This window comes from Limnoglobus sp., assembly GCF_059499385.1.
Window position 1 is genome coordinate 1 of sequence record NZ_JCABYM010000067.1, and the last position, 57,671, is coordinate 57,671.

Genomic DNA, 57,671 nt, shown 5'->3' on the forward strand with positions numbered 1-57,671 from the left:
ACCCGACGCAACAAGCCCTGAAAGGGCGGAACACTCTTCCGCCCTTTCAGGGCTTACCTCCGTGGCTCGTTTACCCAGGGGGGCGTCGCTTCGCTCCTTGCCCTGGGCTATGTTGTGTCGCCCCTTCGGGGTGAAAACCGGAACCCGATTCGTTACACCCGCGTGCTAATGAAGCCCCGCAACAGGCCGCCGTGCTTCGCAACTTGCGACCGGAGGCTGTTGAACACCGGGCGGTCCATCTCCGCCTGCCGCGTGACGAGATAGACGCCGTCGTAGGCCGGACTCGTCGCGTCGCGGTGCGGGCGTTCGCCCCAGACGCCGCCGTCGATCAGCACCCAGTCGAACCACTGCCGCAGTTGGCCCACGAGTTTCGGGAAGTCCGTGGACATCAGCGGCAGCGTGTCGGCCGTCGGCTTGCCCGCGCCGAGGACTTGCAGCTTCGGCACGGCCGTCGGTTGCAGCACCCACGCCACCGGCATCGACTGGTTCAGCACCTCGCTCAGGCCCGGCACGTCGGACAGGCCCATCTTGCGGGCGGCGCTCGGCCGGTCGAAGTCGGCGTCGATCACCAGCACCCGCGTGTGCGGCTCCTTCGCCAACGTCACGGCCAGGTTCAAGAGCACCGTCGTCGTGCCGTTGTCGCTCGCCGCCGCGGTGAACAGCACCGCCTTCGACTGGTGTTCTTGGCCGACCTGCCGCCGCAGTTCGTCGCGGAGGCCGCGGTACTCGCCGCTGGCCGCGTGGTCCGGGTGGTGGAACGCGACGACCGACGGGTGGACCGTCACCGGCAGCGGCTCGGCCGTCGGCTTCGGCGCGATGTCGTGCAGCTTCGCCGTCACGTAGCCCTCGTCCACCGCCGCGGCGCGGGTCGGCAGTTGCGCCGGCTTCTCGGCCGTCGTGACGCGGGCCGGTTGCTTCGGCAGGCCGTGGAAGATCGGTTGCGGGCCGCCGACCTCGATGTACGGGGCCGACCCGTTGAGGAACGGTTCGCTCTCGGTCGCGGTCGCGGCGTGGCCGGGGTAGTCGAGGCTGCCTTCGGTGATGATGCGGAACATGCGGCCCATGAGCGAAATCCTTTCGAGCGGGTGCGGAGGCGACGCCGGCGGGCCGCGTCACGCGGCCCGCCGGGTGCGTGATTTCTGTTTCGGCGTCTTCGCCGCCCCAGGTTCACGCCCTTCCCCACGTTCCCGGTCTTCCCCCGCCACCGACCTTGCGGCCCCGGCCGGGTATGCCGGTCGCGCCGGTTCCTCCGCCTCGGCGATCTCCACGCCGGCCTGCGACAGCACCTCGAACGCGACTTCCACGTCCACGCCCTCCGCCTCGCCGTCCGCCGCCAGTTGAAGGGCGGACGCCGCCAGTTGGTTCAGCACCCGCGGGACGCCCCGGCCGTGTCGCGCGAACAGCCGCAGCGCTTCCTCGTTGATGATTTCGTCCGCGTTCCGGCCGCACTGTTCGAGTTGCGTCCGCAGGAACGTGAGCGAATCTTCCTGCGACAGCGGCTCCAGCCGCAGCCGGCACCGCACGCGCTGGGCGAGCGGTTCGTGCAGCCGCTCGCGAAGGTCCGCCAGCGCGACGAGCAGTGTGAACAGCACTTTCGTGCCGCGGGCCTCCCAGTTGTCGAGCAGCCGCACCTCTTCGAGCAAGTCGGCGGATAAATGTTGCGATTCGTCGAGGACGAGGACCGCCCGCTTCTTCTCCGCGAGTGCGGCGAGGAGTTGTTCCGTCACGGCGAGCCGCAGTTCCTGCTCGCCCAGGCCGCGGTACGGCTGGCCGAGGTCGAAGAGGATCGCCTGGTGCAGGTCGGCGGGCTTGGCGAACCGCGCGGACGGGACGAAGATCGGCAGCACGTCGCCGCCGAGCGATTCGAGGAAGCGGAGGGCGAGTTGCGTCTTGCCGGTGCCGGGGCCGCCGTCGAGCAGGGCGAGGCCGTCGCCGGCCGCGAACGCGGACCGCAGGGCCGCGACCGCCGCCTCGTGCGGCGGCAGCGCGACGAACAGGTCGAGCGCCGGCGTCGGGCGGAACGGGCGACGATCCAGCCCCCATCGTGCCAGGTTCATGGCCGACCTTCTCGCGAAAGCATGTGGTGTCCGGCGGTTCCCCTCAACGGTATCGACCGCACCGTCGGCACAACTTCACACGGAACCCGCGGGTCGATAATCGCGATGTCGGAATGAGTAAATTTCCGTCCGAAGAAATCCGAACGGCACGGGATTTTGACTTGCGGCAGGTGCGCCCCCTCCGGTATATCTTCCCCTCACCACTTGCCACACCTGGCTCGTGGAGGGGCTGCACGGAGGCGGCGACATGAGCAGGATGCTCTCCCTACCTTTTCACGCCTGGTCCGCGGCGCAGGACGCCCTCGCGACCGGGCGGACGGCCGACGCGGCGCGATTGCTCGCCCGCGTCGTGGCCGTCGGCGAACTGCCGGCCGGCGAGCTCGCGGAGGCCCACCGGCAGCTCGCCGGATTACAGTTGCGCAACGGCCGACACGCGAAGGCCCGCCGCCACCTGCGGGCGGCCGCGGCCCTCGACCCGAAGCACGCGGCCACGTTCTTCCACCTCGGCGTGGCGTGCGAAACCGACCCCTACGGCAGCGACCGCCTCGCGGCGAAGTGCTACCGCCGCGCGACGAAACTCGACCCGTTGAACGCGCTCTACCGGGCACACCTGGCGCGGGCGGCCGTGCGGGTGAATCGCGACGGCGTCGCGATGAAGGCCATCGACGAGGCGGTGAAGCTGGCCCTGACGGACGCGGCGGTGCTAACCGTGATCGTCGAGGCGCTCCGCGAGTGCGGCCGATTGAACACCGCGACGCGGATCGTGACGAAGGCCCGCTTCCTCGCTCCAAATGACGCGAAGGTGCTGGCGGTGTGGAACCGCGTGCGGTTCGAGGCCGTGCGGGCGGCTCAACACGCCGACCGCAAGCCGCGGATGACGACCAGCCCGCACGTGCTGCCGTTCGTGCGGGTCGTCGCCGCGGACGGGCAGAAGCACGTCGTCCGCCGCGACGCGGGGTCGGCGGCGGCCCCGCACGTCATGCGGTTCCGCAGGGATTGAGGTTGTCGCGGACCCACCCGTCGAAGCGACGGGTGGGCTTTCGGTCTCGGTTTGTTAGCCCACTTTCGTCATCACATCCGGGTTCGTGAACACCATCTTCCACGGGCGGACTTCCCACTTCACGAACACGCCGCCGTCGTGGAACGGGTCGGCGCGGATCAACTTCTCCGCGTCTTCGAGCGTCTCCGCCTCGTACACGATGAGCGCCCCGTAGCCGTCCGTGAACGGCCCGGAGCAGGCGAGCTGCCCCTTCGCGAGAAGCGCGTTCAGGTACTCGCGGTGCTTCGGGCGGATCGAGTCGATCCTCGCGGCGTCCTGGATGTACTCGATGACGGCGGCGTACTTCATGATGATTCTCAGTTCTTGGGTGGTTCGATTCCGAAATCGCGGATCGTGAAAATCGGTCGGAAGTCGTACTTCGCCAGCGTCTCGCCCGCGCCCTGAAGCCGGTCGCAGATGCACACCACGCGGAGCACCTTCGCCCCGACCGCTTCCACGGCCTCGATCGCCTGCACGACGCTCCCGCCGGTCGTGAGCACGTCGTCGATCACCACGACCGCGTCGCCGGCCCGCACTTGGCCCTCGACGCGCTCCTTGCTGCCGTGGTCCTTCGCGGCCTTGCGGACGAAGAAGCCCTCCACCGCCCGGCCGTGCCGGTGGAACGCCGTCAGCGCCGCCGCCGCCATCGGGATCGCGCCGACCTCCAGCCCGCCGATGGCTTGAAGCTCCAGGTCGGCCGTCGCCTCGTAGAGCAGCTCGCCGAGCAGCGTGATCGCCTCGGCGTGGAACAGCACCTTCTTCGAGTTCACGTAGTAACTCGATTTCTTCCCGGACGCGAGCGTGAAGTCGCCGAACTGCAAGGCGCGGTCGCGGAAGAGTTGTTGCAAGCGGTCGCGTGGGGTCATGGTAAATTCGTAGATAGAAGAATCGCCCGCCGGAGGACAGCGATGGCCGACAAGAAAACCTACACCGAAACCGAGGTCGCCGAGAAGCTGACGGAGCACGGGCTGACCGAGTGGTACCTCGAAGACGGCTGGATCCGCCGGAAGTACAACACGGACGGCTGGCCGCAGACGCTCATGGCCGTCAACGCCGTCGGCTACTTGTGCGAGGCCGCGTGGCACCACGCCGACCTGAGCGTGACGTGGGGCAAGCTCTGGGTGAAGCTCAAGACGCACGACGCCGGCGGGATCACGGACAAGGATTTCGCGTTGGCGAAGGAGATCGAGGCGGTAGTATTGTGGCGACCGGCCGCCGAAAGCCCGCTCGGGGCCGGCAACCCCAAGAAGTTCGTCTTCAGCAAGTGAGCATCATGAAACACACCCTCCCCCTCGTCGCGGTCCTGATCGCGACCGCGGCCCGTGCCGCCGAGCCGACGTTCCACTTCGTCGAGACGAAGGGCGAACACCTGGACGTGAAGTACGGCGACCGGCTCGTGCTGCGGTTCGTCAACAAGCCCCGCGACGGCACGACGGCGGACACGCACTACATGAGCTTCAAGCCGTTCCACCAGGTCTTCGACCCGAAGACCGGCACGACGAACCTGTCCAGCGGCGCGCACCCGCTGACGAAGGAGTTCCAGTTCCCGCACCACCGCGGACTATTCTTCGGGTTCAACCGGATCAGCTACGGCGACAAGCAGACGGCCGACATCTGGCACGGCACGAAGAACGTCTACAGCACGGTGGACAAGCTGCTGGAGCAGAAGGCCGATTCGACGAGCGCCACGCACACGGCCGCGATCTCCTGGCACGGCACCGACGGCAAGACGTTCGCCGAGGAAGAACGCACGGTGACGGTGTCGTGCCCGCCGGGCGGGACGCAAATCGACTGGTCCACCGTGCTGACGACGAAGCTGCCGAAGGTACGGCTCGACGGCGACCCGCAGCACGCCGGGTTCCACTTCCGGGCGAATCAGGAGGTGAGCAAGAACGGCAAGGCGAACACGTACTACCTACGGCCGGACGGCAAGGGGAAGGTCGGCGAGACGCGGAACTGGGACGCGAAGAAGCCGGACCCGAAGGCGGTGAACCTGCCGTGGAACGCGATGAGCTTCGTGGTCGGCGGGAACCGCTACACGGCGCTACGGATCAACCACCCGGACAACCCGAAGGAGACCCGCGGCAGCGAGCGGGACTACGGCCGGTTCGGCGATTACTTCGAGTACGACCTGACGCCCGAGAAGCCGCTGAAGCTGAAGTACCGCGTCTGGATTCAGGAAGGTGAGATGACCGGCGAGCAATGCGCGACGATGGCGGAAGCGTTCGCGAAGAAGTGAAGCCTTGACTTCCGAAGTCCGGCTTCAACTTCGGAAGTCGAGCGGGACCGGAACCCTGGGACAGGGAAGCAAGGCCCCTCCGCGGGATCGACTTCCGAAGTCGAAGCCGGACTTCGGAAGTCGGGTTCACGTCAATCCCGCAAGAATCTTCCCACCACGATAATCATCACCCCGCCCACCAGCGCACTCAACATCCACGCCTTCAGCGGTCCCGCGTCCGGCACGCCGAGCATCGGGCCGAGCGCCCCGACGACCACGCCGGGGATCGCCACCAGACTCGGCTTCCACCCGAAGTAGATGACGCCCGACAGCATCAGCAGGAACCCGCAGATCGGCGTCCCGTAGTGGCTGACGCCCTTCGCGACCGCCTCCGGCAGCACGGCGAGCTTCAGCGGCTTCATCACGCCCATCGTCTTCTCGGCCGACTTCGCCGCGTCCGTCGCCGCCGCCACGTTCCCCTTCTCGACGGCCTGCTCCACCGTCGCGATCACCCCCTTCAGCGCGTCGCGGTTCTGGTTCAGCCAGAGCAGCCCGACCGCGAACACCGCCGCGCCGACGGCGAACCGCAGCCGCCGGCCGGCCCAGTCGTTGAGCAGCTGCTTCGTCGCCAGGCTCCGCCGCTTTACGCCGGCGATGTTATAACCTTCCGGCGGCTTCTTCGCCTTCGCCGCCGCGACCATCGCCCGCAGGTCGGCCTTCTTCCCGGCCTTCGCCATCGTCTTCGCCTCGGCCGCCTGATCCACGAGCGCGTCGGCCATCGCCGCGGCCTGCTCCTTCGCTTCGGCCGCGGTCGCCCCCTTCGCTTGCAGCGCCTTCGCCTGCACCTTCTCCAAATGCCGCCGCTCCCGCGCCTCCTGGCGGGCGCGCAACCGCGCATCGATGCCCGCGATCAGCGGCTCCCGCCACGCGGCGAACTTCCGGGCCGTCTCCGCGATCGCCCCCTTCCGGTACTCGCGGGCCGCCAGCTTCGCCTCGTACCCGAACAGCGACTCGTAGAACTCTTCCCAGTCGTCGCCGCCGTACTTGCAGACGAACTGCCGCAGGTTCTCCTCGTCCAGCCCTTGCAACCGCATCGACTTGAACAGCACCTTCGCGTCGTTGAGCGGCTCCTCCCTCGCGGCGTCCTGGGCACGGTCGGTGAGGAACCACAGCACGAACGCGAGGCCGACGCCGAGGAGCGCGAACCCGAGGAAGTGCCAGAGGATGCCGAACACCCAGAGTGCGAGGAGCAACAGGATTCCGCCGCCCACCCACGTCAGCCAGTCTGCGACACGCGACCCGAAGACGAGCTGCCGGACCTTCGCGAAAAGGTGCGACCGCGAGTACAAGCCGCTGACAACGAAGGACACAACCGGCGTGGCGAGCAGCAGGCCGAGGAACCCGCCGGCCCACGGGTACGCCCCGGCGACGCCGCACCCGACGACGCCGAGGACGCACGCGGCCAGGAACCCGAGGGCCGCGAGTTTCTTCAGCCCCCGCTTCGACGCGGCGTTGAACTTCTGCGCCGCCTTCTCCAGTCGGTCGGCATGCTCCTCCTTCGGCGTGAACGGCCCCGCTTGGAGGATGCCGAGGTAGCCCTCGAGCGCCGCGATCACCTCGTCCATCGTCTGGTAGCGGTCCTCCGGCTTCTTCGCGAGCATCTTGACGAGGATGCCGGACAGCGCCTTCGGGACGCGCTTCACGATCACGTCCGGCGGCACGACCGGGGCCGTCTTGTGCTTGGTCATTACCTCCAGGGCCGTCTTCCCCTGGAACGGCGGCTGGCCGGTCACCATGACGTACAGCGAACAGCCGAGCGAGTAGATGTCCGCCCGGTGATCGACGGCGGCCGAGTCCATCGCCTGCTCCGGCGGCATGTACGTCGGCGTGCCCATCACCATCCCGGCCCGCGTCAGCCGGCCGTCGTCGTCTTCTTCCTCGGTTGCAGTCGTCGGCTGCGGCACGTCCGCCGTCGGCAGTTTCACGAGGCCGAGGTCCGCGACCTTCACCACGCCCTCGGTGTTCAGCATCAGGTTGTCCGGCTTGATGTCCCGGTGGACCATCCCCTGGGCGTGGCCGAACCGCAGCCCGCGGGCCGCCTGCAGGACGTACCCGACGGCGACCTCCGGGTCGAGCTTGCCCTTCTCCTTGACCACCTCCATGAGCGACTGCCCGGCGACGAACTCCATGCTGAAGAAGTGCGTCCCCTTCTCCTCGCCGATGTCGTAAATCTGGATGACGTTGTGGTGCGTGAGTTGGGCCGCGGCGTACGCCTCGCGGGTGAACCGGGCGACGAAGTTCGGGTCGTCGGCCAGTTTCTTGTGCATGACCTTGAGCGCGACCTTGCGGTCGAGCGAAAGTTGCCGGCCGAGCAGCACCGCCCCCATGCCGCCCTTGCCGAGGACCTTTACGACCTCGTACCCGCCGAGCCGGACGGGGAAGTCGTCGGCCGCGTCCTTCGCCTTCTTTGGCGGGGAAACGGCGGTCGGCTCGAACCGGTTCGTCCCGTCGTCGGCCGCGCTGGATTCGCGCTCGACATCGGTGAACGCCCCGGTCGTGTCCGGGGCGTTCACGGCCGACGGCGCGAAGGCGTTCGTCGGGTCCGGGGTGCGGTCCACGTTTGTGAACGCGCCGGTCGCGGCCGGGTCGGCGGCTTGGGCCGTCGGCTCGGCCGACAGGAGCTTGGCGAGAATGGTGCCGTCCGGGGACGCCGGGACGACGAGCAGGAACACGGTCCCGCACTTCGGGCACATCGGCTTGAACTGGCCGGGCTTGAGGTTCTTCGCGTTCAGCGCGCTCTTGCACTTCGGGCACGACACGCTCATGTGGGCACCCCTTACGGTGGGGACGTGACGGGGGATGCGGGTCGGAGTGGATTCTACCTCACGGCCGGAGCGGATGCGAACGGGTACTCAGTCGGAATCGGCCTCGTCGAACGCGGTTTTCAGATCGCGGGAGCCGTGAAGGACGCGGATGATCGACACGCCACCGGGGATCGGTGTGAAGACGATGACATAGTTCTGAAGGAGGACGGCGCTCCGCGCACCGAGCCTCAACTCGTCGCGCGCCCGGCCCAGCCCCGGTTGACCCGCGAGTAAGTTGCACACCCGGTCGTATTCGGCGGCGAACCGCTCGGCCGCCCGCGGGCTGCGCCCGTCCAGGTACTCGATGATCTCTTCGACATCTCGCTCGGCCTGGAGCGTTCGGTGAACCGTACTCATTGCGACTTGCTCCGGGCGGCCTTGCGCTCGCGGACTTCTTTGAGGATGTCCGCCGCGGTTTTCGTGGACATCCGACCGGCTTCCAGGTCCGCGAACCCCTTCTCGACTTCCCGCCGCAACTCTTCCAGCTTCGCCTCGCGCAGTTCCTTCTCCCGCAACGCCCGCAGTGCCTCGCGGACGACCTCGCTGCTCGTCTGGTACATCCCGGTCGCGACCTTGTCGGCGATGTACTGCTCCAGTTCCGGCGTCAACGACACGTTCATGGCAACTCCTCGGGGAATGCACCCAGAATACCCGCGATGTCAGGATGTGTCAAAATTTGCCCGTGGCAGACCGGGGCGGTGTTGAGGTAGAATGTCGCCAGCTAGGAGGATGACATGACGATCACACTGCCGGACGAAGTCGGACGGAAGGCGGAAGCCCACGCCAAAGCTCACGGTTTCGCCACGATCGAGGAGTACCTCGAAGATCTGATCCACGGCGACGAGGCGGCCGACGATCCGCCGATTCTCAGACCCGAAAACCGGGCCACCCTCGAGCGGTTGCTGGATGAGGGTATGGCCAGCGGGGAGCCGATCCCGGTCGATGAAGCGTTCTGGGAAGAACGCCGCCGCGTCTTGGCGGAACGAATGGCCCGCCGCCGCGCCGACCGGTCATGAGCATCGACATCTTACCCGCGGCCGCGGCCGATCTCGACGACGCGGCCGAGGACATCGGGGCGTCGATCGGCGAACGGGTCGCCCGGCTGTTCCAACGGCGGTTGGGGGACATGTTACGTCGGTTGGAACGGTTCCCACTCTCCGTCGCGCCGCACGAACCGCCGTTCCCCCGGTATCCCGGCCTTCGGGTGGTACCAATCAAACGGTTTGAAGCCCGACTTATTTGTTACGTGCCGACGGCGGACGGCATTCGCGTCGTCCGGGTCTTGCATTCTTCCCGAGACCTCGGCGCGATCTTCGGCTAGCGCGTACCCGCCGCCGGACCTGCTATAATCCCCTCCACCCGCGATTCACTCCTCTCTCGCGGCCGACCCGCACCCGCCCTCCGCACGAGAGGTATCCGTGACCCCACGCGAAGTTCTGGCCTTCCTCCGCGAACGCGACGTCAAGGCCGTCGATCTCCGGTTCATGGACTTCCCCGGCCTCTGGAAGCACTTCACCATCCCGGCCGAGCAGCTCGACGAACGCTCCTTCGAGGACGGCATCGGGTTCGACGGGGCCAGCCTCCGCGGCTGGCAGGCGATCAACGAGTCGGACATGATCGTCGTCCCGCAGCCGGAGACGCCGTTCATCGACCCGTTCCGGAACGAGACGACGCTGGTGATGATCTGCAACATCCAGGACCCGCTGACGAAGGAGGACTACAGCCGTGACCCGCGGAACGTGGCCCGGAAGGCGGTCAACTACATGAAGCAGACGGGCATCGCGGACACCGCGTACTTCGGCCCGTCGCTCGACTTCTTCGTGTTCGACGACGTGAAGTTCGACCAGACCAGCCACAGCGCGTTCTACTACGTGGACAGCGTCGAGGGGGCGTGGAACAGCGGCCGCGACGAGAAGCCGAACCTCGGCAGCAAGATTCCGTACCGGCAGGGCTACTTCCCGTGCCCGCCGGCGGACCAGACGCACGACCTGCGGTCCGAGATGATGCGGGTGATGATGGACAGCGGGCTGACGGTCGAGAGCCACCACCACGAGAAGGCCAGCGGCGGGCAGTGCGCCATCGACGTGCGGTACGGCGAACTCGTGCCGACGGCCGACAACGTGCTGAAGTACAAGTACATCGTCCGCAACGTCGCCCGCCGGCACGGGAAGACGGCGACGTTCATGCCGAAGCCGCTGTTCGACGAGTTCGGGTGCGGCATGCACGTCCACCTGTCGCTGGCGAAGGGCGGCAAGAACCTTTTCACCGGCAGCTCCTACTCCGGGCTGTCGGACACGGCCATGTTCGCCATCGGCGGCCTCTTGAAGCACGCCCCGGCGCTGGCGGCGTTCACGAACCCGACGACGAACAGCTACAAGCGGCTCGTCCCCGGCTTCGAGGCCCCGTCGGCGCTCGCGTACAGCCAGCGGAACCGGTCGGCGGCGATCCGCATCCCTGTGTACTCCTCACGGCCCGATTCCAAGCGGATCGAGTACCGGATGCCGGACGGGGCGGCGAACCCGTACCTGGCGTTCTCGGCGATCCTGATGGCGATGCTCGACGGCATCCGGAACAAGACGAACCCCGGCCAGCCGCTAGACAAGGACATTTACGACATGGCGCCGGAGCAACTCCGCGACGTGCCGAAGCCGCCGGGCGGCCTGGACGAGGCACTGGCGGCGCTCCAGAAGGACCACGAGTTCCTGATGCACTCGGACGTGTTCACCGAGGACGTGATCGACACCTGGATCGCGTTCAAGCGGAAGGAAGAGGTGGACGCCCTCCGCCTCCGGCCGCACCCCTACGAGTTCGCGCTCTACTTCGACAGTTGAAGCGTGGCGAGCCGAGCGGCGTAAGCCGCCGGGTAAATCTACTAACCCGGCGGCTTACGCCGCTCGGCTCGCCGGTGATTTTTCTCTCCCCGGACCCTCTCCCATGCCCCGTTCGCTGCTCGCTTGCGTCGTCACCCTCGTCGTGTTCGCCGTCGTCGTCGCACAGCGGCCGACGGACGGGCCGCTGCCGCCGCTGCCGGTCGCGGACGCGAGGCCGGCGTTCTGGAAGGGGAACCTCCACACGCACTCGCTCTGGAGCGACGGCGACGACTTCCCGGAAATGGTCGCCGACTGGTACAAGCGGCACGGCTACCAGTTCCTCGCGCTGACCGACCACAACGTCATCGCCGACGGCGAGAAGTGGGTGGACGCCGCGACCACGGTCGTCCGCAAGAAGGCGGTCGAGAAGTACGAGGCCCGGTTCGGCAAGGCGTGGGTCGAACGCCGCGTCGAGAAGGACAAGCCGCAGGTGCGGCTCAAGCCGCTCCGCGAGTTCCGGAGTCTTTTGGAGGAGCCGGGCAAGTTCCTGTTCGTCCCGGCCGAGGAGGTCACGACGAAGTTCGCGAAGTACCCGGTCCACATGAACGGCATCAACCTCCGCGACGCGATCAAGCCGGTCGAGGCGGCGAACGTCACCGAGACGATCCGCGTCAACCTGAAGCAGGCCGAGGAGCAGGCGGCGAAGACCGGGTGGCCGAACGTGACGTTCCTGAACCACCCGAACTTCCAGTGGGGCGTGAAGGCCGAGGAGATGATCGCGGCCGAGGAGTTGCGGTACTTCGAGGTGTTCAACGGGCACAGCGGCGTGCGGAACTACGGCGACGCGACGCACGCCAGCTGCGAGCGCATCTGGGACATCCTGCTCGCGGTCCGGCTGGCGAAGTTGAAGTTGCCGGTCGTGTACGGCGTGGCGACGGACGACTCGCACGCGTACCACGAGTTCGCCGTCGGCAAGACGAACCCCGGCCGCGGGTGGGTCATGGTCCGCGCCCCGCACCTGACGGCCGAGGCGGTCGTCCGGGCGATGAAGGCCGGCGACTTCTACTTCTCCACCGGCGTGACGCTCGACGAGATCGCGAAGGCCGACGGCAAGCTGACGCTCTCCATCCGCGCCGAGCCGGGGGTGACGTACAAGACGGAGTTCGTCGCCACGATGGCCGGCACGCCGCTGGACGCCGAGCCGATCCTGGACGAGAAGGGCCAGCCGCTCGACGTGACCCGCCGCTACCACGCGGACGTGGGGAAGGTCGTGGCGGAATCGACGAACGCGGCCCCGACGTACACGTTCACCGGCAAGGAGCTGTACGTGCGGGCGAAGGTCACGTCGTCGAAGCCGCACCCGAACCCGTACCAGAAGGGCGACACGGAGGTCGCGTGGACGCAGCCGGTCGTGCCGTGACCGGCTACTCCTTGTCCGCCGGCTTCGACGAACTCGTCCCGCCGGGGGCGGCCGGGAACACGAGCTTGCCGCCCTTCTCCGGGTGCGCCCCGGCCTTGCCGATCAAAACCGCCTTCGGGTTGTCGTCGCCGTCAACCATGACCTGGAACGTGACCGTCTCGGCCTTCGGGCCGACCTTGAAGTTCACCGCATCGACCTTCCCGTGCAGGCCGAACTGGAAGTCGAACCCCAACTTGTCCTTGTGAATGACGATCCAGTCGGCGTCCTTCGCCTTCTCGGCCTTGTCCAGCCCCTGGAAGTCGCCGCGGATCCAGTCCCCCTTCACGCGGGCGGAGCCGGAAATGACCGCCTTCTTCTTTTTCTTCGCCCCGCCGGCGGTCATCCGCATGTGCCACGCGCCGTCCTCGTAGTAGATGGCGCAAGCGGCTTTCATCCCGGCCTTAAACTTCTCCGGCCGCCCGGCCGGGTCCGGCAGGTCGTCCGCGACGAGCGGGGCCATCCCAATCATCAGGGCCGAGAAGGCCAGCATGTGTGCGAGAGGGCGGCGTAAGGCCATTGGAGTTCTCCGGGTCGTTGTTGGAGCAGTTGATTATTGCAAAGAGTCGTTACTTCGTGGGGGCCGGTTTCGGGACCACCATGACTTCGACGTTCTTGAAGACGCCTTGCCCCCTGGTGGTGTGCGCGCCGACGCCGCCGGCCTGGGTGATGGCCGCGTCGCGAATCTCCCCGACGCGCGTGCCGTTCGCGTAGACGGCGAGCGCGTCGCCGACGGCGGAGCAGGCTAGCTCGAAGAACTCGCCCTCCTTGACCCCGGTAGCGGCGGCGAACCGCTTCTTGACCCCGTACCGGAACCGCGCGTCCCGCGTGCCGATGCCGAAGCTCTCCGCGTCGTCGCACTCGTAGAAGCCGGTGTAGTAGACGCCCTTCACGTCGCGGACGGTGAGCATGACCGTTTGCCCCTTCTGCTTCTTCACTTGCGCCCGCACCACGAGGTCGGCGGCCGAGACGGCCTTGTCGTAGGCGTGGCCGTTGGCGATCTCGATGCCGGCGGCGGTGAAGGCGGCGTTCCGCAGTTCCCGCGTCGCCGGGTCCTGGAGAACCGGCCGCCAACTGCCGCCGCCAAGGCGGTCGTAGTCCCGCACCGGCGGCTCGAGTTCCCGAACCTCGACGCTGCGGACGCGGACCTCGCCGTCCTGGGCGCACGTGACGTTGATCGGGTGGCCGTCGGCCGGCATGGCGTCGTCGGTCACGTCGGCCGTCGTCACGCCGTCCACGAGCACCCGAACGCGGTTGCCCCGGACGATCACCTCCAGCGTGTACCACGCCCCCGCCGCGAGCTTCGGCGTGGCGAGGAGCGGGAGCGGGTCGCCCTTGCCGCGGGCGAGTCGGCCGACTTCCCTCCGCTCCGCGTCGTCCGGGGAGCCGAGGGACACGCGGAAGTAGCCGTTCACGCCGTCGTCCTTCGGACCGGGGAGGAGCACGACCCGGCTGGTGTACCGCCGCGTGTCCGCCGCCGGCTTCATCGCCTGAAGTTTCAGGTGGAAGTGGCGGTAATCCTTCTTGAGCGTGACGAGGTTGCTGCCGTCGTTGGCGGTATTCGCGGGGCACTTGCCGACGAGGACGCCGTCCTCGACGAGCCACGACCCCTTCGGGAAGCCGAACTTCTCCCACCCGGTCAGGTCCTTGCCGTTGAAGAGCGGGGCGAACGCCGTGGTAGGTGGCGGCGGGAGGGCCGCGACGCCTAGTTCTCGAATCGACACGTTGCGGTACGCCACGCGGCCGGTGTAGACCTTGAACCCGACCCGGCCCTTCGCCCGCATCAGCCCCGGCTTGGCGTCGAACGGCCGCGGGGCGGACGGGTCGAGCTTTAGATCGACGCACGCCTCCCCGTCGAACGTCGCGGCGCAGGCGTCGCCCCGGACGGTGACCTCGCACGTGTGCCACTGCCCGACGACGACCTTCGGCGTCTTCACCGGCGGCGCGAATACGCCGGTCGCCTTCGTCATCCACCACGCCGACCCGGTCACGTCTCCCGCCCTGGGGAACGTGAGGGTGAGGAGCGGGTGATCGGCCATGAGTTTGTTCCCGACCGGGAGGCTCTCCGCCGGAACCGCGCGAAGGGCTACGCCGCCGACCGCCCCGGCGTCCCGGATTTGGTAATCGAACCTCAACGTGAAGTCGCCGTAGTCCTTATCGGAAAGGAGGAAGCTCGCCGCCCGCGGGTTGGCGGCCGACGCGGTGACGGCCCCGTCCGCGACGGCCCACTGGTCGGCCCGGCCGCCCTCGACGGACCACCCGGCCAGGTCCTTGCCGTTGAACAGCGGGGTGAACGCCGGCGACGCGGGGGGCGGTTCGCTCGCCGCCAGGTTGGCGGGCAGCTCCGCGACCTTCTCCACGTCCGGCAGCCCGTCCCACAGCACGTCGCCGGTCGGGGCCGTCACCTTGATGTCGCGGAATAGGTAGCCGCCGGTCTTGAACAGGACCAGCCCGACCTGCCCGCGGGGGTGCGAGGTCGTGCCGCGGAAGACCGTCTCCGCCGGCGCGTCGCCCTCGGCCAGCAGACACTCGAACGTATTGCCGCGGACCTTCACCGTCGCCGTGTACCACACGTTGAGCTTCAGGGCGGCCTTCCGCGTCTGCATCTGGTTCCACTTGGCGGCCTTGTTCTCCTCCGCCTGGTAGAGCGTGTTGCCGAACGCCCCGAGGGAGAAGACGTTCTGGTTCTCGGCCCCGTTGCTGCGGAAGCAGAGGCCGAACTGGTGGGCCGTCGGGAGCACCCGCCGGGCCTGGACGGTGAAGTCGTAGTCGGTCCAGGCCGTGTCGCCGAACGCGACCTGCGGGAAGTACATGGCCGCGTCGCGGGCGAGGAACAGCCGGTCGGCGGCCTGCCGCCACTGTCCGCCGAGGACGCGGGTTTCCGTCCGCGGCGGCGGGGCGGCCGCGGCCAGGTCGGGGAAGCCCTCGAACAGCTTCGTCCCGTCCGGGGCGGTCACCACGAGGTTGCGGAACCGGGCCTCGGCCTGGAATGCGCCGAGGGCAACCCGGCCGGCCGGGTGACGCGGGTCGGTGCGCCGGACGACCTCCCGGTCGTTCCAGTAACAGAAGACGTTCGACCCACGGGCCGATACCTTCAACCGGTTCCAAGCATTCGTCTGGTTGGAAACGGACGACCCGTTTAGGAACGAGTCGCGGGTCCCGTCCGTGACGATCGAGGCCCAACAGGTGTGCGTGCCCTTGTCGTGGTTCGCCCCAAAGACCCAAAAGTTACTGCGGTCCGTTGCCCGGAAGAAGACGTGGCCGCTGCCCTTCACCTCGACCGTCACGTCATAATCGCGCCACACAACGTCCCCGAAGCCGACGGTTCCGTACCCAGGTCGGTCGCCGGGGTGGAGGACAAGTTCGTCCCCCTCACGGCTGGCCGTCCCCTTAATCATGGTTGCTTTCCGGTCCGGCGGTTGGGCGGCCGGCTTCTGCACGAGCGCCTTCACCGAGACGGTGTCGAAGTACCCGCTGTTCTCCTCGTTGCCGGGGCTGTTGCTGCGGACCGCCCGGAGGACGACCCGCACGTACCGCGTCCCGGCCATCGGCGCGCGGGTCGCGCCGTACTCCTTCCACGTCCCCGGCTCGTACCGCGGGCCGGTGTCGTAGGCCGTCGCCAGTTGTAGCTTGTCCTTGTCCAAAAACGTCACCCGGAACTGGGCCTTGTCTTTCTGCCCCTTGCCGCCGTAGCTGCCGAGCAGGGCCGACATTTTGAACTCGACCCGCCCGGCGTCGATGTCCGCCGCGTACTTCGACACGTCGATGTCCTGTTGAAGGATGCCCTCGGCGCATTTCCCGGCGTAGAAGAACGGGTCGGCCTTCGCGACCTTCCGCTGCCACTTGCCCTTCACGTTCGTCCACCCCTGGAGGCCGGACGAGTCGCACTGGCCGTTGACCACCAACTCCTCGGACGGTTCGACCGCGGCCGCCGCCGGCCCCGCGGCCTTCGGCGGCGCGGGGGCGTCCTTTTCCTCCTCGAACAGCCGGGCGACGAACTCCGTCCGCTCGTGGTCGAGTACCGTCACCTCCTCGCCGACCGTGACGAACCCCTTCTTCCGCACCTCGACCTTCCGCGTCCCGGCCGGGATGGTGATCTCCGCCTTCTCCGTCCCCGCGTCCCAGGAGACCGTGACGACGTTGCCGTCCACCAGCACCTCGGCGTCCGGGTCGAGGTCGGTCAGCTCGATGGTCCCGTTCGGCGTCTTCACCTTCACGAACAACCCCGCCGCGCTGGCGATCAGCAGGCCGATGGCGAGCACGCCGAGGCCGACGGCGGGGAGCAGCCACGCCGGCCGCCGCTTCCGGGGAACCTCTTTCGTCGTCGCGGTGAGCGGGGCCGTCGGCTGGTCGCCGAACGGGATCGAGCGCTGTTCGGCCACCGACCCGGTGTCGCCGATCGACACGTAAGGGGCCGACGCGACGACCTCCGTGGACGCCGGCAGCTTCTCCGTCTTCAGGCTCTCCTTCAGGATCGCCATGACCTCGTCGGCCGACGCCGGGCGGTTCGCCGGGTCCTTCGCCAAGAGGCGGTCGATGAGCGACGCCAGGATCGGCGGCAGGTTCGTCGCCAGGTTCGTGACGCTCGGCAGCGGGTCCGGCGTGGCCAACTCCGTGAGGATGGCGAAGACGCCCTCGCTGGCGTTCAGGTACGGGAGCTTCCCGGTCGCGAGCTGGTGCAGGATGACGCCGAGGGAGTACAGGTCGGTGCGGTGATCGACCTTCTTGCCGCGGGCCTGCTCCGGGGACATGTACGCCGGCGTGCCGAGGAGTTCGCCGGACTTCGTCACCTCGATCTCGCGGTTGACCGGGCGGGCGAGGCCGAAGTCGATGATCTTGACCGTCGGCTTGCCGGTCCGGGCGTCCGTCCCGAGGTGAATGTTCGACGGCTTCAGGTCGCGGTGGACGAGGCCGACGCGGTGGGCGTCCGACAGGCCCTTCGCGATCCCGTACGCGATCCGCCGCCAGATATCCGTCGGCATCGGCCGCGGCCGCTTGTCGAGCGTCTGGCCGGTCAGCAGTTCCATCGTCTGGTAGGACACGTCCCGCCAGACGCCGCAGTCGTACACCTCCGCGACGTGGGCCGACCGGACGCGGGCGGTCGCCTGCGCCTCCTCGATGAACCGCTCGCGGAGCCGGACGTTGTCCGCGTACTTCGGCAGGATGATCTTGAGCGCGACCGTCCGCCGGAGCGTCGGGTCGATGGCCCGGAATACCATCCCCATGCCGCCCTGGCCGAGTAGCTCGACGACGCGGTAGCGGTCCAACGTGCCGAGGTCGCCGGGCCGCTCCGGCGGGGCGAGGAACGCGAGGTCGGCGTTCGGCGCGGGCTTCCGGCCGAGATTCTTCACCCGGCGGAGAAGTTCCTCGACGAACGTGCCGTCGGTGCCGAGTTCGCTGGTGTCGTTGGCCGCGCGGAGGTCGGCGAGGAGCGGGTCGCTGGCCACGAGCTTCTCGGCCTTCGCGCCGCACGCCGGGCAGCCGAGGACGTGGTCGCCGACGGCGTCCGCGTCCGGGCCGGCGTGCGAGCCGAGGAGGACGCTTCGCAGGGTGTCGTCGGTCGGGCAGAGTTGCAGGTCGGGCACGGCGGCTCTCCGCGGGGGCTGACGTGAAAGGTACGCCACCGGGGGAGGAAACCTGTCAAAAAAAATGTGGAACAGGCACGGCGATCTTGTAGGGCGGGTCAAGGCTTTGCGCCGACCCGCCGGGACCGCAACCACACGGGAGAGCCGCGGAACCGGCCGGGACCGCGACGGCGGGTCGGCGCAAAGCCTTGACCCGCCCTACAAATCAGTCCCGGATGTTCTCCAGCAGCCCCCGCAGGCGGGCGAGCAGCCGGCTGCGGACGAGGTAGACGTAGTTCACCTCCACGCCGCACGCCTGGGCGACCGCCGCGGCCGGCTCCTCGTCCAAGACGTACCGCCGGAAGATGTCCCACACGTCGGCCCGGACCTGCGTTCGCAGGAGCTTCAACGCCGAGCGGGTGAGCAGTCGGATTTCGTGCTGCTCGACCAGGTCCGGGGCCTGGTCCGCCAGCACCTGCGAGAGTTCGTACTCGGCGTCCGGGCGGCCGCGCTTGCGGAAGAAATCGACGCACTTCGTCCGCGCCACCGTCCGCAGCCACGCCCGGAAACTGCGGGAGGCGTCGTACTCCCACGCCGGCAGCCGCTTCGAGAGTTCGAGGAACACGTCCTGGGCGATGTCCGCCCGGTCGTTCGCGTCCGGCACGGTCCGGCGGACCCAGAAGTCGATGAGCGGGGCGAGCAGCCGGACGAGGTCGTCCCAGGCGGTCGCGTCGCGGGCCTCCCGGATCCGCTGGAGGAGCGTCACCGGCGTGCCGGGCAGCAGCCGCGTACGGGCGGCGCGGTCCATCGCCGAGAGCGGCGGGTTCGAGGCGGCCGGCGGGTCGTGCATGGGGGAAACATAGGACGTTCGGCGGTCAGATTGAACCGCTCAAACCGATTCCCCGAATGGTCGGATTGTCGCGACGCGGGCGGAACCGCCGGTCGTGCCCGACGCGCCGGCCCCGGACTCTGCGAAGGGTGGCGAAGCGGCCGCGACCTTGCCGCTTCCGTGGCCGTGGCGAACTACACGACCTGTACTGGTTGCCCCCCCCCGCTCAGGTAATGTCCCAATGACGGCCCGACCCGCCCGGCGCGGAACCATCGTCCCGTTGCTCGCGGTCTGCTGCGTCGCCCTGTTCGGGTTCGTCGCGCTGGCCATCGACCTCGGCATGTTGATGGTCGCCCGGAGCGAGTGTCAGAACGCGGCGGACGCCGCCGCCCTCGCCGCCGCGCGGGTGCTCGACAACCGGTTCCCGACCGGCTCCGACCCGGAAGCCTACGACAACCGCCGCCCGCTCGCGGAGGCCACGGCCCGCACCGTCGTGACCGACAACTGGTTCCTGAACACGAAGTTCGCCCTCGGCCGCGTCCGCACGGCCCGCGCCGGGCTGTACGACTACGACCCGGCGACGGAGCGGTTCGGCCCGTACTTCCCGAGCGGGAAGCCGACCGGGAAGTCGTGGACGGCGGTGGAAGTCGTCGTGGACGGCGAGCAGCCGGCGTACTTCGCCCACGTGTTGGGCATCGCGACGCTGCCGACCGCCGCCCGCGCCGTCGCCGCCCACCGGCCGCGGGACGTGGCCCTCGTGCTGGACATGTCCGGGTCGATGCAGTTCTCCAGCACGACGCACTGGGAGCCGGGCACGGCCGGGTCGAACGACGTGGTGTACGGGCTGCTCAACCCGGACCCGCACTACCCGCGGTTCGGGCACTACGCCCGGTTCGCGCAGTACCAGGCCACGACCCCGGCGAAGGGGCAGGTCTTCAATTCCACGGCGGGCGGCCGGCCGAACCCGCTGCGGATGACCGGGGCGTTCGTCGGCGCGACCGGCGAGGTGTTCGCGCCGAACAACCACACGATCGAGACGCCGAGCGGCCCGCCGTTGGTCCGCGACTTCTACTTCGACCCGAGCAACCTCGCGGACCCGCGGGCCGCGGCCGTGACGGTCGCGTCCGGCGACAACCTGCGGAACGCCTTCCATCGCTGGGACCCGCCGATGGTCGGCGCGGGGAACCCGAACGCGCTCATCCCGCCGACCTACGACTGGGGCCAGTACAGCGCGTTCGACACCACGAACACGCGCGGCCCGGTCCCGGCCCCGCCGACGTTCGCGGAGCAGTCGAACGAGACGGTTACGTATGTCGGCGACCGGTTCCCGCGGAAGGGCGGCGTCATCCTCACCACGAACGCGACGTGGGACCCGGCGGCCAGCACCGGGGCGGCGCGAACCCTCCTCGACGTGCTGTTCGCGACCGGCACGACGCCGGCCGCGACGACACGAACGATCCCGGCCTCGCGGCCGGCCGTCGCCAACGGGAACCGCACCGAGGGGGGCACGGACTGGGGCAACTTCTACGACGACGGGTGGGAGCGGAACGGCTACGACCTCGACGTGCCGACGTACATTTCGAGCAACCGGGCGACGGCGAACGTGCGGGTGAACAACCCCTTCCAGGGCCGGTCGATGGGGCCGGGGTACTGGGGGAAGACGTTCTTCATGTGGCCGCCCGACCCCCGCTGGGGCGGGGGCAGCGGCGCGGCGCGGCCCGACCTGCCGGCCGCGGGGAACTCGGCGAAGGACGCCGGCGGCAACTGGATCGCCGACTGGCGGCGGCGGTTCTTCCTCCGCGGCAACAGTCCCGACACCGGCAGCCCGACGACGTTCCTGTACTTCGACCCGCAGCTCGACAACGACCCGCTGACGACCGGCACGCAGAACGTGAACCAGGCCCTGCTCCGCGGGGGCATCGGCCACGTCCTCCGCGACGGCGCGGCCGGGCCGCAGCGGAACTACCGGGTGAACTACCGGGCCGTCCTCGCGTGGCTGCGGTCGCCGCCGAACGTGCTGCCGCCGAACCTCCGGGCCGGGCGGGTCCTTTACTACACGTCGATCCCGGAGCACGTCGATAACTTCGCCACGGACGCGGACCAGCGGTTCTGGCGGGACTACATCGACTTCGTGCTGGGGTACAACGGGAACGTGTCCGGGTACGACCCGCGGTACACGCTGGCCGGCGTCGAGAACATGCCGTGGCCGGACGGCCACAGCATCGCGATCAACGGCACGTCGAGCTACGACCCGGACGGGCCGCCGCCGCCGAATCCGCTGCCGTACATGAATCTGGCGGACAACCCGAACCGGCCGCGGATGCACTTCTGGTTCGGCCCGGCCACGATGCTCGCGTTCCTCACGACCCGCGCGCCGGCCAAGAACTGGCTGCCCGGCAACGCGCACGAGGCCCAGGGCTGGCAGCTCAAGGTCGGCGTGCAGTCGGCGGTCGAGGACATCAAGAACAACCACCCGAACGACCACGTCGGCCTCGCGTTCTTCGGCTACCCGCACTACACCGCCCCGCGGGTGGCCGTCGGGCAGGACTGGGTGAGCCTGCGGAACGCGCTCTACTTCCCGCGGACGCTACTGCCGCAGTTGCAGGTCGGGAACCAGTCCGCGGAGGTGCGGGCGTTCAACGCCGGGTTCGGGTCCGCGCTGCTGGGCAACCTGCCAAACGCGAACGGGCAGACCGACCCGAACACCGGCCTCGCGCTGGCGTTCAACATGCTCCGCGGCCCGACGGCCGGCGGCAACGGGCGGAAGGGGGCGGCGAAGATCGTCCTGTTCGAGACGGACGGCGTGCCGAACGCCTTCCAGGGGTTCACCCTCGGCGGCAGCGGCGAGAACGCAACCTACAGCTACGACGGGACCGGCGGCGTGCGGTCGAACGGCGACCCCGGCGTCGTGCAGCGGGCCTACGACGTGGCGGCGCAGCTGGCGCTGCCCGTGACCGAGGGCGGGCACTCGCTGCCGAGTTCGCCGGCGCGGATTTACCCGATCGCGTTTGGGGATTTGTTCAGCTCGAACAGTTCGTTCCGGCCGACGGCGCTGTCGTTCCTCGGCACGGTCGCGTACCTGGGGAAGACGGCCGAGCGGCCGACCGACCCGCTGCCGGCGGCACAGGTGATTACCGGCCCGTCGCAGACGCGGATCGACAACCTGCGGTATGCGTTCGAGCGCATCCTGCAGAGCGGCGTGCAGGTGACGCTGATCGAGTGAGATAGTAGTAGGCACACTCCGTGTGCCGTCTGCTGTCGGTCGCAGCGACCCGGACGAACGCCCCTGCGACCCGAAGGAGACGGCACACGGAGTGTGCCTACTACTTTGTGTCACACCGTCTTGAACCACCGCCGCGCCATCTCCAGCTCGTCGCCCTTGTCGATCAGCCCGTCGGCGTTGAAGTCGAACCGGGCGTCGTACCGCGGGTCGGCCGTCGTCGCCCCGACCTTCTCGGCGGCCATCCACCGGGCTTCCTTGTTGTAAAGCCGGTCGCCGTCCAGGTCGCCGAACAGCCGGAAGAAGTCGAGCGTCGCGTCCTCGGCCATCGGGACGCCGGCGGCCGTCACCCGCGAGGCATGAACCCTCAGCGTGTACGCCCCGTCGGCGATGGAGCCGCCGACGGCGAACGGGCCGGCGAACGTGACCGTCGCCACCGTCTTCCCGTTCACCACCGCCGTCTGGACGTTGACCTGCACGGAGAAGCCGTCCGTCCGCCGCACCGTGATCGCGTCCGTCCCGAGCGCCACCGCCTGATCGAAGTTGACCGTGATCTTCGTCACCATCGACCGCTGGGCGGCCCCGTCGTTGACGACGACGCCCGTGACCTTCGGCTCCGCCACCGGCGTGGTGCTGACCGTCGGCGCGAGGTCCCACTTCCACAGTTCCGGCCGCTGCACGTCGGTCCGGCCGGGGAAGTAGACGGCCCCCTTGAAGTACGCCCCCGGCGCGGTCGCGCCGGCGAGGACCAGGCCCGAGCCGGCCGACCAGTACTCGACGGGGTAGCGGTAGTTCGACGCGGTCCGGGCCGGCAGGCCGGTCGTATCGACCGCCACCCAGCCGCCGGGCGTGCCGTCGGTCCGGTAGAGGTTGCCCGAGATGCTGTCCTGGAACAGGAAGAACGCCTTCGGGTTCTGCTCGCCGGCCGGGGCGTGCCCGACGAAGGTCCAGGACGTGTCGGCCGAGCCGGGCGGTACGAGTTTCGTCGTCCCGGCCGTCGTCCCGTCGCTGACGTACCACGCCAGCTTCGAAGTGCCGGGCCGGGTCGGGTGCGGGTCCAGGACGTGAATCATCAACTTGTCGCCGTAGGCGTAGAAGTCCATCACCCGCCCGGCCCCGGCCGGCAGGACGAACTTCTTCGTCCCGGCGGCCGTGCCGTCCGTCTCCCACAGCCCGGCGTCCGCCGGCTGCGGGTTCACCCCGGTGGCGGTCGAGAAGAACGCCTTGCCGTTGATCGCCTGGACGTAGTTCGCGTACACGCCGTCGAACACCTTCAGCAGCTGCCGGGACGCGGACGACTGCCCGTCGCCGACCCACACGGACGACTTCTGCCCCGGCTGCGCGTCGGACGCGAACACGAACTGGCCCGGCGCGACCTGTGCCCCGACCTGGAGGGCGACGTGGCCGGTCGTCGGGCTGTTGGCCGTAAGGTTCTGCTGCTGAACCTTCGTCCCGGCGGCCGTGCCGTCGGTTTCCCACACGACCGTCAGGCCGGTGACCGTCTGCCACGTCATTTCGAGCTTGTCGCCGACCCGCTTGACGGCCGGCGACCGGCCGGCGTAGTCGGCCAGCTCGTTGCCGAAGTCTTTCAGCAGCGCGTTGGTCACGCCGTCCGTCTTCCACCACGCGACCCGGTTCGGCGTGTTGACGGTACGGGTGACGAAGACCAGCTCCCCGTTCAGCCCGGCGACCTCGCCGCCGCTCGCGTGGTCCGTGCCCGGCGGCAGGCCGACGGCCTTGAACGTGCCGGCCGCCGTCCCGTCGGACCGCCACAGGATTTCGCCGGTCCCGTCGTTGGCCGTGAAGAACACGACCCCGTTCCCGGCCGCGCGGAACGACGTGGGGTTCGACCCGCCGAGGCCGGGCTTGATGTCCTTGACCAGCTTCGTCCCGGCGGTCGTGCCGTCGGACGAATACAGTTCGTACCCGTGGCCGTTGTCCGCGGAGAAGAACAGCGTCTGACCGGACGGGGTGATGTTGAGCGGGTACGACCCCCAAATGCCGGGCATGATGTCGGTGAGCTGCGTGGCGGCGGGCGTGTCGCGGGCTTCCAACTGGGTGACCGCGAGGCGATTCGGCGCAGGCAGGCGCATGAACGAGCGTCCTTACTCAAAGACCGGTCGGATCAATTGGCGAAACCGGCGGCGGAAGATAGCGAGAAATGATAATGAGGGCAATCCCACCCGCGAGGCGCCCGCCGCGGAAAAATGATTCCTCGGAACTCCCCCCCACCCCACGCCGGAATCATTGCAAAACATCGGAATCATTTTTGTGAATGACGCAACCGAATTGCCTGTAGTATCTTGTGCCGACGCGCGCCGTCCGGAATCATTTTGCCGGGGTCCGGAATCATTCCGATGTTGGTCAACCGCCGCAGCCACCCAACGGGCCGGCTCAGCAGTTCACCATGTTCAAGGCCAGCCCGCCCTTCGACGTTTCCTTGTACTTGTCCTGCATGTCCAGACCGGTCTGCCGCATCGTCTCGATGACGCGGTCGAGCGGGACGCGGTGCGTGCCGTCGCCGTGCAGCACGGCCAGGCGGGCGGCGTTGATCGCCTTCGCCGCCCCCATCGTGTTCCGCTCGATGCACGGGACCTGCACCAGCCCGCCGATCGGGTCGCACGTCAGCCCGAGGTTGTGCTCCATGCCGATCTCGGCCGCGTTCTCGACCTGTGCGTTCGTCCCGCCCATCACGGCCGCCAGCCCCGCCGCGGCCATGCTGCACGCGACGCCGACCTCGCCCTGGCAGCCCATCTCGGCCGCGGAGAGCGAGGCGTTCCGCTTGTAGAGCGCGCCGACGGCCGCGGCGGTGAGAAGGAAGTCACGGGTCCCGTCCGGCGTGCCGTTGAGGAACCGCCGGTAGTACGCGAGGACCGCCGGGATGACGCCGGCCGCGCCGTTCGTCGGGGCCGTCACGACCCGCCCGCCGGCCGCGTTCTCCTCGTTGACGGCGAGCGCGAACAGGCTCACCCAGTCGAGCGCCGCCAGCGGGTCGGAGGTCGCGGGCCGGCCGTTCAGGTTGCGGAACAGTTGCCCCGCCCGGCGGCGGACGTTCAACCCGCCGGGCAGGATGCCGTCCGTTCGGCAGCCGCGGTCGATGCACCGCTCCATCACAGCCCAGATGCGGTCCAGCCCGGCGTCCGTCTCGACCGGCGACCGCCAGGCCGTCTCGTTCTTCCGCACGATGTCGGCGATCGACAGCCCCGTCCTCTTGCCGATGTCCAGCAACTCCGCGGCGGAAGCGAACTCGAACGGCACGGGGTTGGGCGGGGCGTTCCCACCGGCCTGCCCCGCGCTCGCTTCCGCCTCGTTCACGACGAACCCGCCGCCGACGGAGTAGAACGTGTCGGCCGCCAGCTCGTTCCCGTCCGCGTCGAACGCCGTCAGCCGCATCCCGTTCGGGTGCCGCGGCAGCGACTCGTCCATGTGGAACACCAGGTCGTCCGCCTCGTGGAACGGGATGTCGCGCGTCCCGGCCAACCGGAGCGTGTGCTTGGTCCGTGCGGCTTCGACGAGCGGCCCGACGGCTTCGGGGTCAACCGTGTCCGGCTGCTCGCCGGAGAGGCCGAGGAGGACGGCCGTGTCGGTGGCGTGGCCGCGGCCGGTGAGGGCGAGCGACCCGTACAGGTCGGCCCGCACCCGCCGCACGCGGTCGAGAAGGTCGCGGAGCGACCGGGCGAACCGGACGGCGGCCCACATCGGCCCGACGGTGTGCGAGCTGGACGGCCCGACGCCGATCTTGAACAGGTCGAACACGCTCAGGGCCATGCGACCGCGCCTCGCGAGATGTAGACTGGGAGGGGACGTTGGAATTGTACAGTGAAGCGGCTTACACACGAATCGCCGCGGGGTTTTCAGCCCGGTTCACCGGGCTTCCCGCGGAGCGGTAATCGGCCCGCCCTTTCAGGGCAGGGTTTGTTGGCTCCGATTCCTCTGGCGTCGCGGCCGAAAAATGTTACCCTAGAACTGCCCACCCCGCCGATGATCGTCTCCGACGCTTCCCACCCCACTTGGAGCCAGCCGATGCGGTTGCTCCGTCCCGCCTGGTCCGCCGCCGTCGTCCTCGTTCTCGCCGCCGTCGGCCGCGCCGACCCGCCGATCGAATCGGTCATCGACCGCCACATCGACGCGAAGCTCGCCGCCGAGAAACTGACCCCCGCGGCCCAGGCCGACGACGCCACGCTGATCCGCCGGCTGACGCTCGACCTCGTCGGCCGCATCCCGACCGTCGGCGAGACGGACGCCTACCTGAAAGCGACCGCCGCCGACAAGCGGGCGAAACTCGTGGACCGGCTCATGGCGTCCCCGGCGTTCGACCGCTACCAGGCGGTCCTCTTCGACGCGATGCTCAACGCCGACCCCGGCCGCGGCCGGTCCGGGTCCGTCCGCGACTACCTGACGCAGGCGATGAAGGACAAGAAGCCGTGGGACCAAATCTTCCGCGAGCTGATGCTGCCGGGCGACAACGAGAAGACGAAGGCCGCCGGCGAGTTCCTCCGCGCCCGCGTCCAGGACGCGGACAAGATGACGAACGACGTGAGCGTCGCGTTCTTCGGCGTGAACGTCAGCTGCGCCCAGTGCCACGACCACCCGCTCGTGAAGGACTGGAAGCAGGACCACTTCTACGGCATGAAGTCGTTCCTAGCCCGCACCTACGACGCCGGCGGCAACCTCGCCGAACGCGAGGCGGGCCTCGTGAAGTTCAAGCCGACGAAGGGGCCGGAGCGGGCCGCGAAGCTCATGTTCCTCACCGGCGCGGTCGTCGAGACGGACACGCTCCGCGAGCTGTCGAAGGAAGAACAGAAGAAGGACGGCGGCGGGAAGAACAAGGGCGAGGCGAAGGCCCCGCCGCCGCGGCCGAAGTTCAGCGCGCGGGAGAAGCTGGTCGAGGTCGCGCTCCGGCCGAAGGAGGCGGAGTTCTTCGCCCGGTCGCTGGTCAACCGGCTGTGGCACCGGTTCCTCGGCACGGGCCTCGTCAACCCGCTCGACCAGATGCACAGCGAGAACCCGCCGTCGCACCCGGAGTTGCTGACGTGGCTGGCCCGCGACACGGCCGCGAGCAAGTACGACATCCGCCGCCTCGTCCGCGGCATCGTGATGAGCGACACGTACTCCCGCGACGGCCGGTACGCGAGCGAGTCGCGGCCGGAGGACAAATTCTTCGCCGTCGCGAAGCTCCGGCCGCTCACGCCGCAGCAACTCGCGACCTCCCTCAAGATCGCGACGACCGACCCGAAGGGCTACGACAACCTCAAGCCGGACGAGTTCGAGAAGCGGATCGAGCAGGCGGAACAAGCGGGCCGGAGTCTCGCGTCGCTCATCGCGCAGCCGACGGACAACTTTCAGATCGGCGTCGGCGAGGCGCTTCTGTTCAGCAACGGCGACCGGGTGATGAAGGAGTTCCTGACCGACGGCGGCGGCAGCCTCCTCGCCGCGGCGAAGGCGGCGAAGACGCCGGCCGACGCCGTGACGCAACTGGTGCGAACGACGATGGCCCGCCCGGCGACCGACGCCGAGGTTCAGGCGCTGACCGCCTACGTGGACGATCGGAAGGACCGGCTCGCCGACGCCCATCGGCAAGTGTTGTGGGCGCTGGTGACGTGCCCGGAGTTCCGGTTCAACCACTGAGAAACGCCAACCCGTCACGCACGACGGGTTTTCGGCCTGGAAGGCCGCAACATGTCAGCCCAGGGCAACGCCCTGGGTTGGCCGCGTGCAGGATCAAGCCCTGAAAGGGCGAAACATTCTGCCGCCCTTTCAGGGCTTCATGCTTGGGGGTGGCGGTCTTACCCAGGGCGTTGCCCTGGGCTGACATGTTTCACCCCTTCGGGGCAAAGAAACCGCGGTCGATAGACGATAGGTCCGGCGTCGAACATTCGGAGGTTTGTGATGTCTCGTCAGCGCTGCAATCCGTCGGAACACTCCGTCGGCCGCCGGGCCTTCCTCGGGGCGACCGCCGCGTTCACCGCGACTGCGTTCGCCGACATGACCGGCCTCGACGTACTCGGCACGCCGGCCCTCGCCGCCGACCTCAAGAAGTCCCAGAAGCGGGTCATCATGCTCTGGCTCGCCGGCGGCGCGAGCCAGCTCGAAACGTGGGACCCGAAGCCCGGCGCGGCCACCGGCGGGCCGTTCCGCGCGATCCCGACCGACGTGCCCGGCGTCCACGTCTCGGAGCTGATGCCGCAGATGGCGAAGCGGATGAAGCACGTCTGCGTCCTCCGCGGCCTCGACACGAAGAACGGCGACCACGGCAGCGCCGCCGTCACGATGATGCGCGGCCGCCGCAACGAGGCCGGGCTGCGGTACCCCGACCTCGGCGCGGTCGTCGCCCGCGAGATGGGCCGGGCGGACAGCAAGGTCCCCGACTACGTCACCTTCTACACGCAGACCGAGGGCCGCAACATGGCCCCCGGCGACGCCGGGTTCCTGGGCGCGCGGTTCGCGCCGATGGAGCTGACGACGAACAACACGCCGGACTTCATCCGCAAGCTCGACGGCATCTCGGACCTCGACCACAAGACCCGCGGCGACCTCCGCGACCTGCTCGGCAAGCAGTTCGCCAAGGGCCGGCAGTCCGAGGTGATGGGCAGCCACAACGAGGCCTACGAGCGGGTCCGCGGCATCATGGCGAGCGAGACGCTGTTCGACATCTCGAAGGAGCCGCAGAAGGTCCGCGACCGCTACGGCCCGACGCAGTTCGGCCAGCAGACGCTGATCGCCCGCCGGCTGGTGGAGGCCGGCGTCCCGTTCGTGCGGGTCGGCCGGGCGTGGTGGGACAGCCACGGCCAGAACTTCGAGACGCACCAGGAGATGGTCCCGGAGCTGGACCACGTCATGGCGACGCTGATCGACGACCTGAAGGACCGCGGGTTGCTCGACGACGTGATGATCGTGACGCTCTCGGAGTTTGGCCGGACGCCGCAGATCAACAGCAGCCTGGGCCGCGACCACTTCGCGAGCGCCTGGAGTACGACGATCACCGGCTGCGGGATCAAGGGCGGGTCGGTGTACGGCAAGACGGACGACAAGGGGAACAAGGTGGTGGCGGAGGAGGCGACGGCGGCGACGCTGTTCGCGACGATCTACCGCGCCCTGGGGATCAACCCGGAGAAGAACTACTACGTCGGCGCGCGGCCGGTCCCGCTGGTGGACCCCGGCACGGAGGCGATCGAGGCGGTGCTGGCGTAGGGCCGCGAAAACCGCTAGGACGGGTCGAGACCGCCACCGCCGCCACCGCCACGGGTGGCCCCCCGTGGCGGAAACGCCACCTGGAGTTGACGCGACGGGTAGAATGCAAGATTTGTCCACTTTTATGACCGCGGGCTTGCCCGCCGTTACGAATCCTCGTCCAGTGTGCCGACCGGCGACTTGGCCGCGGCCTTCTCGAACGCTTCTTCAACGAACTCCTGATCCTCCAGGTTGATCGTCAGGCTCTCGCGGTATTGCAACGCGGCGGCGTCCGCTTGATACGTCACCTCGCCGTGGTGCTGCTTCACGACGCGGACGATCTCGTCCAGCGAGACGCGGAAGAACTCCTTCCGCGGGTTCACCTTGTTGACCTGCCGCCGGAAGAACGCCTTGTGCAGGGCCTTTTCCAGTTCCGGGGCGTTGTCCGTGGCGATCATCAGGTGAACGTCGAACGGGAACGGCACGGACGCATCGCCCAACTCGTGGACTCGTTCCATCGGCTCCAGCCGGCGGGTCATGCCGATCTTGAAGACGCCCTCGCCGAACGACCCGATGTTCGAGATGACGTAGACGTTCCCGGCCTTCGTGAGCTGCGCCTGCGAGATCGTCCGCTGCGACTTCGCCTCGGCCTCCGCCAGCTGCTCCTGCAACCGGGAGATTTCCTCGGAGTGCTTGCCCGCCGCGTCCCGGAGCGCCCGGTCCAGGGCCGCCTCGATCAGCTTCTTCTCCCGGTCGGCCTGTTCGAGCGCCCGCTGAATCTCCCGCTCCCGCTGCTGCTCCTCGCGAATCTGAGCCTTGATGCGGGCCTGCTCCTCCCGCTCGAGCGCGGCCCGCACGGCCAACTCGTACTCCCGCTGGAGTTGGTCGAGGTACTCCTTCTCCTGCTGCTTGGTGACCGTCACGCCGACGGCCCGGCACCGGTTGATCGCGTCCTGCAGCCGCGTCTTGTTGCTGGAATAGTTGCTCTGCGTGAGCGACCGGCTAACCCAGTTCAGCGTTTCCTTCAGGTAGCGCTGCCCGATGTCGTTCGCCATCCGGTCGATCTTGTCTTGCCGCTGGACGAGCAGCTGGTGCTCGTAGTCCTGCTTCGACGTGATGGTGGCCGCGTTCCGCAGGTCGGTCTTGAGGATCGCGTTCTCTTGAAGCAACTCGTTGTACGTGATGACCCGCTGGCTGAACTCGGCCCGTTGGGCTAGGAATTGAACCCGATCCTCCTCGTGCGCCGCCCGTTCCCGCCGGAGGCGGCCGGACCGGTCTTCCAAGTCCTCCTGCTCTTGCCGCAAGTCGCGGTCGAGCCGCTTCAGCCGCCGGTCGAGGGCTTCGAGCCGCACGCGGCGGGGTTCGAGCAGGAAGTAAAAGAGCGTGGCCCCGCACCCGAAGCCGAGGATCGCGAGGAGGATGGGGCCGGTCACGGGGTCACCTTCGAAGCCGGGCCGAGGATCACGAACGCCGCCATGCCGCCGCACTTCGGGCAGCGGCTTTCTTCGAGGAACGCCACCTTCGGCGCGGTCCGTGGGTGGCCGCACCGGTTGCACTTCGCCCGCACGGGCGCGTTGAACTGCGTCCGGAACGCCCACTTCTTCGGCGAGCCGGGCGGGATCCGTTCGATCAGCCCGGACCGCTCCCAGACCTGCTCGATGGCGTACACCCGGTCCGATTTCAACGGCTCGCGGCTTTCGAGGATCGGCGTCCCGCCGCGGACCTGTTGCCAGAGCCGGTAGGCGGTGTCCAGGAGCTGCCGGGCCTCCGCGAGCTGGGCCTTCAGGTCCTGCCCGGACCGCTTCTCGACGCCGCGGCGTTCCGCGAGGAACACGTCCACGCGGTCGAGGGCGTCCTGCCGGAACAGCGGCGGGGCGTACCGGAAGACGATCCCTAGCGTCGGCAGCGGCGGGTTCTCCATCTTCATGAACTTCCGCTCGAACTGCGTCGCCCCGTCGATGTGCGGCAGGCTCCGCAGCGCGACGTCGATGGCCTGGTGGTACGCGCCCTCCCGCTCGGCCGCGAGTGCTTCGAGGGCCATGGCGTGGCACTGCCTCCGTTCCCATTCGAGTTCGCCTTTGGTCGCCATCGTCATGGTCGGTCGCCCGGCCGGGTGAAGGGACTTGATCGCGAGTCGCCGGGGTGTGACAGAATCGCGATCGGAGGCTTCAACCGGTCTCGTCTGACCGATGCTCCGAAGAGTTTCAGGCTGTGGATGGCCCCGATGGTACTCGACACGAGTTGCGGGGCCAAGCGTCATTTAGCGGTGTGGCTCTGCCCACCGTGCGGGGCGAGTCTTCGAGGCCGCCCCACGGAGCCTCCCGCGGGGAACTGTCCGCGGTGGGAGGGCCGTTCCCCGCGGGAGGAAGGCGAACACGCTCGCGGGAAGATGGTTGTGGTGGGAGGAGGGTCCCCGGCGCGGGCAGGTGGTGCGGGTTCTCGCGGACTCGAACCCGCACGGTGGGCAAGCCCACCGCTAAATGACGCTGGCCCACGCAACCCTCTTGGGTCCACGAGATGTTCGCGACGATATTGAGGTCGGGTTCAACGGAAACGGCAAAGCGGCGGAAGACGAACCCTAGATCATTAAGTTTCCGGCAGCGTAAATCACATGCGGCTGAGGCTCGGAGTTACTGGCAACCGGACTTCTTCAGAAGGTCGGCCGGGGTCAGGCCATTCGCGTCAACCACATCTTTACTCGCGCCGAGCGCAATGAGTTCCTTTATTAAGTTCTTGTGACAAATCGAACTGGCGAAGTGCAACGCCGTGTAGCCGTCCAACTTATCGCCGGGACGAACGGCCCGTAAGTTCAGGTCGACGGGATGCGCCTTGGCGATTGCCACGATCTTGTACGCGGCTTGGAAGTCTTTGCGGTCGAGCGAAAAGTGCAGCGGGCTTAGCCCGTTGCGATTCAGTCGGTTCAGGCAGTCGGGGTCCGACCGAACGGCATCTTCTATCAAATCGTAGTCTCTGTTGATTATCAGCCGGTGTACGGTCTCGTTGCGATGCCTTTGGGCAAACTCGCCCGTCATCGGGAAGGGCAGCACGCCGGTTGCGAAGAGGACGAACAAGCAGAACACGATCAAGCAGTGGACGATTTTGAGTCGGGACTTCATCGGAACAACCCCGATTCCAAATTGCCTTCTCTCCTATTTGAACGCCTTCCTGCTTCCCAAACAAGGCTGGTCCCAAACTCCCCAACTGCTCCATAACCCGGCCGTGTACAAACGTAGCGCTGTGCCGTCGCTACCTGTCTAGAAATGTCTACTTATCCCCTCGTCAGCCCTTTTCGAGACCAAAAATCGGGTCAAAAATCGCATTTTCTGCCCTTTCCTCGTTGCAGTGAATACTGAACACAGGTATAGTTACATCAGACGACACCAATGAGGAGTTCTCAGCCGACGCGAGGCCGAACACGGCGACGAACCCGCCGCCGGGCCGACCGCGGGAGCTGCCAACGATAACAGGAGGCGATCATGGAAAGCTGGCGAAAAGTGTGGCGCGAAGGCTTCACGCCCGTCCTCCCGACCACCGGCCTCACGGCCCTCCGCGACGCCCTCCGCGGCGACGACGCCCGACTCACACAAGGGTCCACCACCACGCCGCCGCCGCTCATGTGCGTCCAGGACTGGCCGTGCGAAGGGGCCTGCGCCCTCGGCTTCTGCGGGTGGTTCGGCGAACACCTCGCCACCGTCGGCGAGGTCGAGGAGTTCTTCGCCAAGTGCTGCTACGAGGCCGACAACCGCCTCGGCGAGCCGGCCGCCTGCCGGTGGTTCCTCAACTGGTTCGACGACACCCCCCGCGACGAGATGCGGCGGGAACTGCTCGCGGAAGTCGAACTCGCCCTCGCCGACCGCGTCCCGGTGGACCTGCCGGCCGCCCAGCCGAACGCGGCCGCGGCCAGCGGCAAGCACGCGGCGGCGTGAAGTAGTTGGTAGTTGTCGGTTGTTAGTTGGCAGTAAAAACCAAGCCCGACCAGACCCCAGACCCTATACCCCAGACCCCTTCTTCCCGGTGATCCCATGAACTGCACGAAACTGGTTGCGACGGACAAGGCGTGTCGGAACTGCGGCCGCGCGAAGGTCAACCGGCCGCGCGGGCTGTGCTGGAGCTGCTACTACACGCCGGGGGTGAAGGACCAGTTCCCCAGCACCAGCAAGTACGCCCGCCGGGGGGAAGGGAACTTCAGCGGGAACGCCCCGCTGCCGCCGATCCCGACGACGGCCGCGCCGGGCACGGTCGAGAAGCTCGAGGTACTGGCGATGCGGGCGAAGCTGAAGCAGGCGCTGTGGCACCCGCTCGACGCGACCTACGAGGGCGACCCGAAGCCGCTGCAATGGCTGGCGCGGCACGCGAAGGCCGCGTCCGCGACGGCGGCGTGAGAAGACGTTGAGTCGAGCCGGTGGGCAGGACAGTCCCCCCGGTGCGAACCCGCGGCGGGGCAGGAAGCGAACCCGCCGCGGGCGTTTTCGTTTGTGAGTCAACGGTTCATGGCGGGTGACAGAGGACGTTGATCTCACCGTCTTGGACGGTCGCCTCCCCCGTCAGAGACCGAGAACCCTTCCCCAGGGTGACCGTCACGCCTACCACGGTTTCGGGTTCTTCGGCAGCCGCACGGGACAGCGCGGATTGGAAGTCGTTCAACGCTTCGCCCTCGGCCGCCACCCACTGTCCATACAAGTGGAAGTTGTCCACCGACGGATGAACCATGAACCCGACCAACTCGTTTTGCCAGTAGATTTCGAGTCGAGTTGCTTTCATCATCCGTTCCCAAACGGCTTTCAATCCGCTCGCCGTGCTGCGACCGACGATTGTAGCCACCTTCTCTTTCATACCGGCGTGCCGAGGTGGTCGGCGTTGAGGTGGAAGTGGCAGGCTTCCCATCGGCAGGTGACGGTGAAGTTCCGCAGCACGTCGCTCGCCCCGAGGAGGGGGACGCCGAGCGATTCCACGACCAACACCGTGAAGTCGAACGCCAGACTCGCCGGCTTGGAAGACCCGAACCGCAAAAACCGTCGTGTCGCGGTCAGCAACGGAAATTGAACACGCATGGTGGTCAGCCACGCCTCTTGTTGCCCTCCCAAGCCCTCCATGCCCCCGTCAACGCGGTCGAGAGTCGGGTCGATACGGATGTGAAAGTCGTCCGCCGTCCGACGGTCGATCATGCAGAAGCTCGCTCCGGTGTCCCAGAGGAACCGGACTGGTTGGGGGTCGAACGCCCGTTGATCGCGGTCGTAAATCAGGACCGGCACGCGGAAGACCGGGAACACCGTCGGCCCGGCATTCGGGGTGTGGCAGTCGGGGTATCGGCCCGGAATGCTAAACGAATGCTTCATGCGGGCGACCTGCCCGCGAAGTGAACCGGGATGAGGAGGCTCGGGCCGAGGAATTCGAGGACAACGCCCGCCGTCTGCTCCGACGGGAGTTGTCGGAGCAGCGTTCTGATCTCGCCGATGGTCGGGGCCGCCGCCACGACGAGCGGCTCCGTCAGCCGGTCGCCGTCCCACACCTCGCGGCACGCGGCCCACATGTTCGGGTGGTCCTTCCGCGCCTGCTCGAAAGCCGCCGAGCGGACTTTTGCCCGTTCCGGCGTCTCGCCCGTCGCGCGGAGCTGCTCTCGCATCTCCTTCACCACCTCCTCGACGTGATCCACCTCAGGCGCTTCGGTCGGGTTCATGATCGGTCCTCCGCCGGGATTATACCATCCCCCACAACCTTCGCAGGCCCCACTCGACGGCGAGCACGGCGGCGAACGTCACCAGCCAGCCGGGGAGGAACCCGTGCGAGTGGTTCCGCCGCCAGTCCGGGAGGAACCGCGGCTTCGGCTTCACCGTCTCCACCGGCTGCCCCTTCAGCTCCTTCAGGAAGCCCGGCAGGTCGTCGAGGCGGTACGCCTTGCCGCCGCCGGCCGCGGCGAGCTTCTCCAGGTAGTCGTGGTCGGCCGCCGCGCGCAGCATCTCGTCGGACGTGTCCGGGTACGCAATGAACCGGGCCGTCGCCTCGCCCTTCAGCTCCTTGCCGGCCGCGTCCTTGCCCTCGGCCTTCAGCACCACCGTGTACTCGCCGGGCAGCTTCGGCTCGAACACGACCTTGTGGCCGTCCTTCGGGTCGGGGACCGCCAGCGCCGGCTGGCCCTCCTCCGGCTTCTGGCCGGGGGCGACGACCCGCACGTCGAACTTCGCGTCGGCCGCGTCCGCCCCGGTCGCCGTGCGGAGGCCGACCTTCACCGATTGCTTGCCGTTCACGGGAAGGCGGCGGAACTCCGGCCGGGCGAACGCCGCGCCCTCGTCTTCCTCCTGGTGCGCGAGGTACAGCACGAGCCGCCGCCAGAACTGGGCGTGAATCTCGAACCCCTCGCGGGTCGGCGGCGTAGCCCGGCGGCCGAACGACCGCCAGAGGCGCGTGTTCATGCCGCCCCAGGCCAGCACGCGGCCGCGGTTCCCGTCGCCGACCTGCCACCCGACGAGCAACAGCGGCGGCTTCGCCTCCGCCGGCGTGATCCCGGCCGGGACCAGGTCGCGGCTGTCGGACGCCACCGCGTACACGACCGCGCCGGGCCGCAGCTCGCCGAACCGGGCGATCCCGTTGAGCCGGCTCGTCGGCACGCCCGGCACGAGTTGGTTCAACTTGTTCCACGCCTCGGCGCTCTGCTCGCCGCCGACCTTCATGAGGAACTTCAGTCCCTCCGTCGTCGGCACGGCCTGGAACCGCTTGTCGGTGTCCCTATACAGCGCGTTCGGCAGCGGCGGGAAGTTCGTGAGGCTCACGGGGATCAGGCCCTCGAGCGCCGACCCGCGCCACCCGTTGTCGAGCGGCCGGTTCGGGTCGCCGGCGAAGCTCGCGTCGCCCGCGCCGAACAACAGGCCGACGCCCTTCCGCCGCACCTGCTCCGCGATCTTCTCCGGCAGCTTCGGGTCGATGGCTTCGAGCTGCCGCCGCGAGATGTTGCCGATGATAATCACGTCGTAGGCCCGGTTCTCGAAGTCGAGGAGTTCCCGCTCGCCGGGCGTCGCGGGGTCGTCCCCCTCGCGGAGGATGCGGACGAAGTCGAACCGCTTCTCGGCCCGCAGCACGTCGCTCGTCATCGTCATCTCGTGGCTGTGCCGGTCGATCAGCAGGACGCGCAACCCCTCCTTCGTGACGGTCAGGTACGTCTCGACCGAGTTGTTCGCCGGGTTCGCGTCGCCGGGCACGCTGTCGATGGGGATTTCGACCTTCACCCGAATCTCGCCCGGCGTGTCCGGGGCCTTCACCTTCACCTCGATCTCGTTGTTCGCGTCCTTCGTCAGTTGGTGGCGCTCGAGCGCCACCTCCTTGTCGTTGAACTTCACGACGACGGGCACGGTCGCCCCGGCGAACCCGAAGGCGTTGGCGACGACCTTGATGACGAGGTCGTTCTTGATGGGCACCGGCGACGGGTCGGCGGCGACGGCGACGACGGCCACGTCCTTCGCCGTCGGCGGCGTCGTCTTCGACCCGACGGCGAACGTGTGGACCGGGGCCAGCGCCCGCCACCGGGCCGCCTCCGTCTGCGCCGCGAACGTCGTCCCGTTGTCCGCCCCGTCGCCGACGAGCAGGTGGGCGCGGATGAACCGCTCCGTCTGCCACTTCTCGAACGTCCGACTGAGGTACGCGCCGTAGTCGGAGCGTTTGGAATCGGCGGGCAGGTTCGCGTCGTACTTCCCGGTCGCCTCGCTGAAGTCGGTCTTGCCGAGGGCGTACATCACGACGTTGACGTTCTGCTCCGTCCGCAGCTCCTCCAGCGTCGGCTCGCACTTCTCCAGAATCTTCCGCACCGCCGCGATGCGGCTCTGGCTGTTGAACTCGTCCTTGATGGTCATGCTTTCCGACAGGTCGATGCCGACGACGAGGACGGACGGGACCTTCGGATCTTCCTGCACGCCGACGCTCGGCCGCACGGCCGTGAGCAGCGCGATGGCGAGGGCCGTCAGCCGCAGCGCGAGGATGATGAAGACGCGCTTCCGGGTGGCGGCCGGGTGCTTGAAGTACGTCCAGAGGGTGACGCCGACGAGGGCCGCGGCGACGGCGGCGAGGGCCGGCAGGCCGAGCGGGTACTCGGACCACGGGTACGCCGGCCGCGTCGAGAGGAAGTAGTCGGTGGTGGAGGGCATGGGTCAGCCGGCCTGGGTGGGTTCGGGCACGGGCTGAAACGGCGTGGTCGCAACGGCTCGCGGCGTGATGCCGAGGTAGGCGTCGATGTCGGCGCGAAGGTCGAGGATGAGGTCGATGTACGATTCGGCCATGGCGTGGTAGAGCCGCTCGTTCTTCGGCTTCACGTCCTCCCGGAGGTCGTCGAGGGCCGCCTCCACCCGCCGCAGTTGCGCCCGCGTCAGGGCGAGTTCGTTCGCGTTTTGAATCATGACACGATCCTCACTAACCCTTTCGTGGTCCCTTCCGGCCAGCCGAACTCCTGGCACCACTCCCGCCGGACCTGCGCGAAGAAGTCCAGGAACTGCCGGTGCCGGGCCGACCCTTCCGCCACGGGAAAAACTTCGACCTTGAACGTCCGCTTCGTGTAGTTGTTCGTTACCAAATTGTACTCGAACGGCCGGAGGTCGCGGGTCATGTCCCAGTCCGCGGGGAGGACCAGGATCATGTCGATGTCGTTCGGCTCGTCCACCGCTGGCATGATGAAGCTGCCGTCGATGACGACCTGGCACGCCCAGCCGGTCTTCGCCAACTCCGCGAGGTAGCCCCTCAGCTTGTCGAACAGCGTCACCCGGCGGTCGCTCCGCTGGAACCGGGCGAAGTGGTCGCGGACTTCGTCGAGCGTCGCGTCGTGGACGCCGGGCGGGAGCAGGCCGCGGGCGTCGAAGTTCAAGGGCATGGTCGGTTCCTTCCGGTTCCGCTGTCCCTAATCTACCATCGGGCACGAACCGCCGGACAGGGAATTCGCCATGATCCACGTCATCGCCACGATCGAGCTGAACCCCGGCACGCGGGACGCCTTCCTCGGCGTGTTCCGCCGGCTCGTGCCGCTCGTCCACGCGGAGGCCGGGTGCATCGAGTACGGCCCGGCCGTGGACGTGGCGAGCGGGTCGCCCGCCCAGCCGCCGGTGCGGGCGGACGTGGTCACGGTCGTCGAGAAGTGGGCGGACGTGGCGGCCCTGCAGGCGCACTCGAAGGCCCCGCACATGGCCCAGTACCGGATCGACGTGAAGGACTACGTGAAGGGCGTGACGTTACAGGTGTTGGAGCCGGTGTGACGACCGTGGTTTCAATCCCTGGGACCGCGGGCGTCCCGCCCGCCACGGCCCCAGCCACCGAAGGCGGATCCCCGCGGCCGTGACGGCGGGCGGGCGGGACGCCCGCGGTCCCAGGACCGCCTGCGGGTTTACAGGAACGCCATGCGAACCTTCTTCACCATTCTCCTGTTCCCTTCGCTGGCGGCGGCGGCCCCGGACTTCGCCCGCGACGTGCGGCCGATCCTCGCGAACCACTGCTTCAAGTGCCACGGCCCGGACGCGAAGGCCCGCAAGGCGAAGCTGCGGCTCGACACCCGCGACGGCGCGGCCGCGGCCCTCGGCAAGCCCGGCGACAGCGAGGTGCTGACCCGCGTGCTGTCGAAGGACGACGACGCGGTCATGCCGCCGCCGCACGCCAAGAAGCCGCTGACGGAGAAGCAAATCCAGACGCTCAAGGACTGGATCGCCGCCGGCGCGGAGTACCAGCAGCACTGGGCGTTCGTCCCGCCGCGGAAGCCAGAGGTCAGAGGTCAGAAGTCAGAGGTCAGAAATCCCATCGACCACTTCGTCCGCGAACGGCTCGCAAAGGAGGGGCTGACGCCCTCGCCGGCCGCGGACAAGTACACGCTCATCCGTCGCGTGTCGCTCGACCTCGTCGGCCTGCCGCCGACGCCGGCGGAAGTGGATGCCTTCATCAAGGACGATTCGCCGCAGGCTTACGAGAAGCTCGTGGACCGACTGCTCACGTCGCCGCACTACGGCGAGCGCTGGGCGCGGAAGTGGCTCGACCTGGCCCGGTACGCCGACACCAACGGGTACGAGAAGGACCGGCCGCGGACCGTCTGGCCGTACCGCGACTGGGTCATCCGCGCGCTCAACGACGACAAGCCGTTCGACCAATTCTCCGTCGATCAGATCGCGGGCGACCTGCTGCCGAACGCGACGCCGGACCAGGTCGTCGCGACCGGGTTCCACCGGAACACGATGCTCAACGAGGAAGGCGGCATCGACCCGCTGGAGTTCCGGTACTACGCCGTCGTGGACCGGGTGAGCACGACCGCGACGACGTGGCTCGGCCTGACGCTAGGCTGCGCCCAGTGCCACACGCACAAGTTCGACCCGATCCCGCACGCCGACTACTTCAAGGTGTTCGCGTTCCTCAACAACGCCGAGGAGCCGGACTACGAGGTGCTGACGCCGGAGTTGCGGGCGAAACAGACGGCGACTCTGAAGGAAGTTCGCGACCGCGAGCGGCAGTTGATGGCGAAGCTGGCCGACGACGCGAAGTACGCCGCGTGGCGGAAGGCCGAGCGCGAACAACTCATCGACTGGAAAGTGATCGAGCCGACAAAGACGGAGGCCGGGCCGACGAAGCTCAAGCCGCTCGGCGACGGGTCGCTGCTGGCCCTCGGCGACCCGACGAAGGCGGACGTGTACGACCTCACGTTCGCCGACTGGCCCGCGAACGTCACCGCGGTCCGCCTCGAAGCGCTGCCGCACGCGTCGCTGCCGGCCGGCGGGCCGGGGCGGGCGTACTACGAGGGGCCGAAGGGCGACTTCCTCCTCAGTGACATCCGGCTGTCAGTGGACGGGAAGCCGGCCGCGTTCGCCGACGCTAGCGAGAGCTACGCGAAGCTCGGCCTCATCAACAAGGCGTCGTCGGCGAAGATGGCGTTCGACGACAACCTCCAGACCGGGTGGGGGGCGAGCGGCCGGGAGGGACAGCCGAGCCACGCCGTCTTCAACCTCGCGACGCCGCCGGCCGCCGCGAAGGTCGCACACCTCAGCCTGCGGTTCGAGCGGCACTACGCCGCCAGTCTCGGCCGGTTCCGCGTCAGCGTGACGACGGTGGCCGGGAAGGTCGTCGCCCGCGACCTGTCCGCGGAAGCCGAGGACGCGCTGCGGAAGAACGAGCAATCCGGGGCGCTGTTCCGCGAGTACCTCCGCACGTCGCCGGACCTGAAGGCCGAGCGGGAGGCGATCGAGAAGCTGCGGGCGTCGATCCCGCACGGCCCGCGGACGCTGGTGATGGCCCCCCGGCCGGCGGACCACCCGCGGAAGACGTTCCTGCACAACCGCGGCGAGTTCCTGCAACCGACGGACGAAGTGCAACCCGGCGGGCTGAGCGTCCTCCATCCCGTGCCGCCGAACGCGACGCCGGACCGATTGACGTTCGCGAAGTGGCTCGTTTCCAGGGAGAACCCGTTGGTCGCGCGGGTGACGGTCAACCGGGCGTGGGCCGCGTTCTTCGGCAAGGGGTTGGTCCGCACGGTCGATGACTTCGGCTACCAGGGCGACCTGCCCACGCACCCGGAGTTGCTGGACTGGCTCGCCGTCGAGTTCATGGACGGCGGCTGGTCGATGAAGAAACTGCACCGGCTGATCGTGACGAGCGACACGTACCGACAGGCGTCGAAGGTGCTGCCGGAGCACATGGCGAAGGACGCGGACAACAAGCTGCTCGCCCGGTTCCCGCGGGTGCGGCTGGAGGCGGAGCTGATCCGCGACGCGGCGCTGCGGGCGAGCGGGCTGCTCGTGCCGGCGGTCGGCGGGCCGAGCGTGTTCCCGCCGCAGCCGGCCGGGGTGCAGGACACGGCCTACGGCGGCGCGAAGTGGACGCCGAGCGGCGGCCCGGACCGCTACCGCCGCAGCCTGTACACGTACACGAAGCGGACGGCCCCGTTCGCGATGGCGGCGACGTTCGACGGCCCCAGCGGCGAGGCGTGCGTGGCGAAGCGCGAGGTGTCGAACACGTCGCTTCAGGCGCTGACCCTGCTCAACGACCCGGCGCTCGTCGAGGTGATGGAGGCGATGGGGAAGACGCTCGCGAAGGCGGAGGGCACGCCGCGGGAGAAGATCGACCGCGTGGTGCGGAGCTGCCTGTCGCGGCCGGCGAACGAGACGGAGTTGCTGGCGCTGACGAAGTTCCACGACAAGGTGGCGGGCGACGCCGCGGCGAAGTGGACGGCCGTGGCGCGGGCGGTAATGAACCTCGACGAGTTCGTGACGAAGGAGTGACGCCATGAATCACACCGACGTTTCCCGCCGGTACTTCCTCCGCGACTGTGGCGTCGGCCTCGGCAAGGCGGCGCTCGCGTCGCTGCTCGTCGGCGATACCGCGCGGGCGGGGACGCTGCCGCCGAAGAAGCCGCACTTCCCCGGCAAGGCGAAGGCCGTCATCCACCTGTTCATGGCCGGCGCGCCCAGCCAACTCGACTTGTTCGACCACAAGCCGCAGCTCGCCAAGCTCGAAGGCAAGCCGATCCCGCCGGAGGTCATCAAGGGGCAGCGGTATGCGTTCATCCGGTCCGACGCCGCGGTCCTCGGCCCGCGGTTCAAGTTCGCGAAACACGGGCAGGCGGGCACGGAGATCAGCGAAGTCCTTCCCCATCTCGCGAAGGTCGTCGATGACGTGTGCCTGGTGCGGTCGGTGACGACGGACCAGTTCAACCACGCGCCGGCGCAGCTGTTCTTCAACACCGGCTTTAGCCAACCGGGCCGGCCGAGCTTCGGGTCCTGGGTGCTGTACGGCCTCGGCAGCGAGGCGAAGAACCTGCCGGCGTTCGTCGTCATGAGCACCGGCAGCGGCATCAGCGGCGGGTCCGCGAACTGGTCCAGCGGGTTCCTGCCGACCACGTACACCGGCACGCGGTTCCGCAACCAGGGCGACCCGATCCTGAACTTGACCAACCCGCCCGGCGTGGACGCGAAGCTGCAGCGGGACACGCTCGACGTGGTCGGCGAGCTGAACAAGAAGCACCTCGGCGACGTGGGCGACCCGGAGATCGCGACGCGGATCGCACAGTACGAGCTGGCGTTCCAACTGCAAACGTCCGCCCCGGAGCTGATGGACCTGAAGAAGGAGACGAAGGAAACGCTCGCCCTGTACGGGTGCGAGCCGGACAAGCCGTCGTTCGCGCGGGCGTGCCTGCTGGCCCGGCGGCTGGTCGAGCGGGGCGTGCGGTACGTGAACGTCTACCACGAGGGGTGGGACGCGCACTCGGACGTGACGGGGAACTCGAAGAACAACTGCAAGCTCACGGACCAGGCGTCGGCGGCGCTCGTGGCGGACCTGAAGCGGTTGGGGATGCTCGACAGCACGCTCGTGGTGTGGGGCGGCGAGTTCGGCCGCACGCCGATGGTGGAGACGAACCCGGCCCTGGGGCGAAGTTTGGGGCGGGACCACCACCCGCAGTCGTACACGATGTGGCTCGCCGGCGGCGGCGTCAAGCCGGGGATGAGTCACGGGAAGACGGACGAGTTGGGGTTCCACGTCGTCGAGAACAAGGTCCACGTCCACGACCTGCAGGCGACGATCCTGCACTGCCTGGGCCTCGACCACGAGAAGCTGACGTACCGACACGCCGGGCGGGATTTTCGATTGACGGACGTGCATGGAGAAGTGGTGAAGGCGCTGCTGACATAGTAGTAGGCACACTCCGTGTGCCGTCTTCTCGGCGTGTCGGCGAGTTCGTGGAAGCCGCTGCGGCCGACAGCAGACGGCACACGGAGTGTGCCTACTACTATTTAGACCTTCACCCGTTTCCACTTCCCGCTCGCGAACCGGCCCAGGAACAGCAGCCCGCGGACCCACAGGTCGGCGAACATCGCCAGCCACGCCCCGAACAGGCCCATGTCCAGCCCGGCCACCGTCCCCAGCGGGCCGAGGTGCAGCTGCTTCTGCGTGAAGTAGTACGCCAGCGGGATGCGGACGATCAGGAACCCGCTCCACGAGAACAGCACCGGCACGCGGGTGTCGCCCGCCCCCCGCAGCGCCTGCGTGAACACGATCGCGGCCGCCAGCGCCGGCATCGCGAACGCCACCGTGCGGAGCGCCTGCACGCCGAGGGCCGCGACCGCGTCGTCGTTCGGGCTGTAGAACCGGCACATCGGCCACGCGAACAGCACGAACATCAGCCCCATGAACGACATCACCCCGCACGCGGCGGCGAACATCATCCACCCGCCGCGGGCCGCCGCGTGCGGCCGGCCGGCCCCCAGGTTCTGGCTGATGATCGCCATCGAAGCCGTGCCGAACGCGCCGCCGGCCTGGTAGCCGAACGCCTCCCACCGCAGCGCGATCCCGTGGGCCGACGCCGCGTCGTTCCCCAGGTCGTTGACGATCCGCAGGAACCAGAGCTGGCACAGCGCGATCGACATGCTGTCGATGGCGGCGGGCACGCTCACCCGCAACAGGCGGCCGAGCAGCGGGAAGTCCGGCCGCAGGTTCGCCGCCGTCAGCTTCAGCCCGGACCGGCCGCGGACCAAGAGCGCCAGCACGACGAGGCCGCCGACGGTGTGGCTGATGGCCGTCCCCCACGCGATGCCGACGAACCCGAGGTGCGTGCCGAGCAGGTCGCGGGACAAGGCGAACGCCACCGGCACGTTCACGAGGACCACGCCGGCGAGGACGTACAGCCCGGTCCGCGTGTCCCCGGCCCCGATCAGGCACGCGATGCCGCCGGTTTCCACGAGCTGCATGACGAGCAACAGCACGAGCGGCGCGAGATATTCCGCGGCGATTTGCGGGGCGTCGTCCTTTAACTTCAACAGCGAGAGCAGTTCCGGGAGGAACGGCAGCGCGACGACGGTGGCGGCGAGGCCCATCACGACGGCGAGGAAGATCGCTTGTCCGGTGGCGTGGTCGGCCATCTTCCGGTCGCCGGCCCCGAAGAACCGGCCGACGAGGGCCGTGGCCCCGGCGCTGACGACGACGGCGTAGCAGGTGGTCAGCCAGTAGATGTAGTTCGCCGTGTTCAGCGCCGCCTTGTGCGCCTCGGAGAACGGCCCGGCGAGGTACTGGTCGTAGTGCTGGATGAACAGCAGCAGGTACTGTTGGGCGAGGGCCGGCAGGGCGAGGAGGATCACCCGCCGCCAATCGACGACCGGGACCTCGGGGGGAGAGTGCATCGGGTCATGATAACGTCGCTGTCGCGGTTTAGAAGCGGCGGCCGCCGGGCATCCAATCGTGGAACCCGGAGCGGAAGCGATGGGGTGTGGGTCACTCACCCCATCGCTTCCGCTCCGGGTTCCACGGGACACGGACTCCTGTTCACCCGCGGCGGTTCCTGGTATCATTGCCGCCGACCGCCATCCCCAGGGAGAGCTCGCATGGCCACGACGTTCACCGTTACCGCGAACGTGAAGTGTTGGAAGGTCCACAAGTGCGTCGATTGCGGGTGCGAGTACCGCTACCGGTTCGAGCGGAAGGTCCAAGGCCAGGGCGGCACCGAGCGGGCCGCCTACGAGACGGCCAACCGGAACGTCGAGAAGGCCGTCGAGAACGAGGTGGACGTCCGCCCGTGCCCGACGTGCGGCCGCGTCCAGCCGGACATGGTCGGGCAGGTGAAGGCCAAGCAACACGGGTGGATCGGCGGCGGCACGATCGTCCCCGTCGCGGCCGTCGTCGTCCTCGGCGCGACCTACGTGCTGGCCGGCAACCTCCCGGCGATCATCGTCGCCGCGGTCCTGGCCGGGGCGGCCCTGCTCAACTTCTTCATCGCCGTCGGCAACCCGAACAGCGACCTGGCGAAGAACGTCGCCGTCTCCGAGGGCTGGATCGACGCCGGCACGATGGAGGTGACGAAGGAGGGGGACCGGTCGCAGCTCGAGCCGCCGCCCGGCCCGATGGGGTTCCCGCACTGGCTCGGCCTCGGCCTCGGGGCGCTCGCCGCCGTCGTCGCGCTCGCGCCGATGATCTACCAGACGATGAACAACCTGCCGCTGAACGCCGACACGAAGCCGGACGTGGTGTCGCCGGGCGACGAGGTGAAGGTCTACTTCCCGGACCGGATCGACTGCGTGAAGAGCTACTGGCGGTCGGTGTCGATGGCGGACGCGTTCAAAAACATGAACTTCAAGAAGGACGCGGCCGGGAAGGTCATCATCGACCAGAACGAGATGCGGCGGATGGAGATGGTCATTCAGAACCTGCCGTACTCGCCGCCGAAGGTCACGATCGCGAACGCGGCCGACCTCGGCGTGCCGGACCTGAAGGTCGCGGCGGCCGCGGCCGACGCGACGTGGGGCCAGTCGATGAGCGTGAAGTCCCGCGAGAAGCACACACACCCGTGGATCTGGGCGAAGCTGACCGTCCCCGCGGACGACCGGCTGCAGGACAAGACGATCGAGGCGGAGGTCGCGATGGACGTGCTGTTCCCGAAGGCCGAGGGCAACCAGTTCTTCACCGAGGTGCAGCAGGTGAGGAAGGTCGTGCCGCTGTCGCTCGCCAAGAAGGGGGCCGGGAAGACGTACGCCACCATCTGGTGGGCCGGCCTCGTCCTCGGCGGGCTGATGTCCGTGACGGCGAGTTTCTACCTGCGGTCGCTGAACAAGCAGCTGCAACGGCACGCGATCAAGCCGCAGGTCGAGCACGACCGGGATGAGGACGAGGCCGCCGCCCCGCCGCGGGCCGAGGACGACCCGCCGCCGCAACCGGCGGAGTAACCCCATACCACCCCCGGAGGGCCGGCCGTGGCGTTCGACCGACTCCTACTGGACCCGACGCCGGCCGACCTCGCGGCCGTCCTCCGCGACGGCGTGAAGGCCGCGGCCGCAGGAAGTAAGAAGCCCGTCCTCGGCCCGACCGACACGGACCTGTCGGAACTCGTCGAACAGGTAGAGTCCGCGGACGGGGAGTTCCACCACCGCGAGAAGAAGGGCGTGCGACTCGACGGGGCGTGGTGGACCGACCCGGCCGGGCGGAAGCACGTCCGCGTCCTCGCCGACCTCGTCCGGCACGACGACGCGGACTACGACGGCGACGAAGACGAGGACGACGACGCGGAGGAGCCGCCGGCGGTGTGCCGCGTCTACCCCGGCTCCGTCGTCCGCGTGTCGAAGGACGACGGCGAGCCGGTCACGCTCGCCGTGTGCGGGTGCGGCGCGGTCGGCACGCCGGAGGCCATCGCGTGGACGGGCGAGACGTGCGGCCCGTGTGCCGACGCGAAGCAGGACGGCAAGCCGGTGCCGGTCCCGCTCGTGCAACGGGGCGTCGGCGGTTCCACCATGAAGCCGACGGCGGACGGCCGCGGGCTGGTCGGCACGAACGACGCGAACCGGCTCGTCTACCTCGATCTCGCGACCGGTGAGCGGGTCGTGTCGGACCACGTCCTCGGCAACACGCTCAACGGCATCGCCCTCGGGCCGGACGGCGGGAGCTGCTTCGCCGGGTACTGGTCGAACCACCTCGTCCACTGGAACTGGCGGACGAACACGCTCACCCGGCACGGCGACCCGCTCGTGTTCTCGCAGTTCCACGTCAGCCCGGACGGGAAGCACGCCGTCACCGGCGAGAGTTCCACGCTGCTGCGGATCGACTGGGACGCGAAGAAGGACCCGCTGAAGACGGTGACGACGGGGACGAACGTGCGGCACGGCGGGTTCTCCCGCGACGGGTCGAAGTGGGTCTGCCTGACGGAAGACCAAGAGTTCATCGAGTTCGACTTGACCCGGCAGCGGCGGCGGGTGCTTCGCGAGGAGGTCTTCGAGGGCGTCGAGTCGGACGTCGATCCCGAAGACTTCTACGAGATGATGAACGTCGAGGTGCTCGACCCCGACAGCGGGTGGGTCATCGTCGCCCTGCACGACGTGGAGCACGGCACGTTCGGTCCGGCCCGGCTGGGGCACGTCTCGCTGCCGTCCGAGTGGCGGGAGCTGCCCTACGACGACGGCGGCATGAGCGAGAACAACATGCCCCGCGTCTACGGGTTCACGCCGAACGGCTGGTACGCCCTGTACCGGGATGAAGTCGGGCGGGTCGTGTTCTTCCCGACGGAAGAGGAAGGGGCGGCGACGTATCGCGTCGAGTTCCCCGGCTCCGGCCGGCCGTTCGAGCGGGGGCCGAGCGGCCTCACGTTCTCGGCGGACGGCAAGACGCTCTTCGCCGGCCTCCCGGCCGGGCGGGTGACGGTCCTGGCGGCCGTGCCGTGGGAACAGGTGTTGGCGGCTGCCGAGACTGTAGAGTAAAGTGAGATCATCCCACCTCACCCGAAGAAACGGCGACCATGCCCGCACACTTACTGTCCCTCACCGACGGCCCGAGCATCCTCCTGGACAAGCCGATCATGCTGTTCGGCCGGCACGCCGAGTGCGACGTGCAGCTCAACTCCAAGAAGGTGTCCCGCCGGCACTGCGTGTTGGCCCAGGTGAACGACTACCTGGTGATCCGCGACCTCGGCAGCACGAACGGCATCCGCATCAACGGGAAGAAGCTGGCGGAGGGGAAGTTGCACCCCGGCGACGAGGTGTCGATCGGGAACTTCCGCTACCAGGTGTGCGGCGACGTGCTCGGCCGGGTGGAGCCGCAACTGCCGAAGGAACTGCGGGACATGAAGGAAGAGGCCGCCGACCGGCTGGCGGAGTGACGTTGGAAGGGGGCCGCCGGGGATAAACCGCGGCCTCCGACATTTTCCCACTTCGGTGCTTGCGTCCACTTCTGAACGCCGGTATAACCGCTCCCACTCGACGCGCCGGTGATCGCTTAAGCTCGCCGCCCTGCGGCGGGGTGATGTTGCGTCACCCGAGCACATGGCTTGCCATGCGACACAAGGACGGCTGTTCCAGGACCGCTATCGGCATACTGCTCATGCGCAGGCCGGTGGCCTGGGACAACCCCGCGGATCGTGGTTCCACCGGCCTGCGCATGAGCAGTATGCCGGCGGTCCCGTGAGCCGTCCATGTTCCAGGTCAGGTAGTTAACGCGCCGTCGCGTCGAGCCGCCCGGAGGGAGGCGACCCCTCCCTCCGGGTTCACTTTCCCCTCCCCGAGCCTCCCGTGAGTGCGACCCTCACCCTCGCCGAACTCCGCAAGGCGTGGGACGCCCGCGACCCGGCGTTCGTCCCGCTCCTCGGCCGGCTCGCCATGCAGGACGACCCGCAGCCGGAAACGCCGGTCCGCGACGGCGCGCCGACGTTCGAGCGGTGGCTGGCGTACCTCAAGTCGTGGGACTTCAAGCGGCTGCCGAAGGACCAGCAAGGGCACGCCCGCGTCGAGCGGTTGAAGGCCATCGAAGCCGCCGACGCCGAGGTGAAGCTGCCGGACCGGCTCAAGGCGCACGAAATCATCCTGGAGTTGTGGAACGCGAACGACCCGTTCGCCCGCGAGATGCTGCTGGACGTGATCGCCCACGTCCCGCTCGTGTACGGCCCGTGGCGGGCGCTGAAGCGCATCTTCAAGGAAGCGGAAGCGAAGCACGACACGGAGGTCTACGGCGCGCTCGCCGCCCGGTTCGACGCCGCGTTCTCCGGCCACGAGCGGGGCGTGGTCAGCGGGGCGACGCTGGCGTACCTCGTCCGTCGGGCGTGGCGGTACCTTCGCCGCGTGGCCGTGCAACTGCCCGTCTCGTTCGCGGACGTGGCGACGGACTTCCTCGCCGCGTACCCGGAGGAGGCGAACCTCAAGACGACGTGGATCGCGAACCACCTGTTCTTCCACGGGAAAAAGAACTACGGCCGGTCGAGCTTCTCGTGGGGCTACCGCGACAACCCGTCGCCGGGCGAGCTGAAACACCGGGCGTTCGCCGACCTGTGGAAGCGGTCGCCGCGGCCGCTGTTCGCGCTGCTGGAGCGTGCGAAGGCGGACTTCGTCCGCGAGTTCGCGACGGCCGCACTGAAGGCCGACTTTAAGCCGGTCCTCCGCGAGGTCGAGCCGGCGTGGGTGGCGCGGCTGGCGACCATCTCGAGCGCGGCCGTCCACGACTTCATCGTCTGGATTCTGCAGAACGTGCCGAAGTTCGAGCAGGGGGCGTTCCGCAAGTTGGGGCTGCACGACGCGGTGCTGGCGCTGTTCGACTCGCCGAGCGACGCGGCCCGGAAGTACGCCGCCGAGTACGCCCGCACCCACGCCCGCGACCTGTCGGTCGAAACGCTGGTGCGGCTGGCGAACAACGACTCTGACGCCGTGCGGAAGCTGGCCCGGGACCTGCTCGGCGAGCGGGACCCGCGGAAGGACGTGGGCCTCGCCGCGTGGGGCCAACTGCTGGAGACGGACCACGGCCATGCGTTCGCCGCGGACGTGCTGGTGAAGGCGTTCGGCCCGAAGGACCTGACGCCCGACTGGTTCCGCGACCGGCTGCTGACGCAACACGCCGAGGCGTTCGAGTTCGTCAAGAAGCTGCTGCCGAAGGTCCACCCGCTGCCGTCGTTGGGGGTCGGGTACTTCGTCGATCTGATCCGCCGGGCGGCAATGCGAGAGGACGAACTCGACGACCTGCTCGCGTTCGGCGAAGAGTCGCTGGCGAAGTTCGACCTCGCCACGATCCCCCGCGACGACCTGCGGTTCCTGGCCCTGCTCCCGGTCCTCCCGCACGTCACGATCAACGTCGTCGATTCCTGGGTCGTTCACGGCAAGCTGAAGCCGCAGGCGCTCGGCGTCGAGTTTTGGAAGGCGCTCGCGTTCCACCCGGAGTACGACGCCGACCCGTGGCTGGCCGACTTTAAGGCGAGGAACGGCGCGTGGGCCGACGCGCTGGCGTTCGACGAGGGCCGCGCAGCGCGCATCCTCGCCTGGATGAGCGACGTGCGGGTGTTCTCGACGGCCGACCTCGGGTTCGACTGGCTGATGAAGCTCGTGGCCCGCGGCGAGCCGACGTACCACACGTTCGCGACGGACCGGATGATCCGCTCGTTCACCCCGGCGGACTTCGCCCCCCCCGACCAAAGCCCCGGCACGACCGTGCCGGGGGCCACGGCGGCCCCCGCGGACCTGAAGAAAGCCAGCTTCCTCTTCACCGGCAAGCTCGCGACCATGACCCGCGACGCCGCCGAGGGGAAGGTCAAAGACGCGAACGGCACGGTCGCCGGGTCGGTGACGAAGACGCTCGCGTACCTCGTCATCGGCGACGACGGGTCGCCGCTGTACGGGAAGGGCAAGAAGGGCAGCAAGCAGGTCAAGGCCGAGGAACTGAACGCGGCCGGGGCGAACATCCAGATCATTTCCGAGACGCGGTTCCTCGAAATGCTCAGCGGCCAGTCGGCGGCCCCGGCGTCCGCCGACCGGACGCTCGCCGGGTGCGAGCGGCTGTGGGCGATGGTGTCCGCCCCCGGCCCGGCCGACGCCCCGCTCGGCGAGTTCGCCCGCAAGTACGTCAAGCGGCACCACCCGGCCATCTGCCAGCACGAGACGGACCGCCCCGTCGATCCCGGCGCGGAGATTCCGGCGAGCTTCCTGACGTGGCCGCGCGTCGAGCCGCTGCTCCGCGAGAGCCGCAAGCCGATCCGCGACTTCGCGCTGGAGCTGTGCAAGTGGGAGTTCGCCCGGTGGAACCCGCCGGCCGACGACCTCGTGCAGATGAGCGAGAACCCGTTCGCCGACGTTCGCCGCTTCGTGGCGAAGGCTCTCCTTGCGGACGCCACGCCCGAAACGAAGCCGTTCCGCATCGACCCGGCATCCCTCGCACCCGCGGCGGCGTACCGGTTCTGCGAGTCGCCGGACGACGAGACCCGCGGCCTCGGCATGGAGCTGATCCGCCGGCTGCCCAACCTCCGCGTCCCGGAGGAGCTGTTCCGCCTGACCGAGAGCACCGACCGCCGGGTGCGGGCGTTCGTGATCCGCGCCCTCTGGGCGGCGTACCGCGACCGCTACCTGACGCCCGGCTGGAAGCCGCCGGCCCCGCCGAAGCCGCAGGTCGGCGCGAGGGCGAAGAAGGCCGCGGAGAAGTTCGAGGCCGCGCAGGGCGACGGCGTGCCGGTCCGCCCGGAGAAGTGGCCGGCCCCCGCGCCGACGCTGGCCGCGTTCCTCCGCCGCGTGCTGTTCGAGCTACCGCCGGGGCCGCCGGAGAAGTCGCGGACGACGGAGCCGGAACCCGAGGAGAAGGACAAGACGGTCGTGTCGGCGAAGCCGATCCCGGCCCGCCGGGCGAAGCTGGACGCGGTCGAGACGATGCGCGACCTGGCGCTCGACGACCCGGCGTTCGCGGCCGGCGTGCTGCCGCTCTTGGAGGAGTTCATGACCAGCCGCGGCCTGAGCGAACGCGCCGCGTGCCTGGTGGCGGTCACGCGGATCAAGAGAAGGATGCTTACCGCAGCGGGCACATGAGGAATGCCTCGTCCCGAACCTCCGGTTCGGGACGCGACGCCGCAAACGTCTCGTTTGCGGCGGAGGACGGCGGCCTTCCCGCCGATGGCGGCAGAACGGCGAGCGTCGCGGCGTAGCGTGACGTGTCTCCGAATCACGGCGACGGGATGCCAACGCCGGTAGAACCCTGAGCGGTAGCGACGGGGTGAGGGCCTTTCACCCCGTCGCTACCGCTCAGGGTTCTAGAAGAGACAGCGGCCGACCGCCACCCAGTCTGAAATATGTCACGCTTACGCCGTGACGCTCGCCGTCGATTCGATGGACAGCGCCCCTTGTTCGCGAACCAGAGGTTCGCGAACGCGGCGTCCCGAACGAGACGTTCGGGACGAGGAATATGTGTGCCCTCCGCGGTAAAAAAGGTTTTCTCCCATGCCCCTCGAACGCCACTTCCCGTATCGCGGCGACATCACGGCGGCCGTCGGCGGCGGCGGCGCGGTCGCGTTCGTCACCCGCCACCCGGAGGGGCAGCCGACCGCCGTCTACCGGCTCGACGCGGACCGGATGCTCCTCGCCGAGACGCCGCTGCCGTGCGGCGGCGTGGCACTCGCCGCCGACCCGACCGCCCTGTACGTCGGCGGCACCGACCGTCGCGTCTACAAGGTCGAGAAAGCCCCGAAGTCGCTCGGCGAGCCGTTCGCGGACGCCATCGCCGCCGTGCTACCCGTCAGCGGCGACCGGCTGGCGGTCGTCGCCGGCAAGCAGCTCGCGTTCCTTTCCCGCAACGACGGCAGCTTGTTGCAATCGCTGGAACTGCCGGAAGTCGGGACGTGCCTCGCCGCCGACAAGACCGGCCAGTGGCTCGCCGTCGGCACGGCGAAGGGCACGGTCGCCGTGTTCGACGGGCAGGACAAGCCGGAGTTCGAGCCGGCCGAGAGCGAGAAGCTGCACGACGGCGCGGTCACGGCGCTCCTGTTCGAGCCGGAGGAGCTGCGGTTCTTCTCCGCCGGGGCGGACCACAAACTGCTCAGCACGTTCGCCCGCGGCCGGCTCGAGCCGGAGGACAAGGGCCGCGGCAACAACCACGACGACCTCGTCACGGCGATGCTGTGCCACGACCCGGAGCGGTTCCTGACCGGCGGCCGCGACGCGGCGGTCAAGAACTGGCCCCGCGTCGGCGGCATCAAGCCCGCGACGCTGAAGGACAACGTCGCGAAGGTCGTGGCGCTCGTGAAGGTCGCCGCTAGCCTGCCGACGCTGGTGGTCGCGTGCGAGGACAACTCGCTGCGGCTCTTCCGCTTCGCCGAGGACGGGCGGATCGACGACGACTGCAAGATCAAGGCGTTCGGCGCGCTCGACTGGGCCGCGTATGAACTCGGCCTCCAGTTCGAGGCGAAGCGGCGCGAGGCGGCGTTGAAGAAGCTGTGGGACTGGAACGACACGGCGTCGCTGGAGCTGATCGCGAAGCAGGTCGAGAAGGACCCGGACCCCGCGCTGAAGGTGCAGGCGGCGAAAATCCTCGGCTGGGTGAAGAACCCGCGGGCCGTGGCGCTGCTCGAACCGTACATCGGCCACGCCGACGGCAAGGTCCGCGTGCAGGTCTTCCAGGGCCTCGCGAACCAACTCGGCGCGGCCGACTTCAAGCCGATCGACCTCGCCCTGAAGACCGGCCACGCGGACATCGGCGTGCTGGCCGTGAAGGCCCTCGAACCGTTGGCGAAGGCCGACGACCAGGCGCTCGCTCGGCTGACGGCTACCCTCGACGCCGCCACGTGGGACGTGCGGAAGGCCGCGCTCGCGGCGCTGGAAACGGTCTTCGAGCCGGCCTCGCCGCAGGCCGGCCTCGTCGCGCTGACTTCAACTCACGGCGACCTCCGCGCGCTCGCGCTGACCCGCGCCTTCGAGCGCGGCCAGCTCGCCGACGCCCGCGTGCAGTCGGCCGTGCGGCGGCGGCTCGAGGACGACGACCCCGGCGTGCGGAAGGTCGCGTTCCTCCTCTCGCTGCTGTCGCGGCCGGCCCTCGCGGAGTTCCTCCGTGCGACGGACGCGGAAATTCATCGGCAGCTGAACGAGATCGAAAAGAGCGAGAAGGCCCCGCCGAAGGTCAGCGCGCGGGCGAAGGGTGAGTTAGTTGCGGCCGACTTCGACACGCTGTTGCAAGCGACGGCGAGCCGGGCGCTCGACACCTGCCTCCGCGGGGCGAAGGGGCTGGCCCTGCTCGGCGACCCGCGGGCGTTCGCGCTGCTCCTCCAACTCAGCCGCGAGGAGAGCACCGAGGCCCGCGTGGACGTGTGCCGGGCGCTCGCCGCGCTCGGCGACCCGCGGGCGGTCAACCGGCTGAACTCGCTGCTGAACGACCCGCAGCCGTCGGTCCGCGACGCGGCGTACACGGCCGTGGCGAAGCTGAACGAGCGGACGCCGCTGGCCGCCGCAGAAGCGGGGCTGGCCGCGGCCGAGCCGGACGTGCGGCGGCGGGCGCTGCAAACGCTGTTGGACGCGACGAAGGCCGGGGCCGACGGGCAGGAGTTGCTCCTCCGCGCGCTCAACGACGCGGCCGCGGCGGTGCGGTCCGAGGCGTTCAAGGCGGTGCTGAACCAGCAGGCCGGCGGCGGCGGGGAGGCGACGCTGCGGTTCGCCCGCCGGTCGATCCACGCGGACGTTCGCAAGGAGGTGCTGACGGAAGTGGTCGCCCGCGCCAACGACCCGTGGGCCACGCCGTTCCTGTACGAGTTCTTCGACGACCCGGACCCAGGCCAACGAAGCGAGGCGTTCGCCGCCGCGACCCGCAAGTCGAAGGAGTTGGCCCCGCTGGAGGCGGCGCTGAAGTCGAAGTACCCGGACGCTCGGAAGCTGGCGCTCGACGGCCTCATCAAGAAGCACACGGCCGCGGCGCAAACTTTGATCGTCGGCGCGTTGGCCGACGCCGACCACGACGTGCGAATGCTCGCCCTGCGGTCGCTGGTGGACGACCAGGCCACGGACGCGCTGCGGCAGGCGCTCGCCGCGGACCGGGCCGACGTGCGGCTCGGGGCCGCCGCGGCCCTGGCGAAGCTCGGCGACCCGGCCGCGCTGCCGGTCCTGCGGGCGTTCGCGTTCGCCCCGGAGCCGGCCGCCGAGTGGGAAGTCTCCGCGTGGAAGCGGCACGCCGACGCCGCGCTCGTCGCCCTCACCGACCTCGGCGACGAATCCGTCTTCCGCGACCTGCTCGCCTTGCTCGATAGCAAGCACGAGAGCCTCCGTCACGCGGCCGCGATCGCCCTGAGCGAATGCACCCCGGCCGACGGCGCGGCGGGGCTGCGGCGGGCGATGTCCCACGCCGACCCGGTGGTCCGGATTTATGCCGCCCACGCCCTCGCGCTGAAGGGGGACGTGACGGTTCACCCGCTGCTGCTCACGCCGGACGCCGAGAAGTGGGTCGCGGTCGCCGGGCAGGTGAACATGGTCGCCGCCCTCGGCCGGGCCGGGGCCGGGCGGCTCGCGCCGTTCCTCGACGCGCCGGCGGACGACCTCCGCCGCCAGGCGCTGCTCCTTCACCTGCTGCTCGAACTCGCGGACGCCGACGGGCAGCCGGACCTGTTGTTGCAAGCCCTCTCGGCCCGCGCCCCGCGGGTGCGGTTGACCGCGGCCGAGGGGCTGGAGGCGTTCCACGACCCGGCCGCGTTCCGCGCGTTCGTCGTGCAGGCCGTCAACGACCGCGGCGATCAGACCGCGTGGACCGTCGCCGCCGACGTGGTCGAGCGGCTGGCCGCGGTACTCGCGTTCGGCCCGCCGCTGCTGCGGGCGCGGGCGTGCAACCTGACGCGGTTCCTTCAACTGAAGGAGCAGGCGAAGTGGGACCAGTCGTGGGCCGTGTTCGCCCGCCGGTACGCGGCGGAGGTGGAGGCGGCGCGGGCGAAGTTGAAGGCGGTGAAGGCGAAGCTCACGGCCGCGGAGTTGCGCGAACTCGCGTTCGGGGCGTACGTCGGCCTCGTCCGCGAGCAAGGCTCGGCGGCCGCGACGCCGGCGACGGCCCGCGTCCGACAGACGGCGCTGTCGCGCATCTTCGCCATCGCGTCGGCCGACACGGACGCGGCCCGCGCCGCCCGGCCGGTGCTGACGCAGGCCCTCGGCGACCCGAACCAGCCGGTGCGAACGCAGGCGTTCGAGCACCTGCTGGCGCTGAACCTCGACAAGACCGCCCTCGCCGCCGACGCGCTCGAGGCCGGGCACACCGACCTCGGCGTGAAGGGGCTGGAACTGCTGACCGACGGCACGACCGGGACGGACGGCGACGCCGTGCTGGAGCGGGTGCTGCTGTCCCGGACCGACGCGCTGGCCGTCGAGGCGGCGAAGCTGCTCGCGAAGGCGAAGGGGCAGGCCGCGGTGGCGGCCGTGGCGCTCGACGCCGTGAACGAGAAGCTCCGCGAGCAGGCCGTCGCGTGGCTCGCCGCCGAGTACGACCGCTCGGCCGACGCGCAGAAGCACCTGCGGCGGGCCGTCGAATCGCGCTACCGCCACGTCCGGCAGGCGGCGGCGGTCGAGCTTGCCACGAAGAAGGACCCGGCCGCGTTCGACGTGCTGGCCGCGCTCTTGAAGGAGGCGACCGACGCCGGCGTGCAGCGACGGATCGTTTCTGCGCTCGTCGCGCTCGGCGACAAGCGGGCGGCGAACGTGTTGCTCGACCGCGTCGAGACCGACCCGACCGGCACGGCCGTCAGCGGCGAGTTGTTCGCCGCGGCCGGCGGGTTCCGCAACCCGGACATCGCCGACCGGCTGTTGAAGATGTCCGACCGCAAGGAGTGGCAGTCGGCGGCGCTCACCGCGCTGGAGGCGGTCAGCGGGTTCGACCAGGCCATCATTCACCCGGACGAGGAGGCCGCGTTCGCGAAGGCCGAGAAGGAGCAGCACCCGCGGCGGCCGGACCTGCTGGCGAAGCTCCTCGACCGTTTGCTCGCCGCCGGGCTGACCTCCCGCGTCGTCGAGCTGCTGCCCGCCGCCGAGGGGTCGCGCGGCACCGCCGTCGATCCCGTCCTCGCGACGCTCGCGACGAACCCGGACGCGACCGTGCGGACACGGGCGCTCGGCGTCAGCGGCTGGCGTCTGCGGAAGCGGAACGGCCCGGCCGACGCCTTGTTGAAGGCACTCCGCCACAAGGACCCGGCGACGCAGTTCACGGCGGCGGAGAGCCTCGCCCGCGGCGGGCGGGCCGAGGGCTTGCAGGTGCTGCTGTCGAGCCTCGAGTACCTGGACGACGTGGCGATGCGGCAGAACGCCGTCCTCGCGCTCGGCGAGTTGGCCGACCCGCGGGCCGTGGACGTGCTGCTGCGGTTCGCCGGCGAGAACGGGCACGCCCTGCAGGAAGCCGCGGCGGAAGCCCTCGGCCACATGCGGAAGTCGCCGCGGGCCGAGGAGATCGGCAAGCTGCTCGATCGGCTCGCGAAGTCGCCGATGGACGGCGTCGCCCGGCGGGCCTTGATCGGCCTGCGGTGGTTCGACTCGCCCGCCGGGTGGACGCTAATCCGCACCGCGACGCGAAGCCCGAACTGGCGGACGCGGATGGCGGCGGTCGAACAACTGGGCCACGATTCCAACCCGGCGAGCCGCGACGCGATTCTCGACCGGCTGCGGAAGGACTCCGATTCCGACGTGGCGAACGCGGCGTTCGACGCGGCCGTGAAGGCGTTCGGCCACGGCTCGCTGGAGCCGTACTACGCGGCCCTCGAAACGACCGAGGACCGGGCGTGGGATTCCTTCGGCAAGGCCGACGTGGACGTGTTCAAAGTTCTGCGCGAGCGGGGCGACACGCTGCGGCTGTTGCAAACGCTCCCGAAGACGGCCGCGGACGCGCAGGCCGGCATCGAGGGCATTCTGTCGGCCCGGCCGACCCCGCCGGACGACGTGATGGCGAAGGCGCTCGCCGCCGAGAACCCGCAGACGGTGAAGGCCGTCGCCCGGATGCTCGGGCGCTCGGATTCGATTTCTTCCAAAGTAAGGTCGGCGGTCGAGGCGGCCGTCGACAAGTGGTGGCAGCAGTGGCAGGCCAACCGCGACCGCCTCGCCCGCGCCAGCGGGCCGGACCAGTCCGAAGCGGCGGAGGCGGCCGTCCGCGATACCGAGGTCGCGCTCGAAGATCTCCTCTGGCCCGCGTCGCGGTTCGGCGTCGCGGAGAAGCTGCTCGTCGAGATCGTGACCGCCCGGCCGCTGGACTCGTGGATGTATTCCGTCCGCCGTCGGGTGTTGCAGTGCGT

The 57,671-nt window shown here is 69.0% G+C and carries 42 protein-coding genes (1 of these 42 running past the window's edge); 20 read left to right on the forward strand and 22 right to left on the reverse strand.

Going from position 1 to position 57,671, the window contains the following annotated elements; genetic code table 11:
- Nucleotides 1-152: 152 nt before the first annotated feature.
- A complete protein-coding gene (locus AC5JJ2_RS12385) occupies nt 153-1,064 on the reverse strand; it encodes a CpsD/CapB family tyrosine-protein kinase (RefSeq protein ID WP_495858299.1) in 912 nt (303 codons plus the stop codon).
- A 48-nt stretch (nt 1,065-1,112) separates the two neighbouring features.
- Nucleotides 1,113-2,057: an ExeA family protein gene (locus AC5JJ2_RS12390; RefSeq protein WP_495858300.1), complete on the reverse strand. Its 945-nt coding sequence runs from the start codon at nt 2,055-2,057 to the stop codon at nt 1,113-1,115.
- A 247-nt stretch (nt 2,058-2,304) separates the two neighbouring features.
- On the opposite strand from AC5JJ2_RS12390, the gene AC5JJ2_RS12395 reads away from it, so the two are divergent.
- Complete coding sequence (locus AC5JJ2_RS12395) at nt 2,305-3,057, forward strand: tetratricopeptide repeat protein (protein WP_495858301.1); 753 nt, start codon at nt 2,305-2,307, stop codon at nt 3,055-3,057.
- 54 nt (nt 3,058-3,111) lie between these two features.
- Here the strand turns inward: AC5JJ2_RS12395 and AC5JJ2_RS12400 are convergent, their stop codons facing one another.
- Nucleotides 3,112-3,405 (reverse strand): YciI family protein, encoded by a 294-nt coding sequence (locus AC5JJ2_RS12400; RefSeq protein ID WP_495858302.1) that lies wholly within the window; start codon nt 3,403-3,405, stop codon nt 3,112-3,114.
- Between the two features lie 8 nt (nt 3,406-3,413).
- Nucleotides 3,414-3,962 (reverse strand): orotate phosphoribosyltransferase, encoded by a 549-nt coding sequence (gene pyrE / locus AC5JJ2_RS12405; protein WP_495858303.1) that lies wholly within the window; start codon nt 3,960-3,962, stop codon nt 3,414-3,416.
- 42 nt (nt 3,963-4,004) lie between these two features.
- Here pyrE and AC5JJ2_RS12410 point away from each other — a divergent pair, with 42 nt between their 5' ends.
- A complete protein-coding gene (locus AC5JJ2_RS12410; RefSeq protein WP_495858304.1) occupies nt 4,005-4,364 on the forward strand; it encodes a 4a-hydroxytetrahydrobiopterin dehydratase in 360 nt (119 codons plus the stop codon).
- Nucleotides 4,365-4,369: 5 nt separating this feature from the next.
- Nucleotides 4,370-5,335: a DUF6807 family protein gene (locus tag AC5JJ2_RS12415; RefSeq protein ID WP_495858305.1), complete on the forward strand. Its 966-nt coding sequence runs from the start codon at nt 4,370-4,372 to the stop codon at nt 5,333-5,335.
- A gap of 131 nt (nt 5,336-5,466) precedes the next feature.
- On the opposite strand, the gene AC5JJ2_RS12420 is transcribed toward AC5JJ2_RS12415, so the two are convergent.
- The 3 genes from AC5JJ2_RS12420 to AC5JJ2_RS12430 all read right to left on the reverse strand — a co-directional run bounded on the left by AC5JJ2_RS12420 (nt 5,467) and on the right by AC5JJ2_RS12430 (nt 8,798).
- A complete protein-coding gene (locus tag AC5JJ2_RS12420) occupies nt 5,467-8,139 on the reverse strand; it encodes a protein kinase domain-containing protein (RefSeq protein ID WP_495858306.1) in 2,673 nt (890 codons plus the stop codon).
- Between the two features lie 87 nt (nt 8,140-8,226).
- Nucleotides 8,227-8,535 carry a type II toxin-antitoxin system RelE/ParE family toxin gene (locus AC5JJ2_RS12425; protein ID WP_495858307.1) on the reverse strand — a complete coding sequence of 103 codons (309 nt, stop codon included), beginning with the start codon at nt 8,533-8,535 and terminating at the stop codon, nt 8,227-8,229.
- The gene (locus tag AC5JJ2_RS12430; RefSeq protein ID WP_495858308.1) at nt 8,532-8,798 is read right to left on the reverse strand and encodes a type II toxin-antitoxin system ParD family antitoxin; all 267 of its coding nucleotides are present in this window, start codon (nt 8,796-8,798) and stop codon (nt 8,532-8,534) included. Before AC5JJ2_RS12430 ends, AC5JJ2_RS12425 begins: the two co-directional genes overlap by 4 nt.
- Before the next feature lie 114 nt (nt 8,799-8,912).
- Between AC5JJ2_RS12430 and AC5JJ2_RS12435 the strand changes: the two genes are divergently transcribed.
- From AC5JJ2_RS12435 to AC5JJ2_RS12450, 4 genes are all read left to right on the forward strand, one after another.
- Nucleotides 8,913-9,194, forward strand: a complete 282-nt coding sequence (locus AC5JJ2_RS12435) for a ribbon-helix-helix domain-containing protein (protein ID WP_495858309.1) — start codon at nt 8,913-8,915, stop codon at nt 9,192-9,194.
- The gene (locus AC5JJ2_RS12440) at nt 9,191-9,499 is read left to right on the forward strand and encodes a type II toxin-antitoxin system RelE/ParE family toxin (RefSeq protein WP_495858310.1); all 309 of its coding nucleotides are present in this window, start codon (nt 9,191-9,193) and stop codon (nt 9,497-9,499) included. The genes AC5JJ2_RS12435 and AC5JJ2_RS12440 overlap by 4 nt, the downstream gene beginning before the upstream one ends.
- A 97-nt stretch (nt 9,500-9,596) precedes the next feature.
- Entirely contained in the window at nt 9,597-11,009 is a 1,413-nt protein-coding gene (glnA, locus tag AC5JJ2_RS12445; protein WP_495858311.1) for a type I glutamate--ammonia ligase, read from the forward strand.
- A 103-nt stretch (nt 11,010-11,112) separates the two neighbouring features.
- Entirely contained in the window at nt 11,113-12,408 is a 1,296-nt protein-coding gene (locus tag AC5JJ2_RS12450; RefSeq protein ID WP_495858312.1) for a CehA/McbA family metallohydrolase domain-containing protein, read from the forward strand.
- Between the two features lie 4 nt (nt 12,409-12,412).
- Here the strand turns inward: AC5JJ2_RS12450 and AC5JJ2_RS12455 are convergent, their stop codons facing one another.
- The 3 genes from AC5JJ2_RS12455 to AC5JJ2_RS12465 all read right to left on the reverse strand — a co-directional run bounded on the left by AC5JJ2_RS12455 (nt 12,413) and on the right by AC5JJ2_RS12465 (nt 18,858).
- On the reverse strand, nt 12,413-12,964 hold the full coding sequence (locus AC5JJ2_RS12455; RefSeq protein WP_495858313.1) for a hypothetical protein: 552 nt from the start codon (nt 12,962-12,964) through the stop codon (nt 12,413-12,415).
- A 49-nt stretch (nt 12,965-13,013) separates the two neighbouring features.
- A complete protein-coding gene (locus AC5JJ2_RS12460) occupies nt 13,014-18,029 on the reverse strand; it encodes a 3-keto-alpha-glucoside-1,2-lyase-like domain-containing protein (RefSeq protein ID WP_495858314.1) in 5,016 nt (1,671 codons plus the stop codon).
- Between the two features lie 205 nt (nt 18,030-18,234).
- Entirely contained in the window at nt 18,235-18,858 is a 624-nt protein-coding gene (locus AC5JJ2_RS12465; RefSeq protein WP_495858315.1) for an RNA polymerase sigma factor, read from the reverse strand.
- A gap of 220 nt (nt 18,859-19,078) precedes the next feature.
- Here AC5JJ2_RS12465 and AC5JJ2_RS12470 point away from each other — a divergent pair, with 220 nt between their 5' ends.
- Nucleotides 19,079-22,060, forward strand: coding sequence for a pilus assembly protein TadG-related protein (locus tag AC5JJ2_RS12470; RefSeq protein WP_495858316.1), 2,982 nt, complete (start codon nt 19,079-19,081; stop codon nt 22,058-22,060).
- Between the two features lie 110 nt (nt 22,061-22,170).
- Here AC5JJ2_RS12470 and AC5JJ2_RS12475 read toward each other — a convergent pair whose 3' ends face one another.
- Nucleotides 22,171-24,150 (reverse strand): ELWxxDGT repeat protein, encoded by a 1,980-nt coding sequence (locus AC5JJ2_RS12475; protein WP_495858317.1) that lies wholly within the window; start codon nt 24,148-24,150, stop codon nt 22,171-22,173.
- Between the two features lie 301 nt (nt 24,151-24,451).
- Nucleotides 24,452-25,825: an L-serine ammonia-lyase gene (locus AC5JJ2_RS12480; protein ID WP_495858318.1), complete on the reverse strand. Its 1,374-nt coding sequence runs from the start codon at nt 25,823-25,825 to the stop codon at nt 24,452-24,454.
- A 255-nt stretch (nt 25,826-26,080) separates the two neighbouring features.
- Here AC5JJ2_RS12480 and AC5JJ2_RS12485 point away from each other — a divergent pair, with 255 nt between their 5' ends.
- Nucleotides 26,081-27,685: a DUF1549 domain-containing protein gene (locus AC5JJ2_RS12485; protein ID WP_495858319.1), complete on the forward strand. Its 1,605-nt coding sequence runs from the start codon at nt 26,081-26,083 to the stop codon at nt 27,683-27,685.
- A gap of 261 nt (nt 27,686-27,946) precedes the next feature.
- Complete coding sequence (locus AC5JJ2_RS12490) at nt 27,947-29,248, forward strand: DUF1501 domain-containing protein (RefSeq protein ID WP_495858320.1); 1,302 nt, start codon at nt 27,947-27,949, stop codon at nt 29,246-29,248.
- 146 nt (nt 29,249-29,394) lie between these two features.
- Here AC5JJ2_RS12490 and AC5JJ2_RS12495 read toward each other — a convergent pair whose 3' ends face one another.
- The 3 genes from AC5JJ2_RS12495 to AC5JJ2_RS12505 all read right to left on the reverse strand — a co-directional run bounded on the left by AC5JJ2_RS12495 (nt 29,395) and on the right by AC5JJ2_RS12505 (nt 32,343).
- On the reverse strand, nt 29,395-30,660 hold the full coding sequence (locus tag AC5JJ2_RS12495) for a GIY-YIG nuclease family protein (protein ID WP_495858321.1): 1,266 nt from the start codon (nt 30,658-30,660) through the stop codon (nt 29,395-29,397).
- Nucleotides 30,657-31,268, reverse strand: a complete 612-nt coding sequence (locus AC5JJ2_RS12500) for a hypothetical protein (protein ID WP_495858322.1) — start codon at nt 31,266-31,268, stop codon at nt 30,657-30,659. Before AC5JJ2_RS12500 ends, AC5JJ2_RS12495 begins: the two co-directional genes overlap by 4 nt.
- Before the next feature lie 589 nt (nt 31,269-31,857).
- A complete protein-coding gene (locus AC5JJ2_RS12505) occupies nt 31,858-32,343 on the reverse strand; it encodes an ankyrin repeat domain-containing protein (RefSeq protein ID WP_495858323.1) in 486 nt (161 codons plus the stop codon).
- A gap of 360 nt (nt 32,344-32,703) precedes the next feature.
- On the opposite strand from AC5JJ2_RS12505, the gene AC5JJ2_RS12510 reads away from it, so the two are divergent.
- Both AC5JJ2_RS12510 and AC5JJ2_RS12515 read left to right on the forward strand, forming a co-directional pair.
- Entirely contained in the window at nt 32,704-33,153 is a 450-nt protein-coding gene (locus AC5JJ2_RS12510; protein ID WP_495858324.1) for a hypothetical protein, read from the forward strand.
- 96 nt (nt 33,154-33,249) lie between these two features.
- Entirely contained in the window at nt 33,250-33,609 is a 360-nt protein-coding gene (locus AC5JJ2_RS12515; protein ID WP_495858325.1) for a hypothetical protein, read from the forward strand.
- Nucleotides 33,610-33,715: 106 nt separating this feature from the next.
- Here AC5JJ2_RS12515 and AC5JJ2_RS12520 read toward each other — a convergent pair whose 3' ends face one another.
- From AC5JJ2_RS12520 to AC5JJ2_RS12545, 6 genes are read right to left on the reverse strand one after another with little or no spacing between them, the layout of a single operon-like run.
- Nucleotides 33,716-34,060: a hypothetical protein gene (locus AC5JJ2_RS12520; protein ID WP_495858326.1), complete on the reverse strand. Its 345-nt coding sequence runs from the start codon at nt 34,058-34,060 to the stop codon at nt 33,716-33,718.
- Nucleotides 34,057-34,563: an aspartyl protease family protein gene (locus tag AC5JJ2_RS12525; RefSeq protein ID WP_495858327.1), complete on the reverse strand. Its 507-nt coding sequence runs from the start codon at nt 34,561-34,563 to the stop codon at nt 34,057-34,059. The genes AC5JJ2_RS12520 and AC5JJ2_RS12525 overlap by 4 nt, the downstream gene beginning before the upstream one ends.
- Nucleotides 34,560-34,904 (reverse strand): hypothetical protein, encoded by a 345-nt coding sequence (locus tag AC5JJ2_RS12530; protein ID WP_495858328.1) that lies wholly within the window; start codon nt 34,902-34,904, stop codon nt 34,560-34,562. The genes AC5JJ2_RS12525 and AC5JJ2_RS12530 overlap by 4 nt, the downstream gene beginning before the upstream one ends.
- Nucleotides 34,905-34,923: 19 nt before the next feature.
- Nucleotides 34,924-37,359 (reverse strand): hypothetical protein, encoded by a 2,436-nt coding sequence (locus tag AC5JJ2_RS12535; RefSeq protein ID WP_495858329.1) that lies wholly within the window; start codon nt 37,357-37,359, stop codon nt 34,924-34,926.
- A 3-nt stretch (nt 37,360-37,362) separates the two neighbouring features.
- Nucleotides 37,363-37,608: a hypothetical protein gene (locus AC5JJ2_RS12540; protein WP_495858330.1), complete on the reverse strand. Its 246-nt coding sequence runs from the start codon at nt 37,606-37,608 to the stop codon at nt 37,363-37,365.
- Complete coding sequence (locus tag AC5JJ2_RS12545; RefSeq protein WP_495858331.1) at nt 37,605-38,075, reverse strand: DUF6932 family protein; 471 nt, start codon at nt 38,073-38,075, stop codon at nt 37,605-37,607. The genes AC5JJ2_RS12540 and AC5JJ2_RS12545 overlap by 4 nt, the downstream gene beginning before the upstream one ends.
- A gap of 70 nt (nt 38,076-38,145) precedes the next feature.
- On the opposite strand from AC5JJ2_RS12545, the gene AC5JJ2_RS12550 reads away from it, so the two are divergent.
- From AC5JJ2_RS12550 to AC5JJ2_RS12560, 3 genes are all read left to right on the forward strand, one after another.
- Nucleotides 38,146-38,454 (forward strand): putative quinol monooxygenase, encoded by a 309-nt coding sequence (locus AC5JJ2_RS12550; RefSeq protein WP_495858332.1) that lies wholly within the window; start codon nt 38,146-38,148, stop codon nt 38,452-38,454.
- 141 nt (nt 38,455-38,595) lie between these two features.
- Nucleotides 38,596-41,451 carry a PSD1 and planctomycete cytochrome C domain-containing protein gene (locus AC5JJ2_RS12555; RefSeq protein WP_495858333.1) on the forward strand — a complete coding sequence of 952 codons (2,856 nt, stop codon included), beginning with the start codon at nt 38,596-38,598 and terminating at the stop codon, nt 41,449-41,451.
- A gap of 4 nt (nt 41,452-41,455) precedes the next feature.
- Nucleotides 41,456-42,859 carry a DUF1501 domain-containing protein gene (locus tag AC5JJ2_RS12560; protein ID WP_495858334.1) on the forward strand — a complete coding sequence of 468 codons (1,404 nt, stop codon included), beginning with the start codon at nt 41,456-41,458 and terminating at the stop codon, nt 42,857-42,859.
- Between the two features lie 101 nt (nt 42,860-42,960).
- On the opposite strand, the gene AC5JJ2_RS12565 is transcribed toward AC5JJ2_RS12560, so the two are convergent.
- Nucleotides 42,961-44,343 carry an MATE family efflux transporter gene (locus AC5JJ2_RS12565; protein ID WP_495858335.1) on the reverse strand — a complete coding sequence of 461 codons (1,383 nt, stop codon included), beginning with the start codon at nt 44,341-44,343 and terminating at the stop codon, nt 42,961-42,963.
- Nucleotides 44,344-44,544: 201 nt separating this feature from the next.
- Here AC5JJ2_RS12565 and AC5JJ2_RS12570 point away from each other — a divergent pair, with 201 nt between their 5' ends.
- The 5 genes from AC5JJ2_RS12570 to AC5JJ2_RS12590 form a co-directional block, all read left to right on the forward strand.
- On the forward strand, nt 44,545-45,879 hold the full coding sequence (locus AC5JJ2_RS12570; protein WP_495858336.1) for a hypothetical protein: 1,335 nt from the start codon (nt 44,545-44,547) through the stop codon (nt 45,877-45,879).
- A 27-nt stretch (nt 45,880-45,906) separates the two neighbouring features.
- Complete coding sequence (locus AC5JJ2_RS12575) at nt 45,907-47,400, forward strand: WD40 repeat domain-containing protein (RefSeq protein ID WP_495858337.1); 1,494 nt, start codon at nt 45,907-45,909, stop codon at nt 47,398-47,400.
- A 38-nt stretch (nt 47,401-47,438) separates the two neighbouring features.
- On the forward strand, nt 47,439-47,798 hold the full coding sequence (locus tag AC5JJ2_RS12580; protein ID WP_495858338.1) for an FHA domain-containing protein: 360 nt from the start codon (nt 47,439-47,441) through the stop codon (nt 47,796-47,798).
- Between the two features lie 409 nt (nt 47,799-48,207).
- On the forward strand, nt 48,208-51,468 hold the full coding sequence (locus AC5JJ2_RS12585; protein ID WP_495858339.1) for a BRCT domain-containing protein: 3,261 nt from the start codon (nt 48,208-48,210) through the stop codon (nt 51,466-51,468).
- Between the two features lie 408 nt (nt 51,469-51,876).
- Nucleotides 51,877-57,671 carry the 5' portion of a HEAT repeat domain-containing protein gene (locus AC5JJ2_RS12590; RefSeq protein ID WP_495858340.1) on the forward strand. Its footprint extends 508 nt past the window's final position, so 5,795 of the gene's 6,303 nt are visible here — the first part of the coding sequence; it begins with the start codon at nt 51,877-51,879; its stop codon lies beyond the right edge, outside the window.

Bases quoted from the DNA above. Each gene is read 5' to 3' on its own strand.
- AC5JJ2_RS12510 (WP_495858324.1), top strand. From the start codon at position 32,704: ATGGAAAGCTGGCGAAAAGTGTGGCGCGAAGGCTTCACGCCCGTCCTC.
- AC5JJ2_RS12580 (WP_495858338.1), top strand. From the start codon at position 47,439: ATGCCCGCACACTTACTGTCCCTCACCGACGGCCCGAGCATCCTCCTG.
- AC5JJ2_RS12440 (WP_495858310.1), top strand. From the start codon at position 9,191: ATGAGCATCGACATCTTACCCGCGGCCGCGGCCGATCTCGACGACGCG.
- AC5JJ2_RS12480 (WP_495858318.1), bottom strand. From the start codon at position 25,825: ATGGCCCTGAGCGTGTTCGACCTGTTCAAGATCGGCGTCGGGCCGTCC.
- AC5JJ2_RS12545 (WP_495858331.1), bottom strand. From the start codon at position 38,075: ATGCCCTTGAACTTCGACGCCCGCGGCCTGCTCCCGCCCGGCGTCCAC.
- AC5JJ2_RS12475 (WP_495858317.1), bottom strand. From the start codon at position 24,150: ATGCGCCTGCCTGCGCCGAATCGCCTCGCGGTCACCCAGTTGGAAGCC.
- AC5JJ2_RS12500 (WP_495858322.1), bottom strand. From the start codon at position 31,268: ATGGCCCTCGAAGCACTCGCGGCCGAGCGGGAGGGCGCGTACCACCAG.
- AC5JJ2_RS12450 (WP_495858312.1), top strand. From the start codon at position 11,113: ATGCCCCGTTCGCTGCTCGCTTGCGTCGTCACCCTCGTCGTGTTCGCC.
- AC5JJ2_RS12385 (WP_495858299.1), bottom strand. From the start codon at position 1,064: ATGGGCCGCATGTTCCGCATCATCACCGAAGGCAGCCTCGACTACCCC.
- AC5JJ2_RS12390 (WP_495858300.1), bottom strand. From the start codon at position 2,057: ATGAACCTGGCACGATGGGGGCTGGATCGTCGCCCGTTCCGCCCGACG.
- AC5JJ2_RS12455 (WP_495858313.1), bottom strand. From the start codon at position 12,964: ATGGCCTTACGCCGCCCTCTCGCACACATGCTGGCCTTCTCGGCCCTG.
- AC5JJ2_RS12555 (WP_495858333.1), top strand. From the start codon at position 38,596: ATGCGAACCTTCTTCACCATTCTCCTGTTCCCTTCGCTGGCGGCGGCG.
- AC5JJ2_RS12485 (WP_495858319.1), top strand. From the start codon at position 26,081: ATGCGGTTGCTCCGTCCCGCCTGGTCCGCCGCCGTCGTCCTCGTTCTC.
- AC5JJ2_RS12465 (WP_495858315.1), bottom strand. From the start codon at position 18,858: ATGCACGACCCGCCGGCCGCCTCGAACCCGCCGCTCTCGGCGATGGAC.
- AC5JJ2_RS12570 (WP_495858336.1), top strand. From the start codon at position 44,545: ATGGCCACGACGTTCACCGTTACCGCGAACGTGAAGTGTTGGAAGGTC.
- AC5JJ2_RS12505 (WP_495858323.1), bottom strand. From the start codon at position 32,343: ATGAAGTCCCGACTCAAAATCGTCCACTGCTTGATCGTGTTCTGCTTG.
- AC5JJ2_RS12435 (WP_495858309.1), top strand. From the start codon at position 8,913: ATGACGATCACACTGCCGGACGAAGTCGGACGGAAGGCGGAAGCCCAC.
- AC5JJ2_RS12420 (WP_495858306.1), bottom strand. From the start codon at position 8,139: ATGAGCGTGTCGTGCCCGAAGTGCAAGAGCGCGCTGAACGCGAAGAAC.
- AC5JJ2_RS12530 (WP_495858328.1), bottom strand. From the start codon at position 34,904: ATGAACCCGACCGAAGCGCCTGAGGTGGATCACGTCGAGGAGGTGGTG.
- pyrE (WP_495858303.1), bottom strand. From the start codon at position 3,962: ATGACCCCACGCGACCGCTTGCAACAACTCTTCCGCGACCGCGCCTTG.
- AC5JJ2_RS12550 (WP_495858332.1), top strand. From the start codon at position 38,146: ATGATCCACGTCATCGCCACGATCGAGCTGAACCCCGGCACGCGGGAC.
- AC5JJ2_RS12525 (WP_495858327.1), bottom strand. From the start codon at position 34,563: ATGAAGCATTCGTTTAGCATTCCGGGCCGATACCCCGACTGCCACACC.
- AC5JJ2_RS12470 (WP_495858316.1), top strand. From the start codon at position 19,079: ATGACGGCCCGACCCGCCCGGCGCGGAACCATCGTCCCGTTGCTCGCG.
- AC5JJ2_RS12430 (WP_495858308.1), bottom strand. From the start codon at position 8,798: ATGAACGTGTCGTTGACGCCGGAACTGGAGCAGTACATCGCCGACAAG.
- AC5JJ2_RS12490 (WP_495858320.1), top strand. From the start codon at position 27,947: ATGTCTCGTCAGCGCTGCAATCCGTCGGAACACTCCGTCGGCCGCCGG.
- AC5JJ2_RS12520 (WP_495858326.1), bottom strand. From the start codon at position 34,060: ATGAAAGAGAAGGTGGCTACAATCGTCGGTCGCAGCACGGCGAGCGGA.
- AC5JJ2_RS12535 (WP_495858329.1), bottom strand. From the start codon at position 37,359: ATGCCCTCCACCACCGACTACTTCCTCTCGACGCGGCCGGCGTACCCG.
- AC5JJ2_RS12540 (WP_495858330.1), bottom strand. From the start codon at position 37,608: ATGATTCAAAACGCGAACGAACTCGCCCTGACGCGGGCGCAACTGCGG.
- AC5JJ2_RS12565 (WP_495858335.1), bottom strand. From the start codon at position 44,343: ATGCACTCTCCCCCCGAGGTCCCGGTCGTCGATTGGCGGCGGGTGATC.
- AC5JJ2_RS12515 (WP_495858325.1), top strand. From the start codon at position 33,250: ATGAACTGCACGAAACTGGTTGCGACGGACAAGGCGTGTCGGAACTGC.
- AC5JJ2_RS12425 (WP_495858307.1), bottom strand. From the start codon at position 8,535: ATGAGTACGGTTCACCGAACGCTCCAGGCCGAGCGAGATGTCGAAGAG.
- AC5JJ2_RS12400 (WP_495858302.1), bottom strand. From the start codon at position 3,405: ATGAAGTACGCCGCCGTCATCGAGTACATCCAGGACGCCGCGAGGATC.
- AC5JJ2_RS12410 (WP_495858304.1), top strand. From the start codon at position 4,005: ATGGCCGACAAGAAAACCTACACCGAAACCGAGGTCGCCGAGAAGCTG.
- AC5JJ2_RS12560 (WP_495858334.1), top strand. From the start codon at position 41,456: ATGAATCACACCGACGTTTCCCGCCGGTACTTCCTCCGCGACTGTGGC.
- AC5JJ2_RS12415 (WP_495858305.1), top strand. From the start codon at position 4,370: ATGAAACACACCCTCCCCCTCGTCGCGGTCCTGATCGCGACCGCGGCC.
- AC5JJ2_RS12395 (WP_495858301.1), top strand. From the start codon at position 2,305: ATGAGCAGGATGCTCTCCCTACCTTTTCACGCCTGGTCCGCGGCGCAG.